Source organism: Thermosyntropha sp., from assembly GCF_017656155.1.
Lineage (GTDB): Bacteria > Bacillota > Syntrophomonadia > Syntrophomonadales > Syntrophomonadaceae > Thermosyntropha.
Genome location: NZ_JACDOH010000001.1, coordinates 115344 through 173014, shown reverse-complemented (window position 1 = coordinate 173014; position 57671 = coordinate 115344). Strand labels below are relative to the sequence as shown.

The 57671-nt window shown below is 40.5% G+C and carries 71 protein-coding genes and 1 other annotated feature (1 of these 72 only partly in view); of the genes, 3 read left to right on the top strand and 68 right to left on the bottom strand.

Annotated features, from left to right (window positions below):
• Positions 1-88 precede the first annotated feature (88 nt).
• The 12 genes from H0Z36_RS00900 to H0Z36_RS00845 form a co-directional block, all read right to left on the bottom strand.
• A complete protein-coding gene (locus H0Z36_RS00900) occupies positions 89-1051 on the bottom strand; it encodes an NDP-sugar synthase (protein WP_296862993.1) in 963 nt (320 codons plus the stop codon).
• Positions 1052-1231: 180 nt separating this feature from the next.
• Positions 1232-1537 (bottom strand): hypothetical protein, encoded by a 306-nt coding sequence (locus H0Z36_RS00895; RefSeq protein ID WP_296862991.1) that lies wholly within the window; start codon positions 1535-1537, stop codon positions 1232-1234.
• 263 nt (positions 1538-1800) lie between these two features.
• Entirely contained in the window at positions 1801-3384 is a 1584-nt protein-coding gene (gene cimA / locus H0Z36_RS00890; protein WP_296862989.1) for a citramalate synthase, read from the bottom strand.
• Positions 3385-3405: 21 nt separating this feature from the next.
• Positions 3406-4485, bottom strand: a complete 1080-nt coding sequence (gene leuB, locus H0Z36_RS00885; protein WP_296863353.1) for a 3-isopropylmalate dehydrogenase — start codon at positions 4483-4485, stop codon at positions 3406-3408.
• Positions 4486-4513: 28 nt separating this feature from the next.
• Complete coding sequence (gene leuD / locus H0Z36_RS00880; protein ID WP_296862987.1) at positions 4514-5017, bottom strand: 3-isopropylmalate dehydratase small subunit; 504 nt, start codon at positions 5015-5017, stop codon at positions 4514-4516.
• A 35-nt stretch (positions 5018-5052) separates the two neighbouring features.
• Positions 5053-6312 (bottom strand): 3-isopropylmalate dehydratase large subunit, encoded by a 1260-nt coding sequence (gene leuC, locus H0Z36_RS00875; protein ID WP_296862985.1) that lies wholly within the window; start codon positions 6310-6312, stop codon positions 5053-5055.
• An 80-nt stretch (positions 6313-6392) separates the two neighbouring features.
• Positions 6393-7925 carry a 2-isopropylmalate synthase gene (locus H0Z36_RS00870; RefSeq protein WP_296862983.1) on the bottom strand — a complete coding sequence of 511 codons (1533 nt, stop codon included), beginning with the start codon at positions 7923-7925 and terminating at the stop codon, positions 6393-6395.
• A 72-nt stretch (positions 7926-7997) separates the two neighbouring features.
• On the bottom strand, positions 7998-9011 hold the full coding sequence (gene ilvC, locus H0Z36_RS00865; protein ID WP_296862981.1) for a ketol-acid reductoisomerase: 1014 nt from the start codon (positions 9009-9011) through the stop codon (positions 7998-8000).
• Positions 9012-9046: 35 nt separating this feature from the next.
• Complete coding sequence (gene ilvN, locus H0Z36_RS00860; protein WP_296862979.1) at positions 9047-9535, bottom strand: acetolactate synthase small subunit; 489 nt, start codon at positions 9533-9535, stop codon at positions 9047-9049.
• Between the two features lie 5 nt (positions 9536-9540).
• Positions 9541-11223 (bottom strand): biosynthetic-type acetolactate synthase large subunit, encoded by a 1683-nt coding sequence (ilvB, locus tag H0Z36_RS00855; protein WP_296862977.1) that lies wholly within the window; start codon positions 11221-11223, stop codon positions 9541-9543.
• A gap of 155 nt (positions 11224-11378) precedes the next feature.
• Entirely contained in the window at positions 11379-13040 is a 1662-nt protein-coding gene (gene ilvD / locus H0Z36_RS00850) for a dihydroxy-acid dehydratase (RefSeq protein WP_296862974.1), read from the bottom strand.
• 113 nt (positions 13041-13153) lie between these two features.
• Positions 13154-13401 (bottom strand) — a binding site (T-box leader).
• 60 nt (positions 13402-13461) lie between these two features.
• Positions 13462-15465 carry a hypothetical protein gene (locus tag H0Z36_RS00845; protein ID WP_296862972.1) on the bottom strand — a complete coding sequence of 668 codons (2004 nt, stop codon included), beginning with the start codon at positions 15463-15465 and terminating at the stop codon, positions 13462-13464.
• 240 nt (positions 15466-15705) lie between these two features.
• Between H0Z36_RS00845 and H0Z36_RS00840 the strand changes: the two genes are divergently transcribed.
• Entirely contained in the window at positions 15706-16803 is a 1098-nt protein-coding gene (locus H0Z36_RS00840; RefSeq protein WP_296862971.1) for an HD-GYP domain-containing protein, read from the top strand.
• A gap of 26 nt (positions 16804-16829) precedes the next feature.
• A complete protein-coding gene (locus tag H0Z36_RS00835; protein WP_296862969.1) occupies positions 16830-17393 on the top strand; it encodes a pyruvate kinase alpha/beta domain-containing protein in 564 nt (187 codons plus the stop codon).
• A 177-nt stretch (positions 17394-17570) separates the two neighbouring features.
• Here H0Z36_RS00835 and H0Z36_RS00830 read toward each other — a convergent pair whose 3' ends face one another.
• The 3 genes from H0Z36_RS00830 to H0Z36_RS00820 all read right to left on the bottom strand — a co-directional run bounded on the left by H0Z36_RS00830 (position 17571) and on the right by H0Z36_RS00820 (position 21096).
• The gene (locus tag H0Z36_RS00830) at positions 17571-18251 is read right to left on the bottom strand and encodes a DUF421 domain-containing protein (RefSeq protein WP_296862967.1); all 681 of its coding nucleotides are present in this window, start codon (positions 18249-18251) and stop codon (positions 17571-17573) included.
• Positions 18252-18454: 203 nt separating this feature from the next.
• A complete protein-coding gene (locus H0Z36_RS00825; protein ID WP_296862965.1) occupies positions 18455-20431 on the bottom strand; it encodes a methyl-accepting chemotaxis protein in 1977 nt (658 codons plus the stop codon).
• Between the two features lie 209 nt (positions 20432-20640).
• Positions 20641-21096 (bottom strand): spore coat protein, encoded by a 456-nt coding sequence (locus tag H0Z36_RS00820; protein WP_296862963.1) that lies wholly within the window; start codon positions 21094-21096, stop codon positions 20641-20643.
• 163 nt (positions 21097-21259) lie between these two features.
• Here H0Z36_RS00820 and H0Z36_RS00815 point away from each other — a divergent pair, with 163 nt between their 5' ends.
• A complete protein-coding gene (locus H0Z36_RS00815; RefSeq protein WP_296862961.1) occupies positions 21260-21622 on the top strand; it encodes a hypothetical protein in 363 nt (120 codons plus the stop codon).
• A gap of 39 nt (positions 21623-21661) precedes the next feature.
• Here the strand turns inward: H0Z36_RS00815 and H0Z36_RS00810 are convergent, their stop codons facing one another.
• From H0Z36_RS00810 to fusA, 53 genes are all read right to left on the bottom strand, one after another.
• Positions 21662-22870, bottom strand: coding sequence for an argininosuccinate synthase (locus tag H0Z36_RS00810; RefSeq protein WP_296862958.1), 1209 nt, complete (start codon positions 22868-22870; stop codon positions 21662-21664).
• 19 nt (positions 22871-22889) lie between these two features.
• Positions 22890-23831, bottom strand: a complete 942-nt coding sequence (gene argF, locus H0Z36_RS00805) for an ornithine carbamoyltransferase (protein WP_296862956.1) — start codon at positions 23829-23831, stop codon at positions 22890-22892.
• Between the two features lie 12 nt (positions 23832-23843).
• Positions 23844-25034: an aspartate aminotransferase family protein gene (locus H0Z36_RS00800; protein WP_296862955.1), complete on the bottom strand. Its 1191-nt coding sequence runs from the start codon at positions 25032-25034 to the stop codon at positions 23844-23846.
• A 26-nt stretch (positions 25035-25060) separates the two neighbouring features.
• Positions 25061-25945 carry an acetylglutamate kinase gene (argB, locus tag H0Z36_RS00795; RefSeq protein ID WP_296863352.1) on the bottom strand — a complete coding sequence of 295 codons (885 nt, stop codon included), beginning with the start codon at positions 25943-25945 and terminating at the stop codon, positions 25061-25063.
• The gene (gene argJ / locus H0Z36_RS00790) at positions 25945-27150 is read right to left on the bottom strand and encodes a bifunctional glutamate N-acetyltransferase/amino-acid acetyltransferase ArgJ (protein ID WP_296862953.1); all 1206 of its coding nucleotides are present in this window, start codon (positions 27148-27150) and stop codon (positions 25945-25947) included. Before argJ ends, argB begins: the two co-directional genes overlap by 1 nt.
• Positions 27151-27173: 23 nt before the next feature.
• On the bottom strand, positions 27174-28220 hold the full coding sequence (gene argC / locus H0Z36_RS00785; protein ID WP_296862951.1) for an N-acetyl-gamma-glutamyl-phosphate reductase: 1047 nt from the start codon (positions 28218-28220) through the stop codon (positions 27174-27176).
• Between the two features lie 205 nt (positions 28221-28425).
• Positions 28426-29085: an MBL fold metallo-hydrolase gene (locus H0Z36_RS00780; protein ID WP_296862949.1), complete on the bottom strand. Its 660-nt coding sequence runs from the start codon at positions 29083-29085 to the stop codon at positions 28426-28428.
• A gap of 135 nt (positions 29086-29220) precedes the next feature.
• Positions 29221-29370 carry a hypothetical protein gene (locus H0Z36_RS00775; protein WP_296862947.1) on the bottom strand — a complete coding sequence of 50 codons (150 nt, stop codon included), beginning with the start codon at positions 29368-29370 and terminating at the stop codon, positions 29221-29223.
• Positions 29371-29985: 615 nt separating this feature from the next.
• Complete coding sequence (locus H0Z36_RS00770; protein WP_296862945.1) at positions 29986-31182, bottom strand: methyl-accepting chemotaxis protein; 1197 nt, start codon at positions 31180-31182, stop codon at positions 29986-29988.
• Between the two features lie 218 nt (positions 31183-31400).
• A complete protein-coding gene (locus tag H0Z36_RS00765) occupies positions 31401-32183 on the bottom strand; it encodes an enoyl-CoA hydratase-related protein (protein WP_296862943.1) in 783 nt (260 codons plus the stop codon).
• 193 nt (positions 32184-32376) lie between these two features.
• A complete protein-coding gene (gene amrS, locus H0Z36_RS00760) occupies positions 32377-33378 on the bottom strand; it encodes an AmmeMemoRadiSam system radical SAM enzyme (protein WP_296862940.1) in 1002 nt (333 codons plus the stop codon).
• Positions 33379-33394: 16 nt separating this feature from the next.
• Positions 33395-34789 (bottom strand): AmmeMemoRadiSam system protein A, encoded by a 1395-nt coding sequence (gene amrA / locus H0Z36_RS00755; protein WP_296862938.1) that lies wholly within the window; start codon positions 34787-34789, stop codon positions 33395-33397.
• A 12-nt stretch (positions 34790-34801) separates the two neighbouring features.
• Positions 34802-35521 carry an N-acetylmuramoyl-L-alanine amidase CwlD gene (gene cwlD / locus H0Z36_RS00750; protein ID WP_296862936.1) on the bottom strand — a complete coding sequence of 240 codons (720 nt, stop codon included), beginning with the start codon at positions 35519-35521 and terminating at the stop codon, positions 34802-34804.
• Positions 35522-35686: 165 nt separating this feature from the next.
• Positions 35687-36079 (bottom strand): 30S ribosomal protein S9, encoded by a 393-nt coding sequence (gene rpsI, locus H0Z36_RS00745; RefSeq protein WP_296862935.1) that lies wholly within the window; start codon positions 36077-36079, stop codon positions 35687-35689.
• An 11-nt stretch (positions 36080-36090) separates the two neighbouring features.
• Positions 36091-36525: a 50S ribosomal protein L13 gene (rplM, locus tag H0Z36_RS00740; RefSeq protein WP_296862933.1), complete on the bottom strand. Its 435-nt coding sequence runs from the start codon at positions 36523-36525 to the stop codon at positions 36091-36093.
• Between the two features lie 143 nt (positions 36526-36668).
• Positions 36669-37406 carry a tRNA pseudouridine(38-40) synthase TruA gene (truA, locus tag H0Z36_RS00735; RefSeq protein ID WP_296863351.1) on the bottom strand — a complete coding sequence of 246 codons (738 nt, stop codon included), beginning with the start codon at positions 37404-37406 and terminating at the stop codon, positions 36669-36671.
• A gap of 11 nt (positions 37407-37417) precedes the next feature.
• Positions 37418-38176 (bottom strand): energy-coupling factor transporter transmembrane component T, encoded by a 759-nt coding sequence (locus H0Z36_RS00730; RefSeq protein WP_296862930.1) that lies wholly within the window; start codon positions 38174-38176, stop codon positions 37418-37420.
• Entirely contained in the window at positions 38169-39047 is an 879-nt protein-coding gene (locus H0Z36_RS00725) for an ATP-binding cassette domain-containing protein (protein ID WP_296862928.1), read from the bottom strand. Before H0Z36_RS00725 ends, H0Z36_RS00730 begins: the two co-directional genes overlap by 8 nt.
• Entirely contained in the window at positions 39032-39853 is an 822-nt protein-coding gene (locus tag H0Z36_RS00720) for an energy-coupling factor transporter ATPase (protein ID WP_296862926.1), read from the bottom strand. The genes H0Z36_RS00725 and H0Z36_RS00720 overlap by 16 nt, the downstream gene beginning before the upstream one ends.
• 6 nt (positions 39854-39859) lie before the next feature.
• A complete protein-coding gene (gene rplQ / locus H0Z36_RS00715; RefSeq protein ID WP_296862924.1) occupies positions 39860-40201 on the bottom strand; it encodes a 50S ribosomal protein L17 in 342 nt (113 codons plus the stop codon).
• Positions 40202-40217: 16 nt separating this feature from the next.
• On the bottom strand, positions 40218-41168 hold the full coding sequence (locus H0Z36_RS00710; protein ID WP_296862921.1) for a DNA-directed RNA polymerase subunit alpha: 951 nt from the start codon (positions 41166-41168) through the stop codon (positions 40218-40220).
• A gap of 25 nt (positions 41169-41193) precedes the next feature.
• The gene (rpsD, locus tag H0Z36_RS00705) at positions 41194-41823 is read right to left on the bottom strand and encodes a 30S ribosomal protein S4 (RefSeq protein WP_296862920.1); all 630 of its coding nucleotides are present in this window, start codon (positions 41821-41823) and stop codon (positions 41194-41196) included.
• 17 nt (positions 41824-41840) lie between these two features.
• Positions 41841-42233 (bottom strand): 30S ribosomal protein S11, encoded by a 393-nt coding sequence (rpsK, locus tag H0Z36_RS00700; protein ID WP_296862918.1) that lies wholly within the window; start codon positions 42231-42233, stop codon positions 41841-41843.
• A 19-nt stretch (positions 42234-42252) separates the two neighbouring features.
• A complete protein-coding gene (gene rpsM / locus H0Z36_RS00695) occupies positions 42253-42621 on the bottom strand; it encodes a 30S ribosomal protein S13 (protein ID WP_296862916.1) in 369 nt (122 codons plus the stop codon).
• Positions 42622-42641: 20 nt separating this feature from the next.
• A complete protein-coding gene (gene rpmJ, locus H0Z36_RS00690; RefSeq protein WP_073090637.1) occupies positions 42642-42755 on the bottom strand; it encodes a 50S ribosomal protein L36 in 114 nt (37 codons plus the stop codon).
• A 33-nt stretch (positions 42756-42788) separates the two neighbouring features.
• Complete coding sequence (gene infA, locus H0Z36_RS00685; RefSeq protein WP_366508833.1) at positions 42789-43010, bottom strand: translation initiation factor IF-1; 222 nt, start codon at positions 43008-43010, stop codon at positions 42789-42791.
• A complete protein-coding gene (locus H0Z36_RS00680) occupies positions 43010-43300 on the bottom strand; it encodes a KOW domain-containing RNA-binding protein (RefSeq protein ID WP_296862910.1) in 291 nt (96 codons plus the stop codon). The genes infA and H0Z36_RS00680 overlap by 1 nt, the downstream gene beginning before the upstream one ends.
• A gap of 13 nt (positions 43301-43313) precedes the next feature.
• A complete protein-coding gene (gene map, locus H0Z36_RS00675) occupies positions 43314-44081 on the bottom strand; it encodes a type I methionyl aminopeptidase (protein WP_296862908.1) in 768 nt (255 codons plus the stop codon).
• Positions 44078-44728: an adenylate kinase gene (locus tag H0Z36_RS00670; RefSeq protein WP_296862906.1), complete on the bottom strand. Its 651-nt coding sequence runs from the start codon at positions 44726-44728 to the stop codon at positions 44078-44080. Before H0Z36_RS00670 ends, map begins: the two co-directional genes overlap by 4 nt.
• Before the next feature lie 13 nt (positions 44729-44741).
• Positions 44742-46007 carry a preprotein translocase subunit SecY gene (gene secY / locus H0Z36_RS00665; RefSeq protein ID WP_296862904.1) on the bottom strand — a complete coding sequence of 422 codons (1266 nt, stop codon included), beginning with the start codon at positions 46005-46007 and terminating at the stop codon, positions 44742-44744.
• Positions 46007-46447, bottom strand: coding sequence for a 50S ribosomal protein L15 (rplO, locus tag H0Z36_RS00660; protein ID WP_296862902.1), 441 nt, complete (start codon positions 46445-46447; stop codon positions 46007-46009). The genes secY and rplO overlap by 1 nt, the downstream gene beginning before the upstream one ends.
• Positions 46448-46466: 19 nt before the next feature.
• Positions 46467-46652, bottom strand: a complete 186-nt coding sequence (rpmD, locus tag H0Z36_RS00655) for a 50S ribosomal protein L30 (protein ID WP_296862900.1) — start codon at positions 46650-46652, stop codon at positions 46467-46469.
• A gap of 11 nt (positions 46653-46663) precedes the next feature.
• Complete coding sequence (gene rpsE / locus H0Z36_RS00650) at positions 46664-47167, bottom strand: 30S ribosomal protein S5 (RefSeq protein ID WP_296862898.1); 504 nt, start codon at positions 47165-47167, stop codon at positions 46664-46666.
• Positions 47168-47197: 30 nt separating this feature from the next.
• Positions 47198-47563 carry a 50S ribosomal protein L18 gene (gene rplR / locus H0Z36_RS00645; RefSeq protein ID WP_296862896.1) on the bottom strand — a complete coding sequence of 122 codons (366 nt, stop codon included), beginning with the start codon at positions 47561-47563 and terminating at the stop codon, positions 47198-47200.
• Between the two features lie 21 nt (positions 47564-47584).
• Positions 47585-48124, bottom strand: coding sequence for a 50S ribosomal protein L6 (gene rplF / locus H0Z36_RS00640; RefSeq protein WP_296862895.1), 540 nt, complete (start codon positions 48122-48124; stop codon positions 47585-47587).
• An 18-nt stretch (positions 48125-48142) separates the two neighbouring features.
• Positions 48143-48541, bottom strand: a complete 399-nt coding sequence (rpsH, locus tag H0Z36_RS00635) for a 30S ribosomal protein S8 (protein ID WP_296862893.1) — start codon at positions 48539-48541, stop codon at positions 48143-48145.
• A 27-nt stretch (positions 48542-48568) separates the two neighbouring features.
• Positions 48569-48754 (bottom strand): type Z 30S ribosomal protein S14, encoded by a 186-nt coding sequence (locus H0Z36_RS00630; protein WP_296862891.1) that lies wholly within the window; start codon positions 48752-48754, stop codon positions 48569-48571.
• A gap of 8 nt (positions 48755-48762) precedes the next feature.
• Positions 48763-49308 (bottom strand): 50S ribosomal protein L5, encoded by a 546-nt coding sequence (gene rplE / locus H0Z36_RS00625; protein ID WP_296862889.1) that lies wholly within the window; start codon positions 49306-49308, stop codon positions 48763-48765.
• A 28-nt stretch (positions 49309-49336) separates the two neighbouring features.
• Positions 49337-49648, bottom strand: coding sequence for a 50S ribosomal protein L24 (gene rplX, locus H0Z36_RS00620; protein WP_296862888.1), 312 nt, complete (start codon positions 49646-49648; stop codon positions 49337-49339).
• Between the two features lie 17 nt (positions 49649-49665).
• A complete protein-coding gene (gene rplN / locus H0Z36_RS00615; RefSeq protein ID WP_296862886.1) occupies positions 49666-50034 on the bottom strand; it encodes a 50S ribosomal protein L14 in 369 nt (122 codons plus the stop codon).
• A 28-nt stretch (positions 50035-50062) separates the two neighbouring features.
• Positions 50063-50332, bottom strand: coding sequence for a 30S ribosomal protein S17 (gene rpsQ, locus H0Z36_RS00610; RefSeq protein ID WP_296862884.1), 270 nt, complete (start codon positions 50330-50332; stop codon positions 50063-50065).
• A gap of 22 nt (positions 50333-50354) precedes the next feature.
• On the bottom strand, positions 50355-50552 hold the full coding sequence (rpmC, locus tag H0Z36_RS00605) for a 50S ribosomal protein L29 (protein WP_296862882.1): 198 nt from the start codon (positions 50550-50552) through the stop codon (positions 50355-50357).
• Complete coding sequence (gene rplP / locus H0Z36_RS00600; protein WP_296862880.1) at positions 50542-50976, bottom strand: 50S ribosomal protein L16; 435 nt, start codon at positions 50974-50976, stop codon at positions 50542-50544. Before rplP ends, rpmC begins: the two co-directional genes overlap by 11 nt.
• Positions 50976-51650 carry a 30S ribosomal protein S3 gene (gene rpsC, locus H0Z36_RS00595; protein ID WP_296862878.1) on the bottom strand — a complete coding sequence of 225 codons (675 nt, stop codon included), beginning with the start codon at positions 51648-51650 and terminating at the stop codon, positions 50976-50978. The genes rplP and rpsC overlap by 1 nt, the downstream gene beginning before the upstream one ends.
• Positions 51650-51991: a 50S ribosomal protein L22 gene (gene rplV / locus H0Z36_RS00590; protein WP_296862876.1), complete on the bottom strand. Its 342-nt coding sequence runs from the start codon at positions 51989-51991 to the stop codon at positions 51650-51652. Before rplV ends, rpsC begins: the two co-directional genes overlap by 1 nt.
• A gap of 24 nt (positions 51992-52015) precedes the next feature.
• Positions 52016-52300 carry a 30S ribosomal protein S19 gene (gene rpsS / locus H0Z36_RS00585; protein ID WP_296862874.1) on the bottom strand — a complete coding sequence of 95 codons (285 nt, stop codon included), beginning with the start codon at positions 52298-52300 and terminating at the stop codon, positions 52016-52018.
• Between the two features lie 16 nt (positions 52301-52316).
• The gene (gene rplB, locus H0Z36_RS00580) at positions 52317-53141 is read right to left on the bottom strand and encodes a 50S ribosomal protein L2 (RefSeq protein ID WP_296862872.1); all 825 of its coding nucleotides are present in this window, start codon (positions 53139-53141) and stop codon (positions 52317-52319) included.
• Positions 53142-53179: 38 nt separating this feature from the next.
• Positions 53180-53467, bottom strand: a complete 288-nt coding sequence (rplW, locus tag H0Z36_RS00575) for a 50S ribosomal protein L23 (RefSeq protein WP_296862870.1) — start codon at positions 53465-53467, stop codon at positions 53180-53182.
• The gene (rplD, locus tag H0Z36_RS00570) at positions 53468-54094 is read right to left on the bottom strand and encodes a 50S ribosomal protein L4 (protein ID WP_296862867.1); all 627 of its coding nucleotides are present in this window, start codon (positions 54092-54094) and stop codon (positions 53468-53470) included.
• 61 nt (positions 54095-54155) lie between these two features.
• Positions 54156-54794: a 50S ribosomal protein L3 gene (gene rplC / locus H0Z36_RS00565; protein ID WP_296862866.1), complete on the bottom strand. Its 639-nt coding sequence runs from the start codon at positions 54792-54794 to the stop codon at positions 54156-54158.
• Positions 54795-54917: 123 nt separating this feature from the next.
• Complete coding sequence (gene rpsJ / locus H0Z36_RS00560; protein WP_296862864.1) at positions 54918-55229, bottom strand: 30S ribosomal protein S10; 312 nt, start codon at positions 55227-55229, stop codon at positions 54918-54920.
• A gap of 103 nt (positions 55230-55332) precedes the next feature.
• A complete protein-coding gene (gene tuf / locus H0Z36_RS00555; protein WP_296862841.1) occupies positions 55333-56535 on the bottom strand; it encodes an elongation factor Tu in 1203 nt (400 codons plus the stop codon).
• A gap of 56 nt (positions 56536-56591) precedes the next feature.
• On the bottom strand, positions 56592-57671 hold the 3' portion of the coding sequence (fusA, locus tag H0Z36_RS00550; RefSeq protein ID WP_296862863.1) for an elongation factor G. The gene runs 1008 nt beyond the window's last position; only the last 1080 of its 2088 coding nucleotides appear in the window; its start codon lies beyond the right edge, outside the window; it ends in the stop codon at positions 56592-56594.

Genomic DNA, 57671 nt, shown 5'->3' with positions numbered 1-57671 from the left:
AATAGAAGTTCATTTATACAAAAATTCAATATAAAATAAATAAAAAAAAAGTCGGACTTTGTTTCCGACTGTTTTTTCAAAAAAATTTCTATTTTCCGACCAAATCTCTACAATCTATAAGGCACCCATGCCCTAAGACACAATCTTTTAAGACCATATTTTTCTCCACAACATTTCCGTCCCATATAACCGCATTATGTACAACTGCCCCTGCTTCTATCCTGCAGCCGTCACCTATAATCGAAGTTCCGCTGATTCGAGCTTCCGGATCTAAAAAAGTCTCTCTACCTGCAAGTATTCTCCCTCTCCCAGTGTTTATAATATTTCCGTTAACCTTTATTTTGACCTTCCCTTCCAGAACATCAATGTTAGCTTTATGATAAGTCTCAATATTTCCCACATCACACCAGTAGTCATCAACCGGCACGGCATAAAAAGGTGCTTTTATATTTACAAGATGAGGAAATACCTGTTTCCCAAAGTCATAAAACTCATTTTCCGGTATGTATTTAAATATTTCCGGTTCAAAAATATATATCCCCGTATTGGCATAATGGCTTAAAGCCTCTTCTTTTTTAGGCTTTTCCTGAAAGCTTCTTATCCTGCCATCTCCATCGGTTATAACTACTCCAAATCTTTCTACTTCCTCTACTTCCTTTATGGCAATAGTAGCTAAAGCCCCTCTTTTTTGATGTTCATTTAAAAGTCGGGTCAAATCAATGTCGGTTAAAGCATCGCCGCTGACCACAACAAAGGTATCATCCAAAAACCACGCACACCTTTTAACTCCCCCTGCCGTGCCCATAAGTTCTTCTTCTTCCGAATAATGCATAGATACTCCAAAATTTTCACCATCTCCAAAATGGTTCAATATCATAGAAGCATGATAGTGCAAATTAGCAATAATATCTTTAAAACCATGTTCTTTTAAAAGGTCTACTATACTCTCCATTAAAGGGCGATTTCCCATCGGTATCATCGGCTTAGGAATATTAGCGGTAAGCGGCATAAGTCTGGAACCAACTCCAGCCGCCATAATCATAGCTTTCATTTCCTCATCCTCCCCCAAAAACTCCAGTCATTTTAATTTACTATACCATTTAAAGCAGCCTCGGGTCAGCCCCTTTAATAATGTAAAAACTTTCAAAAAATAAGCCCATAAAAAAACAGCAGGTCCATCCTGCTCTCAAATCAGGCAAAGATAAATTAATTGCTTTTATTCTTATTATATTCAGGCATATTGGAGCAGCAGATAATCTAAATGAGTTTTAATTTCCTGCAAAATCAAATTAAAAGCCGAAGTCTTCTCTTTTCCCTGAGAAGAACTTTCTTCGATTTTTCGGCTCAACTCCTTAATCTCATTTATTGTTCTCATAATGCTTTCATAGTCATCTTCCATAATATAAAATGCTAAAATACTTAGTTCTTCATACAAATCCTTTACATCCTGTTTCTTATTGGAAATGCCATCCAAATAATTTACCTGGGCTAAGAGAGCCCGATAGCAGTTGCTTATATTTTTTTTATCCTCCTTCATAATCAAAAACCCCTTTTCTTTTCATTCTGCTCCCGGCAGAATGAGGATTAATCTACATATTATGTATTAATATGTAAATTTATGATAAAATATTCCTCTAAATAAGTCTAACTTAATAATTTTATGCCTATCTATAAAATAAAATTATGTTTTTCAGATTTAATCCTTAAGCCTAAACCAATTTTTCTCTTTTCTTTCAAAAAGAATCAAACCAATTTAAACAGCACCCGTAGACAAAAAAGCGGGTGCTGTTCTTTGCTGAATTACTGTATTCTTCTTTTCATCAAAAGGTAGTTTATACTGTCTACTAAAGCCTGCCAGGAAGCCTCAATTATATTTTCGGAAACGCCTACTGTGCTCCACTTACCTGTCTTATCAGAAGATTCAATGAGTACTCTTACTTTAGCAGCAGTTCCTTCATTTCCGTTTAAAACGCGCACTTTATAATCGGTAAGGTGCATTTCGCTTATTTCCGGATAAACCTCAGTCAAAGCCTTTCGCAGGCAGTTATCCAGTGCATTAACGGGGCCATCACCTTCAGCCGCGGTATGGAAAGTCTTATCTCCTATTGTAATCTTTATCATAGCCTCTGAAGTTATCCTGTCTTCCTCGCTCTTTTCCAGTATTATCTTTAGGTTGTTAAGTTTAAAAAAATCTTCATATTCGCCAAAACCTTTGCGCAAGAGCAGTTCTAAAGAAGCATCGGCACCTTCAAACTGAAATCCTTGATTTTCAAGTTCTTTGATTTTCTTTATAACTTCCCGGGTTTTAGCGTCATAGTTGTTTATATCCATATTAAATTCTTTCGCTTTGTAAAGCAGGTTGGACAATCCTGAAAGCTCCGAAACTAAAACCCGCCGATGATTCCCCACATCTTCAGGATTAATATGTTCATAGGTAAGAGAATCCTTTAAAAGGGCGCTTACATGGACCCCTCCTTTATGGGCAAACGCGCCATAACCTACAAAAGGCTGATTATTATAATGCGGCATATTAGCAATTTCACTTATATAGTGGGCAACTTCAGTCAAATGCTTAAGTTTGCCTTCCGGGAGGCACCTAATTCCCATCTTGAGCTCTAAGTTGGGAATCACCGCACACAGGTCAGCATTGCCGCACCTTTCTCCAAAACCGTTCATAGTCCCCTGCACCTGGCGGCAGCCTGCCCTCACCGCTATGAGGGAATTAACCACCGCACAGGCTGAATCATTATGGGCATGTATTCCTAAAGGCACATTTATATGTTTTTTAACTTCTAAAACTATTTTTTCAACTTCCCATGGCATAGTACCTCCATTGGTATCGCATAAAACAACCCAGTCTGCTCCAGCCTCTTCTGCCGTTTTTAAAACAGACAAGGCATAATCCGAATTATTTATATAACCATCAAAGAAATGCTCTGCATCAAATACTACTTCCAAATTGCGTTCTTTAAGATAAGATACGGTATCCCTTACCATTTTAAGATTTTCTTCGAGTGTGGTTTCTAAAGCCCTTGTAACGTGAAAATCCCATGACTTTCCGAATATAGCAATTGTTTTAGCGCCTGATTCCAAGAGGGTTTTTATATTATTATCCTGTTTTATAGGTATTCCTGCTTTACGGGTAGAGCTGAAAGCAGTTATCCGGGCATTTTCAAACTCCAGATTTCTTACTTGCCGGAAAAATTCCAGATCTTTAGGATTGCTTCCCGGCCATCCTCCCTCAATGTAAGCAACTCCTAAACTGTCGAGTTTTTTAGCAATTTTTATTTTGTCATCCAGAGAGAAAGAAATTCCTTCTCCCTGGGAACCATCGCGCAGAGTAGTATCATAAATTGCTACATCAAACCTTTTATCCCCAATCATTTTTCCTCCTTTACACTCATTTTATTTCATCATTCTGATTTTCTCTGCTACTTTATCTCCCATTTGTTCAGTATTAAGCTCAATTTTGCCGGGTTCCATAAGGTCCGGAGTACGATACCCCTCCATCAATACCTGCCTTACTGCCGCTTCAACTGTCTTTGCTTCTTCTTCCAAATCAAAAGAATAGCGCAGCATCATAGCAGCTGAAAGAATAGTAGCTAAAGGATTAGCTTTTTTAAGCCCGGCAATATCCGGTGCACTTCCGTGAGCAGGTTCATAAAGCCCAACCTCTCCACCGATAGAAGCGCTGGGAAGCATACCGATAGAGCCGGTAAGCATAGAAGCTTCATCAGTTAATATATCTCCAAACATGTTTTCGGTAACTATAACATCAAATTGTTTGGGGTTACGGATAAGCTGCATAGCGCAGTTGTCTACATACATGTGAACTGTTTCAACATCCGGATATTCCTTGGAAAGTTCAGTAACCGTTTCCCTCCAGAGCCTTGAGCTTTCCAAAACATTGGCTTTATCAACCGAACACAGCTTCTTTCTGCGCTTGCGGGCTGCTTCATAGGCAAAGCGGACTACCCGCTCAATCTCATAGGTAGAATAGCTTAATATATCAGTAGCCTTCTGTCCATCATCAGCTGTCTTTTCCCTGGTTTTTTCTCCAAAATAAAGCCCACCGGTAAGTTCCCTTACTACTAAAATATCTACCCCTTCTATGACCTCTTCTTTAAGAGTAGAAGCATGAATCAATCCAGGGAAAAGCATACAGGGCCTTAAATTAGCAAAAAGCCCCAACTCTTTGCGCAGAGGGAGAAGTGCTCCCACCTCCGGACGCAGGTGCACCGGCAGGTCGTCCCACTTAGGTCCGCCGATGGCTCCCAACAAAACTGCATCGGAAGATTGACAAAGCTCTAAAGTCTCATCAGGGAGAGGATGTCCCACTGCATCATAAGCAGCTCCTCCTACCAGTGCTTCTTTAAAAACAAATTTATGTCCAAATCTGTCGCCAATCGCTTCCAAAGCTTTAATAGCCTCAGGTACAATCTCTACTCCAATACCATCTCCTGGTAAAACTGCAATCTTATACATTATACGCACCCTTTCCTGTATATTTTATTTAAGCCTTTTCTTTCTGCAGTTTATCTTTTACATAATCAATTAAACCGCCTTTATCCATTATTTCCTGCATAAAAGCCGGAAAAGGAGTAGCATTATACTCTTCTCCGGTACGCAGGTTCTTTATCTTACCGGTTTCCAATTCTACCTCTATTTCATCACCTTCGCTTATAGCATCAACTGCTTCCGGACATTCCAATATAGGCAAGCCTATATTTATACTGTTACGATAAAAAATGCGCGCAAAAGATTTGGCAATAACACAGGATACTCCGGCTGCCTTTATTGCTATAGGAGCATGTTCACGCGAACTCCCACAGCCAAAATTCTTATCAGCTACGATTATATCCCCCGGCTGTACCTTTTTAGGAAACTCCGGATCCGCATCTTCCATACAATGCTTGGCAAGCTCAACAGGATCAAATGTATTGAGATAGCGAGCGGGAATAATTGCATCAGTATCTATATCAGCGCCAAATTTATAAACCTTGCCGGTAAACTTCATTTTCTCATACCCCTCCTTATCATCTTCAAAATCGATTAAACTGCCCAGGGAGGCGTGATTCTGCCTGTTATCGCACTGGCCGCAGCTACTGCCGGGCTTGCAAGATACACTTCACTTTCCGGATGTCCCATCCGTCCTACAAAGTTGCGGTTAGTAGTAGCTAAAGCCTTTTCTCCCTTAGCCAAAATACCCATATGACCTCCCAGGCAAGGTCCGCAGGTAGGTGTGCTTACTGCTGCACCTGCCTCAATAAAGATTTCGATATATCCACGGCGTACTGCTTCCAAATAAATCTGTTGAGTTCCGGGAAGAATAATAACCCTTACTTCCGGATGCACCTTTTTCCCTTTCATAATCTTAGCCGCAATCTCTAAATCTTCAATTCTTCCATTGGTACATGAACCGATAACCACCTGGTCTATGGAGACATGAGCAGCCTCGCTTACCGGTCTTACGTTTTCCGGAAGATGAGGGAAAGCCACCAACGGTTCAAGTTTTGAAACATCATATTCCCGGACTTCAAAATATTTAGCATCTTCATCTGATTGATAAACCTCAAAAGGTCTTTTAGCCCTTTCCTTTACATAAGCTAAAGTTATTTCATCCGGTTCAATTATTCCATTCTTTCCACCTGCTTCAATAGCCATATTAGCCATGGTAAAGCGGTTGTCCATGGAAAGATTCTTTATTACCTCTCCGGTAAACTCCATCGACATATAGCGTGCACCATCGACCCCTATATCTCCTATAGTATGGAGAATAAGGTCTTTTCCGCTCACCCATTCCGGGAGCTTTCCATAATAAACAAATTTGATAGTTTCCGGAACTTTGAACCATGCCTCTCCGGTCGCCATAGCAGCTGCCATATCAGTAGACCCTACCCCGGTGGCAAATGCTCCCAAAGCTCCATAAGTGCAGGTATGAGAGTCAGCCCCTATAATAAGGTCACCTGGTAAAACCAATCCCTGCTCAGGTAAAAGGCAGTGCTCTATCCCCATCTGTCCAATCTCAAAATAATTTTTTATCTCATATTTCCGGGCAAATTCCCGCACTGTTTTGCACTGTTCAGCAGATTTTATATCTTTATTAGGGGTAAAATGGTCAGGAACCAGCATAATCCTTTCTTTGTCGAAAACCTTATCTACCCCTAACTTGTTGAACTCCGCAATTGCTACCGGGGAGGTAACATCATTCCCCAAGACTACATCAACCTTGCAGTTTATAAGTTCTCCCGGCTCTACATAATCTTTACCTGCATGTTTGGCTAATATCTTCTGGGTTATCGTCATTCCCATTTTCCTTAACTCCTCCTTTTTCCGTTCTCTTCAAAAAGGTAACCAAAAATTCAGTTTGGGAACCATCCCCAATTTTTAAATCAAGAACTTCGATTAAGCTGTTTTTCATAATAATACTTGTTAATAGCATTTATATAAGCTTTAACACTTGCCTCAATTACATCTGTGCTTAAGCCTCGACCGGTATAAAGCTTGCCGTCAATCTCAATCTTGGCGATAACTTCTCCTAAAGCATCCTTACCTCCACTGATGGAGTTTAATTTATAATCATGCATCTTGCCGTAAATATCAGTTATCTTATCTATGGCATGACATGCTGCATCGACTGGTCCATCACCTGTAGAGGCAGCTTCCAGTATATTACCCTCGATATTAAGCTTTACCGTAGCAGTTGGAACTATGCTGGTTCCACTGGAAATATGCAGGTATTCTAAGCTGAATCTCTCCGGAACTGCCCTTACCTGTTCATTTACTAAAGCTTCCAAATCATCATCACTTATTTCTTTCTTCTTGTCAGCAATGTCTTTAAATTTAACAAAAGCCTTTTCCAGCTCTTCTTCTGTCAGCTTATAACCCAGCTCCTTTAAACGCTCCCTGAATGCATGGCGTCCGGAATGTTTGCCTAAAACCAGTTTACTGCTTTTTACTCCTACCAGTTCCGGACTCATGATTTCATAAGTAGACCTTTCTTTCAAAACCCCATCCTGATGAATACCTGATTCATGGCTGAACGCATTTTGCCCTACAATTGCCTTGTTGGGCTGCACCGGCATTCCGGTTAAAGTGCTGACTAAGCGGCTAGTTCGGTAAATTTCCTGATAATTTATATTAATATCTTTCTTATAAAAGCTGCGGCGGGTATACAGGTTCATTACAATTTCCTCTAAAGCAGCATTGCCTGCCCTTTCTCCTATGCCATTAATTGTACATTCTACCTGTCTTGCACCGTTCATAATCCCTGCCATAGTATTAGCCACCGCTAAACCCAGATCGTCGTGGCAGTGAACGCTTATGATTGCTTTATCTATATTGGGAACTCTTTCACAAATTGTCCTGATAAAAAGGCCAAACTCATCTGGCACCGCATAACCTACAGTATCAGGAAGATTTACCACCGTTGCTCCTGCCTCAATAACCTTTTCAATCAGCAGAGCCAAATAATCAATATCGCTTCTTGAAGCATCTTCAGCGGAAAATTCCACATCACTGCAATACTTTTTAGCATACTTTACTGCCTCTACTGCCTGCTCCAAAACCTCTTCCCTGCTCTTTTGCAGTTTATATTTAAGATGTATGTCAGAAGTAGCGATAAAAGTGTGAATACGGGGTGTTTCTGCTCCTTTTACTGCTTCCCAGGTGCGATCTATATCTTTAAAATTAGCACGGCACAATCCTGCCACCACTGCTCCTTTTATATTATCAGCAATCTTTTTAACTGCCGCAAAATCTCCAGGAGAGGCAATAGGGAATCCAGCTTCTATTATGTCAACTCCCAGACGGGTAAGCTGATGGGCTATTTCCAACTTTTCATCGACATTGAGGCTTACACCAGGTGACTGTTCCCCATCCCTCAAAGTAGTATCAAAAATATAAATGCGGTCACTATTCGCCACAATACCCCTCCTTTGCAAACGAAATTCATTATTTTAAAAAGCGGGGTGAAAAATATCACCCCTCTTTTGAATTTACTTGCTTTTCTTAAGCCAGGGCATCATATCTCTAAGCTCTCTGCCCACCTTTTCAATGAGATGTTCGCTGTTCTGCCTCTTTAATGCATTAAATTGAGGTCTTCCTACCTGATTTTCAAGGAGCCATTCCTTTGCAAATTTTCCTTCCTGTATATCTTTAAGCGCCTCATACATAGCTATTCTTGACTCTTCTCCGATAACCTTAGGGCCAGTTATATAGTCTCCCCATTCGGCAGTGTCGCTTATAGAGTAGCGCATATAGCTCATGCCGCCTTCATACATAAGGTCAACTATGAGTTTGAGCTCATGCAGACATTCAAAATATGCTATTTCTGGCTGATAACCAGCTTCAACCAGGGTTTCAAAACCGGCCTTGACCAGTTCAGTTACCCCTCCGCAGAGCACACATTGTTCTCCAAAAAGGTCAGTCTCGGTTTCTTCTTTAAAAGTAGTTTCGATAACCCCTGCCCTGGTGCACCCTATACCACAGGCATAAGCTAATGCAATTTCTTTAGCCTTTCCGGTATAATCCTGTTCTACTGCAACCAAACCAGGAACCCCTGCTCCTTCAGTATACATTCTTCGAACCAGATGTCCCGGGCTCTTGGGAGCAACCATAAAAACATCTACAAAATCAGGCGGCACTATCTGCCCATAGTGAATATTAAAGCCGTGAGAAAAACCTAATGCATCTCCTTCTTTAAGATATGGTTTAATTTCCTTTTCATAAACAGCAGCCTGAATCTGGTCAGGAACTAGAATCTGAATAATATCACCCTTTTCTGCTGCTTCAGCAACGGTCATCGGGGTAAGTCCAGCTTCAATAACCGCATTCCATTCAGCTTCGGTTGCTGCGTCAAAGGGTTTTCTCAAACCAACTACCACATTAAGTCCGCTATCTTTAAGATTTTGAGCCTGGGCATGTCCCTGAGAACCATATCCTATTACTGCAATAGTTTTACCTTTAAGTAAATCTAAATTAGCATCAGCATCATAATACATTTTAGCCATTTTTAAAATTCCTCCTTATTATCAATTTTTATCTTTTAACCTCTAGATCCGCCCCTCACCATGGCGATCTTGCCTGTCCTCACTAGTTCTATTATGCCAAAAGGCCTCAAAGAATCCTCAATAGCATCAATCTTGCCCGAATCTCCTGTCGCTTCAATAATTAAAGAATCGCGGCCTATATCTACAATCCTGGCCCTAAAAATCTCTACAATCTGCACAATCTCTGTCCTCACTGTCGCATCAGCCTTAACTTTTATAAGGACTAGTTCCCTTTCCACCCTTTTTTCTTCTGAAATGTCAACAATCTTTATTACATCAACCAGTTTATAAAGCTGTTTAGTAACCTGTTCAATAATGCGGTCATCGCCATTTACTACTATCGTCATGCGTGAAATGCTGGGATTTTCCGTTTCACCTACTGCCAGGCTTTCTATGTTATAGCCTCTTCGTCTGAACAATGTAGCTACTCTGGTTAAAACCCCCGGTTTATTTTCTACCGTAACTGATAATATGTGCTTTTTCATATTAATCAGTCACCCCCTAACATCTCTATAAGTGACTTCCCGGGCGGAACCATAGGATAAACATCCGCTTCGCGTTCTACCCAAAAATCTATAACAACCGGACGATCTTTTATTTCTAAGGCTTCTCTTATAGCCTTTTCCACTTCAGATGAATCCTTAATCCTCATTCCGACAGCTCCATAAGCTTCTGCCAGCCGGACAAAATCAGGCTGGTGGCTAACATCAGTATAAGCATAGCGGCCTTTATAAAATAATCCTTGCCACTGTCTTACCATGCCTAAATATTGATTATTCAGTATACATATGATGACCGGCAATTTATACTGCACTGCGGTTGCCAGTTCCTGAATATTCATCTGAATACTGCCATCTCCGGCTATATCAAAAACCGGAAGATCAGGCCTTGCAACCTTGGCACCGATGGCAGCGGGGAAACCAAATCCCATCGTTCCTAATCCACCTGAGCTGATAAATGTTCGCGGATATTTGAATTTATAATACTGGGCAGCCCACATCTGGTTTTGGCCTACTTCGGTTGTAATTATGGCTTTCCCCTGGGTTATTTCTGATATAACTTCGATTATATGCTGCGGCATAATCCTTTCTTCGGAAGGGGCTCCGTAAACCAGCGGATATTCATCTTTCCAGCGGTCAATCGTCTTATGCCACTCAGTGTATTCTTCTACGGAATCCAAGCGCTGGTTTATTGCAGCCAAAACCTCTTTTACCTGCCCTACAATAGGAACATCTACATCCACATTCTTTCCTATCTCAGCTGCATCTATATCTATATGAATTATCCGGGCATGAGGAGCAAAATCATCCAGCTTACCAGTAACACGATCGTCAAACCTTACCCCTACTGCTATAATAAGGTCGCTTTCCGAAATAGCATAATTGGCATAGCGGGTGCCATGCATTCCTAGCATACCTAAGGACAGATAATGATTGGAAGGAAAAGCTCCCATCCCCATTAAAGTAGTAGTTACAGGTATTTTCCTTTTTTCTGCCAGTTCTCTAAGTTCTAAGGATGCATCTGAGGAAATCACTCCTCCACCTGCGTAAATTACAGGTCGTTCTGCTTTTCTGATTAAATCAACTGCTGCTATAACCTGCCCGGAGTTAAATCCTTTCATAACCCGGTATCCTCTTATACAGATTTCTTCTTTATCAGACTCATAATCGATTACATTTTCCATAACATCACGGGGCAAATCTACAACTACCGGTCCTGGACGATTAGTCCGTGCGATATAGAAAGCTTCCCTTACCACCCTTGCCACATCTTCAGTTCTTTCTATCAGATAATTGTGTTTGGTAATGGGAAGGGTAATCCCTGTTATATCCGCTTCCTGAAAGGCATCTTTGCCTATCATATGGGTTGCTACCTGTCCAGTAAAACAAACTAGAGGAATCGAATCCATATAAGCAGTGGCTATGCCGGTAACCAGATTAGTTGCTCCCGGCCCTGAAGTAGCTATACATACCCCCACTTTGCCTGTAGCCCTCGCATATCCGTCTGCTGCATGGGCTGCTCCCTGTTCATGGCGTACCAGAATATGCCTTATATTTGAATCATAAAGCGCGTCATATATCGGAAGAACTGCTCCACCTGGATATCCGAATATGGTATCTACCCCTTCTTCTTCCAAACAACGCAGTAAAATCTGGGCTCCTTTTAATTTCACAGGCTCACCTCCACTTTCTTCTCCCCGCTTTTAAATTATGCCTCTTAATATTTAAAAACAGGTTAATCAAAGCTTAATTTTTATTAAATAGTTTTGATATTGAAAATTTTTTATTTAAAAAGCGGGCCTGAACGCCCGCCTAAAATCAGCCCGGCTTATTTTTTAAAAACTGCACCACTGCTGGCTGATTCTACCATCTGGGCGTATCGTTTCATATATCCAGTTTTTATCTTAGGTTCAGGATCTTTATAATTAGCCCTGCGGGCTTCTAAAGTCTTTTCATCTACTAAAAGCTCCAGTTTGCAGGCAGGAATATCTATTCGTATAATGTCGCCTTCTTCCACTAAAGCAATAGTCCCTCCTGCAGCAGCCTCAGGAGATACGTGGCCAATAGAAGCACCTCTAGTAGCTCCGGAAAAGCGCCCATCGGTTATAAGAGCAACATCTTTGTCTAATCCCATTCCAGCTACTGCAGAAGTAGGTGTAAGCATTTCCCTCATACCTGGACCACCTTTAGGTCCTTCATAGCGAATAACGATTATATCTCCTTTGTTTATCTTTCCGCCCAGTATAGCCTCTACTGCCTCTTCTTCCGAATTAAATACCCTGGCCGGCCCTTCATGTTTCATCATTTCAGGGGCTACTGCTCCTTTTTTAACCACTGCTCCATCAGGAGCCAAGTTGCCAAAAAGTATGGCAAGTCCCCCACTTTCACTGTGCGGGTTGTCAACCGGCCTTATAACTGAATAATCCAAAACTGTTGTCTTCTTAATATTTTCCCCTATTGTCCTACCAGTTACCGTAAGGCAGTCAGTCTTTATCAACCCTTTCTTGTTCAGTTCATTATAAAGAGCCGAAATGCCCCCTGCCCGGTATAAGTCTTCCATATGATGTTCTCCTGCCGGGCTTATTTTACATAAATGCGGAGTAGTTTTGCTTATTTCATTAAAAAGATTCAAATCTATATCTATTCCTGCTTCATGAGCAATTGCCATGAGATGCAGGACTGAATTGGTTGAACACCCTATAGCCATATCCAGGCGAATGGCATTATAAAAAGCATCAGGTGTCATAATATCCAGAGGTTTTATATCTCTCTCTAAAAGCTCCATAATCTGCATCCCTGTCTTTTTAGCCAATCTTATTCTCTCAGAATATACTGCAGGAATAGTGCCATTACCGGGCAAAGCCATACCTAAAGCTTCGGTAAGGCAGTTCATGGAATTGGCAGTAAACATACCCGAACATGATCCACAGGTAGGACAGGCACTTTCTTCCAACTCATAAAGTTCCTCCTCAGTCATTCTGCCGGCAGCCGCTGCACCTACCCCTTCAAAAACCTGAGACAAACTCACCTTCTTATCCTTGAAATTACCGGCCAGCATAGGACCTCCGCTTACGAATATAGAAGGGATATTTAAACGGGCAGCAGCCATAAGCATACCGGGAACTATTTTGTCACAGTTGGGTATAAAAACCAAAGCATCAAAAGCATGGGCAACAGCCATAATTTCAATCGTATCGGCAATAAGCTCACGGCTTGCCAGTGAATACTTCATGCCAATATGGTTCATAGCTATGCCATCACATACCCCAATAGTGCTGAATTCTAAAGGAGTGCCTCCTTTAAGCCTTACCCCTGCTTTTACAGCTTCTGCAATTTTATCCAAATTTATATGTCCTGGAACTATATCATTTTTAGAATTGACTATTCCTATAAGCGGACGATTAATCTCTTCGTCAGTCAACCCCAAAGCCTTAAACAAAGACCGATGCGGGGCTTTTTCTATCCCCTTTTTAGCTCTTTCACTGCGCATAAGATCCTCCTCCTTTCTTCACATGGAGAAAATATTTTTCCATCCAAAACAAATATGATATCTATCTTGCAGAAAACCTAAAAAAACAGGTATAAAAAAACCCTCTCAACCCGTTCAGGGACGAGAGGGATTTCCCGCGGTACCACCCTGCTTGTCGCAGAAAAATGCGACCCCTTTAAGTACATTTCCAGGTTTGATAACGGACCTGGAGATCCGGCATCACCTACTTGACTCCTGAGAAAAGTCTTTCAGATCGCAGCTCCGGGATGATCCCTTATGAAATATTAATACCAGGTTCTCAGCTACCCCCGGCTCTCTGTGATTAAGTGATTTCATAAGTCTTTCCCTTCACAGCCTGTTATACGATTTACTTATTTATCTACATAGTATATTTAAACCATCTTCTTCTGTCAACGGTTTTTTATTCAATTTTCCATCTGGTTTCTAACTTATCAATATAATCTTTAAAGCTAACCATACGCCCCCTTTTTTTAAAGCGTCTTTTTCCTTCATTATTCCTCATTCGCTTAAACATATCCCACAAAAGGACTTGTCCTTCAATACTTTGTGTAGCTTCCTTAGGGCTCATTCCCTTTAAAACATTAAGCCTTGATTTTACCCATTTATTCAAATATGCTTCTTTCAGCACATTTTCCAACTCCGGATAAGTTTTTAGCACCTCGCTGTTTAAGTGGGCAAAAATTCCTTCCGAACGCACTTCAATCCCTACAAACTCCAAATAATTACAAAGACCTCGGGCTAAATTCGCCCTTAAAAAGCTCAAATCATTCTCACCAAATACAGACACTATTAAAAACTCTTCATCCAAAAGATATTCTGCTAAAAAAGACTTTTCCTCGGCTTCCCCTTCAAACTGATAAAAAACATCACAGGCATCTCCCATATTATATGAACAATCAGCCAGGTTAGTTAAAAATTCCCTGACTTTAAGGCGGTTTTTAACCAAATAGCGGGCAGATAGAAACCGCATCCCATCAGGTAAACTCTGTTCATGCCCGTAAACAAGAACATCTTCAAAACTGGCATATTCACCCTGTATGTAATTATAAGCAGTAACCAAATCTACTTCATACTCTCTCTTAGAAACCAAAGTATCTCTGGCTTTTACTTGGATTTCATCGGCAAATTCAGTCAGAAACTCGTAATCCAATCCAATAACTACAAACTCATCACCATTTATCAATATATCTGCGGCAGCAGGCTCTAAAAATGATATTCCATAATCCCAATCATCTTCAAACTCAGAACTTGACAGCTTAAGGTGAATACCGTGAGGTATCTCTCCTGCTACTTTAATAAGCCTAACTTCCTCTAAAAAATCAAAAAGCTTATTAATATCTTCTATTTCATAAACAAGGCAAAAGAAGTTTACTTCAGCCGGATCTAAATCAAAATAAAACTTATCTTTTATTTGTCCGGAAGCCTTAACAGCATTCAGTTTCCACTTCAAATCTTCATCTTCCTTGAGGGTAAATTCAAAATCATACCTGAAAAAACCAGCTTTAGTCATTACTTTCATATAAGCACTTACCTGGACAGCCTCCCGCAAAAAAATAACTTCATTCGCCCGTGCTTCCAGAAGCATATTCCCCGGCTCCAAAGCCGGATTTAATACTTCATACAGAACCGAAGATTTCAACTCATTTCTGTCTATAATAGATTCAATATAAATATAATCCCTTTGTTTTAAAGCATAAAAAAGGCTGTTTACAAGCTGCCGCGGCATAAGCCAATCTGAAACTTTGCGAGTAATAGAATAATCTGTATTTTCATTTGTAATAACCGGAAACTCAAGATATTTTTTATACAAAAATTTTCCAGGGGCTGGACGCGTCATATTTTTCTTATTTATCTCATAAGCCTCTTTTAAGAGAATACAAACCTCTTCAAAGTTCAACTCTACCATATCCAACATTTCTCGGCGTTCCGAAACATATCTTTTTACCGGAATATCATTAACCGGGAAAAAACTGTGAATACCTTCCATATCATAAGCCAGATAAAAACATTCCAGAGTAAGGTCTTTAGCCTTGTTATACCAGGCCACCTCTAAGCTTATCCTTCCGGTCTGACGGCTTAAACTGGCATATGCTTTATAAAAATCCCCTTCAAAAAAAGAAATCCCATCTACATCTATTCCTGCCATACGATATTTAGTCAGAGCCCTACTGCATATTGCCTCTAGCTCCTCTCCATACTCTTCCCTGAGCAGTTTAAAAAATATCGCCAAATCTTCATCAAAAAGCGAAGCCAAACCTTCTAAAATATAATCCCTTATTTCATAGGGAATTTCCTCTACCACCTCTAAAATTATTAACCTTCCCTCATTATCGTGAATTAAACTTTTTATATCCAAAGCCAAGCTTTTTAAAAGCGCTTTCGGGATACACAACCTTTTCTTCATATTCATCTCCTGCAGATATACTTTAGTGCTAACAAGTAATTTAACACTTTATGTGTTAAATAGCAAACAAAAGTCTATCCTATCAATTATCTTCCATATTACATTAAAAATGATTATATGCAATTTTTAAACATAAAATCGCAAAAAAATAATTTACTCGGCAGGAAGTAACGGGTAAGATGAAGAAAATACCTTTCGGGAAACAAAATATCTAAAAAATAATCTTCTAGAGGGTGCAGGATGATAAAAGTAAGAATCGAAAACTTAACGCCTGATATGATAGTTGCCCGCAATATTTACAGCAGCGATGGCCGTATACTTTTGCATGCCGGCATTAAACTAAATGAAAATTACATAAACCGCCTGAAAAATCTAGGCATAATCTCTGTATACATAAAAGACGAATTTGACGATGAATTAAACCTGGAAATAAGAGAACCTGTATCAGAAGAAACCCGGGCAGAAACAATAAAAGAAGTAAAAAATGCTTTTGAAGCCTTAGAACAAAACCGCAGCATGAATACCCGCATGGTCAAAAGCATGGTAAATAAAATACTCGATGAAATTCTCGATAACCACGACATCCTCATAAATCTGTGCGATATACGAACTTTTGACGACTATACCTTTGGGCATTCAGTCAATGTCTGCATACTCTCCATCATGGCCGGCATTACCATGGGCTATCATGATTTAAAACTTAAAGAACTGGGAATAGGGGCACTTTTGCATGATATAGGAAAAGTATACCTTGACCCGGCGGTTTTAAATAAACCTGACGATTTAACCCGGGAAGAATATGCAGAAGTTAAGCGCCATACCGAATATGGTTTTGAAATACTTCGAAAATATCCGGATATTCCCCTGCTTGCTGCTCACATAGCATTTCAGCATCATGAACGCTGGGACGGTCAGGGGTATCCCAGGGGGCTTGCCGGAGAAGATATTCATGAATATGCGCGCATAGTAGCTGTAGCAGATGTCTATGACGCACTCTTATCTGACAGGCCTTATCGGCCTTCCTATACCATAAATCAGGCTATAACTATTTTAAATCGTATGTCAGGAATTTACCTTGATCCCAAATGCATCACCGCCCTTGTTGCCAACATAGCTGTATATCCGATCGGAACCATTGTAGAATTAAACACCGGCGATATTGGGATAGTAGTAGATGTAAACAAGTCTGCTCCTACCAGACCAATCCTGAAAATGATATACAATAAAACTACGAACAGATTATATCGCCCTTATGAAGTAGATCTTTCCAAATTAACTACCGTAATAATAACCCGTTCGCTCACCAGGGAAGAATTAGGGGAAATACTGAAAAACTGAAAAAATAAATAAAAGGAGGAAAAATAATGTTTTTCACTAAAGCTGGAGAACACAACACAGAAGAAACTGTAAAACTGGCTTTAAAAAAAGCAAAAGAGCTAGGTATTAAAGATATAGTAGCAGCTTCATGCGAAGGGGAAACCATAAAAAAAATCCTGGCTTTTAAAGATTCCGATCTCAATCTGGTTTGCGTAACCCATCATACCGGCTTTAAAGAACCTGGAATAAACGAAATGAAGAGTGAAGTCCGCAAAGAATTGACTGAAAAAGGAGTAAAAATTCTCACTACAACCCATCTTTTTGCCGGAGTTGACCGGGCTATCCGCAATCATTTTGGAGGAGTATATCCTGCGGAAATAATGGCACAAACCTTAAGAATTTTCGGTCAGGGGGTAAAAGTAGCCGTAGAAATAGCAGTTATGGCACTCGATGCCGGGCTCATCCCGTACGGTAAAGAAATAATCTCCATAGGTGGAACTGCCAGCGGAGCAGATGCTGCCATTGTCATAAAACCTGCCCATTCCAACTATTTTTTTAACACTGAAGTAAAAGAAATCATCTGTATGCCGCGAGATAAAAAGCCTGAATAAAAAACCTTTTTTTCAGCCAAACTAAAATGGGTGATAAATTTGGCTGAAAAAATAATAAGCTTCATTTTGCTTCTCATCTTGGGAGGAACCTTTATTTATCTCCTGGCATTCAAGGTTATTCCGACCATTTTAAACAAAAAATAGGAACCACAGCGATTATTGTGGTTCCTATTTTTATTACTGCAAGACTACATAAAGCCCGGAACTCTGCTGCCACTCAGCCAGCAAAACCTCCTTAATATCCCTTACCCCCCGTTTCTCCAGCTCTTTTTTAAGCCATTTCTCATTAAAACCTGTCAACTCTAGATTATCCTTAATAATTTCTCCATCCAGAATTACTGTAACCGGAAGTTCCGCAGTTTTTACCGGTAATCCTAAATCAGCTAAAGTAGGCGTATCATATTCAGGTTTTTTCATTATACTGCACGAACCATCCCTCTCTAAAATGGCATAAGCTACTTCCTTTATTGAAAAAACTCCCTTCTGCCGCAGCAGATTTTGCAGCTGGTTTATATCCATTTTATTTTTCCTGAGCGTTTCTTTGTCAATTTTCCCATTTCTTATAACAATTGAAGGCGTGTCGTCTATATAATAGCGAACTGCGTTTAATTTTAAAGTAAGATAGCTGGCAGCCAAATGAAGTAAAGCCCAGAAAAAAAGTGCATAAATGATATAAAAAATGTTTACTTTGGGCTCATAAACAGCCGCTCCTACCAGTTCGCCCAGAACAATAGCCGTTATAAAATCTAAAGGATGCATCTCCCCTATCTGAGACTTGCCTAAAATCTTAATAATCCCCAGCAAAACTAAAAAAGAAGCAGATAATTCCAAAGTTATATGCACAAAATCTTTCAGCAAACAAACTACCCCTCATGTATGATTCTAAAAAATATTATTAAACCTGAGCCCCTTTCCTATTCATTTCAGCCTGAAACATCCTAAAAACATTTCGAACCGAAATACTTTTTAATCTGGGGACGGTTCTCAAATTCAAAACTATTTTATTTTCGAAATAAAATAATCCCCAGGATGCTTGCTTCATAACATCCCGGGGATTAAAATTACAGTTTAAACTGAATTATTATATCCTGAAGTTTCTTCCCTAAACTTTCCAAATTTTCACTTATTTCTTTTATTTTCTGAACTGCTGTCAACTGTCCCTGAGTAATTGCAGTTACTTCTTCAGCAGAAGCTGCCGACTCTTCAGTAACAGCCGAAATATTTTCAATAGACCGGGTTATTTCCTCAACTGAAGCTATAACCTCTTCAAAAGCAGCTTTTATATCATGAATCGACTGGTCAATTTTATCTGCACCTTTTTCTATATCGTTAAAAGCAGCAGCACTTTCATCCAGCGATTGTCCCTGTTCATTTACCAGGCTAGCAACTTCTTTTACCTGATCTACGGTTTTTGATACTTCATTCTGCACTTCTTTTATAATGGCTGCAATATTAAGGGTAGCTGCCGAAGTTTCTTCTGCCAATTTGCGCACTTCATCAGCTACAACCGCAAAACCCCTTCCAGCTTCTCCCGCTCTGGCTGCCTCAATAGCTGCATTTAAAGCTAAAAGATTAGTTTGCTCGGAAATTCCGGTTATAACCGTAACTATTTCCCCTATTTCTCCTGTTTTTCGGCTTAATTCTTCTATTACCCCTGCTACTTCATGGGAAGTAGCAACCGTTTTATTCATCTTATCCTGCTGAACTTTCATAATTCCGGTTACTTTATCTACAATCCCTTTAAAATTAGCTGACTGGCTTGCAATCTCTTCGGTAGTCTTTCCTACCGACTGCATGGAAATATTAACCTGACGCGCCAGTTCACTCATTTTAGCTGCATCTTCCGCCTGGGAAGAAGCAGCTTTTGCTACCTGTTCTGAACTGGCGGCTACCTGTTCAGAAGCAGTCTGGGTTTCTGAAGCTATATTAACCAGATGGGAAGAAATCTGGTTCAACATACCAGAAGTCTGGCTCATATCTCCAATTATCTCACGCAGATTCCGGTTAAGATCAGCAAACGCCTTCTGTAAAATCCCGTATTCAGAATTGCTGGTCTGTTTTATATCCTGGGTTAAATCTTTCCGGGTTATTCTGGAGACCACTTCAACCATTCCTAAAATCGGTCGGGAAAAAGCTCCAGACATATACCACATAAAAATTCCCAAAGCCAAGAGAACAACAAGAATTGCTATTACATTCTGTTTTAACATAACCACAAGCGGGGCAGAAACTTCTGCTACGGTAATATTTGTCGCCAATGACCAGCCGGCAACGCTGACCGGAGCATAAGCCAGATATTTCTTTTCTCCTTTAAATTCATACTCGGCAACACCGGTCTTTAAAGCCACCATTTCTTTCCCAATAGCAGCCATCTGGTCACCCAGCTCAAACTGATTAAGCTTTAATATGTAATCTTTATTAGGATGTGCCACACAATTGCCCTGGCTGTCCATCATATAGGCATAGCCGGTTTTCCCTATTTTTATGCTGGTTACCAGTTCAACGAGTTTATCCATCTTAAGCGAAGCCCCTAAGGCACCTGCAAGCTGTCCATTATCATAAATCGGCACCACCATAGGAGCCACCAGATTCTTCGTCGCTTTGGAAATAAGCGGGCTTGCAATATTAGCTTCACCCTTTAAAGCCTTTTTTACATATTCACGGTCAGATAAATCAGCATAAACACCGGCATCAGTAATTGCTCTGCCGTCAGGCCAGATAAAGTATAAATTATCATAGGCATCTGATTTAGCCTTTCTTAAAATATTCACTATCTCAGCATCATTCATATTTATAAAGTTAACACCTTCAACCACCGCCAAAAGCTTAACCTCATTCAGCTTTCCTTCTAACTCGGCATTAATTTGTCTGCTGTAGCCTAAAGCCACATCCTTACAGTGCGCAGTTATCTCTTCCCTCAAAAGCTTGCGCCCGTTCACAGTAGTCACTGCCCCCTGTATTATTCCGGCTATAATACAAGCTAGAAGTACTGAAACAAGAATTTTAAACCTTATGCTTTGAGTAAACTTTAATTCCATCCTTTCCCCTCCTGTTTTATAAATGTAAATTACTAAATCATTAATTTTAGACTTCTATCATATTCGCCTTACTCGATTTTTTTCCTGCTTATTTTCCAAAAAAAAAGGACTTTTTTCGTGTTTTTTTTCAAATTAACATTTATCAAAAAACAGCCGGCTTTTCCTTTAATAAGAAAAACCGGCTGTCCCAATTCTGGATTAAGTTAAGTTTACTGCGGTTTATACATGCCTTTGGCATTCATATAATTAAAAATACCTTCTCCATGTTGCTGTTCTTCCTTTTGAATATGGTTCAAAATTTGGCGAAGGTTACTGTCCGTAAATTCAAATATCGCCGTGTTGTAAGTGTCAGAAACATATTTTTCCGTCATAAGCATGTCGCTGCACAATGCAGCATCTTGAGGATTGCCTGCCCCCGGCTGTATTCCTCCGGCAATCGGCATGCCCTGCGACCCCTGCCCACCCATAGCAGGAAGCTGTCCGCTTAAAATCTGATTAATAGTGTCATAATGCTGCTGTTCTTGCCTGGCATAAGCGGTAAAAATCTGCTTTAACTGAGGATCAGTCGCCTTGCTGGCATACTCATTATACTTTTGGACACATACCTGTTCATGTTTTTTCTGGTCTTCTAAAAGCATTCTTTCTTTCTGGGTTAAATTTACCACTTTCCATCCACCTCCTTTATTTATTTTGTTACAAAAACTAATTAATATACGCTGAAATTCAAACTAAGACCAAAATCAAAATCTGCGTCATATTTATTGCTGCCTAACCGGTTTTATGTTATTCTGTTCTAAAATAGGGAGAAAACTGGGAGAGGGTGTTTTCATGTATCAGGTGGAATGTATTTTTAAAGGATATGCCAAAAAGAGCGAACTCTTAACTAAAATTCCAATAAACTTCATAAAAAACCCGGATATTTTTGTCCAGGAATTCAAAGTGGTAACCGAAGAAAATCCTAAAACCGATGAAAATACTAATTTCCAGTATTATGGTGAACTCGGCATCCTCCTGGTGGTAGAACAAAACAACACATTGATAAAACTTTTAGAAGAAATTAGCAAAACCATAAATGAATTGGTAGCAAAAAACAAAGTAAAAATTATAAGTACCGATATAGGTTTCGAATTCTACGAAAACGGAGAGCCTAAAGCAGGCAAACATCTGTTTACTTTTGAAGAAGAACAATGACATTAAAAAAAGGATAGCCGTTTAAAGCTATCCTCTTTTTTATTTATCCTCTTTAAGTTTTCTTTCCAGTAAAGCCTGAACGGTAAGTGGCAAACCAAAAAGATTGATAAACCCAGCTGCATCTTTATGGCTGTAAATTTCACTAGCTCCAAAAGTTGCTAATTCTTCATTATAGAGGGAATAAGGCGACCATGAGGCTACTGCCTGGCAGTTTCCTTTATAAAGCTTTACTTTTACCGTCCCAGTCACAGTTTTTTGGGTTTCGTTTACAAAAGCATCTAACGCATATCTCAGCTTGCAGAACCAATTGCCGTCATAAACCAATTCAGCATAGGTTATAGCCATTTCCTGTTTAAATTTAAGGGTGCGTCTATCTAAAGTAAGCCTTTCCAGTTCATCATGGGCAGTATACAAAATAGTTCCTCCCGGAGTTTCATAAACCCCTCTTGATTTCATGCCTACCAACCTGTTTTCCACTATGCTTACAATCCCTACGCCATTTTCCCCGCCTATGCGGTTTAATTCAGTTAAAAGCTCAACCGGCCCATATTCTTTTCCATTTATAGAAACAGGCACCCCTTCTTTGAAGCCTATTTCCAGATAAGTCGGCTTGTCCGGGGCTTTTTCCGGCGGAACAGTCAAAACATAAAGGTCATCTTTAGGCTCGTTGGCCGGGTCTTCTAAATCCCCGCCTTCATGTGATATATGCCATAAATTGCGATCCCGGCTGTAAATCTTATCTTTGGTAACCGGCACTTCAATACCGTGCTTCACGGCATAATCGATGGCATCTTCTCTGGATTTTATGTCCCATTCCCGCCAGGGAGCAATTATTTTAAGGTCCGGGTTTAAGGCTTTGACTCCCAACTCAAACCTGACTTGGTCATTTCCTTTACCGGTTGCCCCGTGGCAAATGGCAACCGCCCCTTCTTTTTCCGCAATTTCCACCATTTTTTTGGCAATAAGCGGACGGGCAAAAGAAGTCCCCAAAAGATATTTTTTTTCATAAACTGCTCCTGCTTTAAGCACCGGAAAAATATAATCCCGTACAAATTCTTCCTTTAAATCTTCCACATATATCTTGGATGCCCCCGACTTTATGGCTTTTTCCCTTACCGGTTCCAATTCTTCACCTTGTCCTAAATCGGCACAGAAAGCTATTACTTCATATCCGTAATTCTCTTTAAGCCAGGGGATAATTATAGAAGTATCCAATCCTCCTGAATAAGCTAAAACTACCTTTTCCATCTTTTCTGCCTCCTATTTTTTACATTATGACTGCCATTATTGCTTTATGGGCATGCAGGCGGTTTTCCGCTTCTTCAAAAACTACCGACTGAGGTCCGTCCATAACTTCATCAGTTATTTCCTTTCCTCTTTTAGCCGGCAAACAGTGGAGAACAATGGCATCTTTCGCAGCCAGGCTTAAAAGCTCGCTGTTTACCTGATAAGGCCAGAATTCCTTTTCTTTTTCTTCCGCTTCATTCTCCTGCCCCATGCTTGCCCATACATCAGTATACACTATATCCGCATCTTTGACAGCCTCTTTAGGGTCATTAACAACCCACAGCTTAGCCCCGGTTTCTTTCGCATCTTCTCTGGCTTTAGCCAAAATTTCTGCATCTGGTTCAAATCCTTGTGGGCTTGCGATTACCACATCCATTCCTACTTTAGCTCCCCCAAACAAAAGGGAATGAGCTACATTGTTGCCATCTCCGATAAAAGCACATTTAAGCCCTTTTAAAGCCCCCTTATGTTCCTGAATAGTCATAAGGTCTCCTATCACCTGAGTAGGATGAAGCAGGTCAGTAAGGCCGTTTATAACCGGAATCTCAGCATGATAAGCCAGTTCTAAAACCTCATCATGTGAAAAAGTACGTATCATTATCCCATCTACCATACGGGAAAGGACTTTAGCCGTATCTTTTATAGTTTCCCCCCGTCCCAGTTGAATATCACGCGGGCTTAAAAACAGGGCATGTCCTCCCAATTGATACATTCCCACCTCAAAAGCTACCCGGGTTCTGGTAGAAGATTTCTGAAATATCATACCCAAGGTTTTACCTTTAAGATAGTGATGCTCTATTCCCTCTTTCTTCATCTTTTTTAAAGCATGTCCTACTTCCAGGATATAAGCTATTTCTTCAGCGGTAAAATCGTGAACGCTTATAAAATCCCGTCCCCTTAAAGTATCATTAATCTTAAACATATTCCCACTCCTTTATTCCTGCCATTTTTTTAAGGCCTCTTTAAATATTCCTGCCGCCTGTCTTATTTCAATTTCATTCACCGTTAGCGGAGGCACAAAACGAACCACCTTGCCCCCGGCACCTACCAGAAGCAAACCTTTCTCAAGGCATATTTCAATAAGCCCTTTAACTTCGCGGTCAAACTCTACTCCGATAAGCAGCCCCCGTCCCCTTATTTCTCTTATTCGGGGATCAGCAAGTTTTTCAATCTCTTCCATTAAAAGTCTTCCCTTATTTTCCACTTCCTCTAAAAAAGCCGGTTCTCCTACTATTTCAACCACTTTGTCTGCTACCGCACATGCCAAAGGATTGCCGCCAAAAGTCGAAGCATGATCCCCCGGGGCAAATCCAAACGCTGCCTTATTACTGGCTATAACTGCCCCAATCGGGAAACCTCCTCCCAAGCCTTTGGCCAAAGTGACAATGTCCGGTTTTATCCCATAATTTTCAAAGGCAAAAAACTTACCGGTCCTTCCTACCCCTGTCTGCACTTCGTCAAAAACTAACAAAATCCCTTCCTGGTCACACAGTTTTCTAAGACTCTGCAAAAAATTAAAATCAGCCGGTCTTATGCCTCCTTCTCCCTGAACCGGCTCTATCATAACCGCTGCAGTCCTGTCATTTACAAGGTTTTGTACCGACATTATGTCATTATATTCAGCATATACTATTCCTTCTAAAAGAGGGGCAAAGCCTTCGTGGTATTTATACTGACCAGTAGCAGTCAAAGCCCCCATAGTCCGCCCGTGGAAAGAATTTTTAAAAACAATAATCTCATTTTTTTCGGGCTCATTCTGCCGGTAAAAATATTTGCGAGTAAGCTTTATCGCCGCTTCATTAGCTTCAGCTCCACTGTTGCAGAAAAAAACCTTATCTAATCCTGAAAGGCAGGTAAGCTTTTCTGCCAATCTAACCTGGGGCTCTATCCAATAGAGATTGGAAACATGCCACAGATTAGCAGCCTGTTCCTTTAATGCCTGTATTAAAGCATCAGGAGAATGTCCTAAAACACAGGTAGCAATTCCAGCCACAAAATCAAGGTACTGTTTGCCGTCGGCATCCCATACATAAGAATCTTTGCCTTTGACTAAAGCTATGGGAAATCGTGCATAAGTTGACATAATATTTGCCTGTCCTTTATCTAAAATCTCTTTATTAGTCATAAGCCTTTCCCCTTCCTTAAAACACCTTATTCATCGATAACCATAGTTCCTATCCCCTGTTTGGTGAATATTTCCAATAAAATAGAATGAGGCACTCTTCCATCGATTATGTGGGTTCTTCCTACTCCACCGGTTACAGCTTCTACACAGCACTTTATTTTTGGAAGCATCCCGCCGGCAATAATTCCATCCCTGATGTAATTATCAACTTCGCTTACCTTAAGAACCGAAATAAGAGAAGAAGGATTATCGGGTTCCCTTAACAGGCCGGGAACATCGGTTAAAAGCACTAGTTTATCCGCCTTCATCGCTACCGCAATGGCAGCAGCAGCCAAATCAGCATTAATATTATAACTCTGCTGTTTATTATCCATGCCAATCGGTGCAATTACAGGTATATAGCCATTTTCAATAACCGTCTCGATTATCTGCGGGTTTACACTTCTGACTTCTCCCACAAAACCTAACCTGCCGGTAGAGTCAATAGGCCCGGCTTTTAAAAGCCCTCCATCTTTGCCGGAAATCCCGACTGCTTTTCCCCCATTAGCTTCAATTCCAGCTACGATTTCTTTATTCACCTTGCCTACCAGAACCATCTCTACTATTTCCATAGTTTCCGCATCAGTAACCCTTAAGCCATCAACAAACTCGCTTTTCAGCTCCAAGCGTTTAAGCATCCCGCTTATCTCCGGTCCCCCACCGTGTACTACAATCGGGTGCATACCTACATATTTCATAAGAACAATGTCCTGCATAACCTTATGTTTTAGCTCACAGTCGATCATGGCAGCCCCGCCGTATTTTATAACTACTTTTTTGCCGTAAAACTCCTTTATATAAGGCAGGGCTTCCACCAGTATCTCTGCTTTTTCCATCGCACTTATGACCAATGTTAATCCCCCCGTTTTCATCAAGTCCGGTATTCCGCATTTATGCGGACATAATCGTAGGAAAGGTCGCATCCCCAGGCGGCAGCTGTTTTATCCCCTGATTTAAGATCTACAATAATTACCACCGGGTCTTTTTGTAATTCCTCCAATGCCTTGTCTTCGTCAAAAATCAATCCCATACCGTTTTCCGCCATTTTCTCGGACCCCAGATATATATCAACCTTACCGGGATCAAAATCCGCCCCGGAATAGCCTGCTGCTGCCAAAATCCTGCCCCAGTTGGCATCATGCCCGAAAATCGCAGCTTTGGTAAGGTTTGAAGAAACAACAGAGCGGGCAATAAGCCGGGCATTTTTTTCATCAGGGGCGTTAATCACCTTCACTTCAATAAGGCGGGTAGCCCCTTCCCCATCTCTGGCAATCATCTTGGCCAAGGTTATGTTTATATAATTCAAAGCCTTCTTAAATTCCTTAAACTCAGGTGAATTTTCATCATCGATAAGCTCGTTTCCTGCTAATCCGTTCGCCATAATAATCGCCATATCATTAGTTGATGTGTCCCGATCTACGCTTATCATGTTGTAGGAAACATCCGCCGAAGAGGACAAAAGCTTTTGCAGACAACGGCTGCTTATATTGGCATCAGTAGCTATAAAAGCGAGCATAGTCGCCATATTTGGATGAATCATGCCAGAACCTTTGGCTATAGCCCCAATCCTTACCGGCTTTCCGCCAAGCTCGATTTCCACCGCTATCTCCTTGGTAACCAAATCGGTTGTAAGAATAGCCAGGGCAGCATCAGCCCCTCCTTCAGCAGATAGGTTTTGCACCGCCCGACTGATACCGTCCAAAACCTTATCCATCGGCATAAACACCCCGATAACTCCGGTAGAAGCAACTATAACATCTTTAACATCAATATTGAGAAGATTGGCAGCTGTTTCCGCCATCTTAATCGTATCCTGCCATCCCCTTTCACCTGTGCAGGCATTGGCATTCCCGCTGTTTACCACAACAGCCTGGGCAAAACCGTCTTTTAACTGTTCCCGGTTAAAGTCGACACAGGCTGCCCGCACCTTGTTGGTAGTAAAAACCCCGGCCGCACTGCATTTTACCTCTGAATATATAACAGCAATATCCCTTTTACCTTTCTTCTTTATCCCTGCACATACCGCTCCCGCCTTAAAACCTTTCGGAGCAGTTATTGAACCATCTATAATTTTCATCTGCATCATCCTCCAGCTTCATCTTATGGAAATAATGGTGCTAAATTTTTTAACCCTTTTCCTTCTTCCAATCTCAAAACCAGGTTTAAATTTTGCAGGGCCTGCCCTGAAGCCCCTTTAACCAAATTATCTATTGCTGAAACCAAAATAGCCTTTCCTCTATTTTCATCGCTATAAATCCCTATATCTATAAAATTACTGCCATAAACCCACCTGGTCTGGGGCATAAGTCCATTCGGCAGAAGTCGAACAAAAAACTCATTTTCATACTGTTCTTCTAAAACTTCTCTTATCTCTTTACCCTTAACCCCCGGCTTAAGCCTTACATAAATCGTGCTTAAAATTCCGCGGCTCATGGGAACAAGGTGGGGAGTAAAAACAAGGTCAACTTCTTTACCGGCAGCCAAGCTTAGCTCCTGAGCTATCTCCGGCATATGCCGGTGTCTTCCTACACTATAAGCTTTTACCCCTTCATTTACTTCACAAAACATGCTGGCAAGCTTCAAACTTCTCCCTGCCCCTGATACCCCAGTTTTCGAATCTATGATTATATTCTCACTTTCAACCACTCCAGCTTTAAGCAGGGGAGAGAGGGGGATTATAGCACTGGTCGGAAAACATCCGGGATTTGCTATAATATCTGCATTTTTTATCTTCTCCCGATTAAGTTCAGGTATACCGTAAACTGCCTTATTTAAAAGATACGGATTTTCATGCTCTTTATCATAATAGGCAGCATAAACACGGGCATCTTTCAGCCTAAAATCTGCTCCTAAATCAATACACTTTATCCCGGCAGCTGCCAGTTCGGAAACTATTGGCACTGAAAGTCCATGAGGAAGAGCCAAAAAAACTGCATCACATTTTTTCTTTATAGTCCCCAAATCGGTAGGTTCACAAACCAAAGAGCTAAAGTGCGCAAGGCTTGGATATACCTCATCTATTCTCTTTCCTATGTTATCAACCGAAAATATGCAAACCGGTTCTATTTCATCATGACCTGCCATCAACCTTAAAAGGTCAGCAGCCGTATAACCATCCCCGATTATGCCTATCTTATATTTTGCCATTTTTTAAAAACCTCCTTTGCTGACCTTATTTACGAATCTTAAATTTAATAACCATATCCTGTAAGATTCCATAATGTTTTTATAATTATACATCTATATGAATATTTTTTCAATGGTGTTCTGTCATTCTTAACCTGCTTCAAAAACAAAAAAGGCAGCCGTTTAAAGCTGCCTTAAAAAATCCCCTTCCAAGCTTATATTATTTTTATTTTTCTATCAGATTGCTGACTGGGAAGCAGGCTCCATGAGCAGGATAAATAGTTTCTGCTCCCGCTTTTTTTATCTTATCCCAACTTTTATAAACCTCTTCCGGCATTTCAGCAAAAATGGGATAATTCGTCTTCTGAAAGGCAAAATTCATGGCCAAATCCCCTACCATTGCTCTGCCGTCATCTAAAACCACCGAAAGAGACCCTTTTGTATGACCCGGGGTCGGGATAACCCTTCCATTAACCCCGTAAGGACGCAGGTCAAACTCCCCTTCACACCTGAGCTCTGCTGTAACCGGTTTAAAGCGGAACAAAAATTTTAAACCTTTTCCCATTGTGCTCATAACACTTCCCGCCGTATTAGTCCCTGGTGGTATAACCACCTCACCTCTGGCTAGAATATCCGCCTCATATGGATGAATAAGCACCGGACAACCGCACATATTCTTAATATCCGCCAAACTTCCAATATGGTCAAAATGAGCGTGGGTAATAATGATAAGATTAATTTTTTTAGGGTCAATTCCTAAGTTTTTAACCTGCCTTAAAAAACTCTTTTCCTTTCTGAGCTCTCCTGCATCAACCATAATATAACCGTTCTTGCCCTTAATAATGTAAGTGTTGGTTATTCCCAATGTTACTATATTAATATCCACCTCATTCCCTCCCCTTTAAGCCTTTTTTCCATTATAAACCTCGCCAGGAAAAACAGAAAGAAAAAGCGGGAAAACATATCAAAAGCCCTGCAGGTCAGCCGATAAGGCTCCCGCAGGGCTTCGGATTTGCTGAGGTCAGCTTATGCTGTCCGGATATTGTATAGCTGCTGTTATTATATTGTCTTGAACGTTTACTGTCATCTCGGTTTCTTCTTTCAGTTCATTTATGGCAGCTTGCACTTTAGTAATAAAAACTATTTGCAGCTCTACATCTTGAGCCGGCAAGCTCCGTTATCCGCTTTTGTCCTTCTTCCAGCTCCCTGGCGGTATCTAAAAGATACTGGGTAGCCTGGGCTACTAAACGGTTATCTCATCTATAGTGCCTTTTATCTCCTGAGCAAATAGATTTGAACTTTCCGCCAGTTTCAGGAATGCTATCTGCTGCCGTGTTTATTTCTAATAAATATTATTCAAAAACATATAACGCTGTAATTCAATTAAGTATTATTAATCTCTCTTATATTATACTTGGTATCATTTTAGGTATTATCCACATAACAAGGCAATACAGCATTCCCGGAAGTTGGAAACTTGATAAGCTGCAAATTATGGTATTTACGATTCCTTTGTTAGCATTTTATCTAATATTGATTTTTAATGTGCAAGACATTTTTATCCGCTATCACATGGTAATCAACAGTTTTTTTAAAGATGCAATCGGTATTCTAATTGGCTATTCATTTATAAGCAGCTTTTATAAAGGTTAATCTAAAAAAATTTTTAAATTGCTTTAAATTACAAAATTCTATAACCATGTTTATAAAACTAAATATTCCCGGTTTTTTGTCACCGGGAATATTTTATTATAAGCCTGCTTTTTAATCTCTGGCACTACTCATCTTACAAACTCACATTTCTCATCTTTTCCAGCTCTTCCTGCAGCTTTTGAGCTATCACTGCCAGCTCCTGGCCTACCCTTGCTACCTCCTGCATAGATTGGCTCTGTTCTTCACTTATTCTAGAAGTATAGGTAGCTGCTTTATTTATATCTTCCATAAGTTCAAAGCGCTGTTCTGATTCGCCGGCAATTTCTTCTATCAGATGTGCCAGTTCCATTATGCGGTTTTGTCCTTCCTCCAACTCTCTTGCTGTGCTTCCCAAATATTCAGTAGCATCCATAACCAGTTTAATAATTTCATCAATGGTTCCTTTAATCTCCTGAGCTGATATATTTGAGCTTTCCGCCAGTTTCCTTATTTCATCGGCTACCACTGCGAAACCTTTGCCCGCCTCTCCAGCCCGAGCAGCTTCAATGGAAGCATTTAATGCCAAAAGATTAGTCTGGGAAGCTATATTCTGAATAGAAGTTACAACATTTATTATGAATTCCGACTTCTGCTTCAAAATACCAGTTTTATCTACCGAAGCGCGCATTGAACGATTAATTTGCTCTATGTTTTCTTTTATACTGACTGCAAATTCCTGGCAATAAATGGTTTTCTCATTAATTTTTCGGGTATTTTCTACTCCAATTTCAGTTAAACGCAAAACTTCAGCTGAATTTTCGCTTACTTTTTCAGAAAGATCGCTTACTTCCTGCGAAGAAGCAGCCAACTCCTCAGATACTGCACTGAGCTGTTCTGCCTGTTCACCAACTGAACTGGTAAGGTTGTGATATTTAGTTATATCTTTGCTTATCTCAATAGCCCCTATTGGATTACCTTCTTCATCATATACTCCTCCATTAGAAACTAAACATACCTTAGGGTTGCCATAACGGTCATACATGGTATCTTGAGCTTCTTTCACAAATCCGGATTTATTTAAAACGCACTTCTGGGTAGGACAATCCTTGCACACTGGAGCTTTTATAATGTCATAACACTTTTTCCCTAAAACTTCGCTCTCCTTGTAACCTGTAAGTTCTTCCATATTTTTAGACCATAATATTATGTTGTAGTCCATATCCCTTATGTAATAAGCATCAGGCATGGCATTCTTAACTGCCTTTAAAATACTGATTTCTCTTTTTAAGCGGGCTATTTCTTCATCCTTTTGGCGCAGTTCTTCAGCTGTTATATTGCGGCGGTTAAGCATATTACCCCTCCTTATCTTCCGGCATATATTACCTGAACAAATATTATGATTATTGTGTTTATTTTGAAAAAACTTTCTTCTTTCTATTTCTCCTTCTTCCAATATAATCCTGCATATTTTTATGTTTATTTTCGGCTATCTAATTCATAAAGCAGACTTATAAACAAAAAACGGGCTTTACGCCCTCATCAAAAATCTAATCGACAATTAATTTTATTTCAACATCCCTTAAACTCCACTTTTTCTTTGTTTATAAACGCTTTCATTCCACTTTTCTGGTCTTCCGTTGCAAAACATAAACCAAAAAGATCGGCTTCTATGCTCATACCGGTGTCTATATCGGTCTGTCCCCCTTTGTTTATGGCCGATTTTGCAAATTTCACAGCCAACGGGGCATTGGAAGTTATCTTTTCTGCCATTTTCTTTGCTTCTTTCAATAGTTCATTTGCAGGATAAACATAGTTAACCAAACCAATCCGGTATGCTTCTTCAGCGCTTATCATGCTGCCGGTCAGGATAAGCTCCATAGCCCGCCCTTTGCCTATAAGCCGGCTTAAACGCTGGGTTCCTCCAAAGCCGGGAATAATACCTAAAGTCACCTCCGGTTGTCCGAATTTAGCCTTGTCAGATGCCAGCCTGATATCGGCAGCCATGGCCAATTCACATCCGCCACCTAAAGCAAAACCATTTATCGCTGCAATAACCGGTTTTTCAAGCTCCTCAATTTTTCTAAAAACCTCCTGACCTGTTTTCCCAAAACTCCTGCCTTGGACTGCATTTAAAGACTGCATTTCCCTGATGTCAGCTCCAGCCACAAAGGCCTTATCTCCAACTCCGGTAACAATAATTGCCCTTACTCCTTCATCCCTGCCGAGTTCATCAATCGCTTTTCCTATTTCCATTAAAACCTCAGTATTAAGTGCATTTAATACCTCCGGCCTACTAACCCACAATATACCAGTATAGTTTTCACGTTCGATTTTCACATACCTATAACTCATTACACCTTCCCCCCTATTTTTTCCTACTAACTATATACTATACTAAAAGTCTTAATTTTAGAATATTTCTGTAACTTTTTCCCTTATGTATTCATATCTTATTTTATGGAAAAGATAAATTTAGAATAGCTTGTCGGGATTATTCCCGATAAGCTTTCATATAGATAGGGAAGGCTTTTCTGCCTTCCCTTTCTTACATCTTTATATAATAAGCTTCAGCTCCGCACGAGCGGCACTTTCCATTTTCAAAATTTACAAATTGAGTTTTATAACCATCCCTCTTTATCAAAATATTACCGCAATTCAAACACGGGGTATTGTTTTGTTCTCCCGGAAGATTACCTAAATAAACAAAGTTAAGATACTCTTTTGCAATATCCCGGGCTTTTTTTAACGTTCCTTCCGGAGTAGGACTGGAAGTAAATTTATAAGCCGGATAATAGCGGGAAAAGTGCAGAGGAATATCCGGATTTAATTCGGCAAGCCAGCGGGAAAGATTTCTTAATTCTTCTTCACTGTCATTTTCTCCCGGAATTATAAGGGTAGTAATCTCCACATGCCCAGTTAAAGCTGCCTCCTCCACCGTCTGCATAACCGTTTTTAAATCTCCCCGGCAGTTTCTCCGGTAAAACTCATCGGTAAAGGCTTTTACATCAATGTTTAAGGCATCTATACAGGGCAAAAGCCTTTTTAAAGGCTTCTTTTTTATATAACCGTTGGTAACTAAAACTGTTTTCAGATTTTCATTTTTTAAAATTTCAGCTGTTTCCAAAACATATTCATACCATATCAAAGGCTCATTATAAGTAAAAGCTAATCCTATCGAATCTTTTCTTTGCGCATCCATTGTCACGGCAACCAGCCCAGACAGATCCACCTCATATAAGTCAGGGATTTCATGAGCTAAATGGTAGTTCTGGCAAAATCCGCAGGAAAAATTGCAGCCTGCTGTCCCCGCCGATAAAATATTTTTCCCGGGATAGAAATGATAAAAAGGCTTTTTTTCAATTGGGTCTAAGGCCAGAGCAGCCAGTCTACCGTAATTTAAACTTACGAGTTTTCCTTCCAGGTTTCTTCTCATCCGGCAAATACCAGTTCTCCCGGGCATTATCCTGCATTCATGCGGACATAAAAGACATTTCACTTTATCTTCCTCTAGCCTTTCATAAAACAAAGCTTCCTTAATCTTAATCATATCCTTTCACCAATCTTTAAGTATATCTTGTAACTTTAAACCTCTCTATCTGATAATCTTCATCCGGTCTTATTCCTGCCTTTTGTAAAGCAATTGAAAGCTGTTCTTCTACAGTGTCTACTCCTTCCAGATCCGGCAAAAGAAGACCACGCCGGCTGCCTTTGCTTACTATTACTCCATAGTTCTTCGGATCTAAATCATCCTTAGTACAAGGCTCAGGTTTTTCTAAAACATCTACCGAATAAACTAAATCCTTAAGCTCCTCTTTTTCCACTGGCAAAAACCGGGGATCACGGGTTCCAGCACTTATTGCATTATAGGCAATCTCTAAAGCCAGGTTTTCATGGGCAGGAAGAATCGTTCCTATACACCCTCTAAGGCTTCCGTATTTTTTAAGCGAAACAAAGGCAGCCGCCTTTTGCTTCTCCAGAGTTTTCATTTCAGCTGGAAGTTCAGGTATTTTTTGTTCGGTAATATAGCTTTCCAAAACCATTCGCGCCCACCTAACCGGAAGAGATTCATTTTTTCTTATTTCTCCCATTTTCTTTTTCTCATCATTTTCCATTTTGTTAAGATAGCTTATCCCCTGGTTTCCCGGCAGCAAACCTGCAGTAAGATAACCTACACCAAATGGGCCGGCATATTCCAAATGTTTTATTTGAAAATCTCTACCATCTAAGCTTCCCAGCATCATAACCAGCGAGCGGTAGCCACACTCCCCGGCATTTTCCCTTATATCATTTGGTATTTTCAGCAAAGCTTCAACTTCTCCTTTTTCCATGTGTTCTTTTATCATCCGGTCAAACTCCGGGCCATCGGGATGATAACTGTAAGGTCCCTCTTCCTTCAAACGGTGCGACATATCTCCAGAGGCTACAATCGCCACTCTTCTGCCAAGGTCGGCGGCAGCTTTCTCTACAATTTTGCCAAATTTATAAAGTTTTAAAAACGGTAAATAGCCTATGCTGATAGCTAATATTGCAACATCATCAAGCCCTGCCTTTTTAAGATAATACATGGGAACTAATATCCCATGGTCAAGCCTTGCATTAAGGCGATTTCTTGCGGCTGTTTCTTCATCTATTAGAATAAAATCTATACCTTCATCTTTTGCCTGCACTGCAACTTTCTTAAGCAAAGTAAGGTCGTTTTCTACCTTAAAATTAACATTCCTACAGCCAAATGCGGCAAAATCTCCTTTTAATTCAGGCATACTAAGAGCACTAAGACAATCACTGAAAACATTGCCATGAGGAGTAAAAAAAACAATAGTTTCGGGATCAGCCCCTTTAATATCATCTGCTATTTTTTTCATGCTATCTACGATTTTTTCTACTTTTCCAAGGTTTGTCCCCCCAATTTCCGGAATAAGCAAGGGAGGGTGGGGAGAAAGAGCTGCATAAACCAGCATATCAAGGCCTCCTTATCTTTTAGCCTTTTCATTTACTCCTGATTCTGAAGCAAAATACTTCACTATTCCTGAACATATAGCATGGGCCATTTTTTTCTGATATTCTTCATCAGTTAACAATTTACCTTCCTTATAGTTGGATATAAATCCTACTTCTACTAAAACTGCAGGCATTTCTGTATTGTTCATTACAAAGTAGTCGCCCGCTAATGCATCCCTTTTAGTATTTTTTAAAAGCCTTTTTATTTCACTTTGTATAGCTTCAGCCGCTTTTTTGCTTTCTTCACTTTGCTGATGGTAAAAAGTCTGAGCTCCTGACCAGCGCGGGTTGGGATCTGCATTGGTATGGATGCTGACAAATAAATCAGCCCCGGTTTGATTAGCCTTTTCTACCCTTTTGCTAAGGCCTTTCCGGTGCCTCTCCCGGTAACTTCCCTTAAAATTATCCTCTACCAAATCAGTATCGCTGCTGCGGGTCATTATTACAGCTGCTCCTGCTGCAGCCAGTTCAGAGGCTAATTTTTGGCTCATTTTTAGAGTTATATCCTTTTCTATAATATTTCCCCGGGTTGCTCCCGTATCTATTCCACCATGTCCGGGATCAATTACTATTACCTTACTGGCAACATTATACACCATAAGCTCTGTCTCAGTTTTGTTTTCCCATCTTATCACCATAAATGTGAGCAGCAAAAATAAACATACAACTATCTTGACCTGTTTCCTCTGCACTTATTTTCCCCCTGGGCATAATCTTATTATTAGTTTTATATATGCTTTCAGCCCCCTTTTAATAACTAGATGTTCACAAGGAAGTTTAAGTTAAATAACTTGGAGCAAAAATAAAAGGAGACATTCTCGCATTTGAGAAATGTCTCCTTTGCATTTTTTTTGTTTTTAGCGTTTGGAGTACTGCGGTGCTTTTCTTGCTTTGTGCAATCCGTATTTTTTTCTTTCCTTCATGCGTGGATCGCGGGTTAAGAAACCGGCTTTTTTAAGCTGCGGTCTTAAATCAGGATTTGCTTTAACTAAAGCCCGTGCAATACCTAAACGAACAGCACCTGCCTGCCCGCTTACTCCTCCGCCGTGTACCCGGCATATAACATCAAATCTGCCTTCCATATCGGTCAGCACTAAAGGCTGTTTAACTATAAGGCGGCTGACCTTGTTAGGAAAGAAATCTTCAAACTCACGGTTATTTATAATAATTCTGCCATCACCAGGTATTAACCTAACTCTGGCTATAGCTTTTTTTCTGCGTCCGGTTCCCCAGTATTGTACCTTTGCCATCTTCATCCTCCTTACCCTCTAAGCTCGCGAATTTCTGGTTTTTGAGCCTGATGCGGATGTTCGCTTCCTCTATACACTTTAAGTTTTTTAAACATCTTTCTTCCCAAGCGGTTATGTGGAAGCATCCCTTTTACTGCTACTTCAATGGCTTTTTCCGGCTTTTTCTGCAGGAATTCGCGATAGGTCATTTCCTTTAAACCGCCTGGATACCCGGAATGACGGCGATATAACTTCTCATCCAGTTTGTTGCCAGTTAAAACAACCTTTTCTGCATTAATAATGATTACATAATCTCCGGTATCAACATGAGGTGTATATATCGGTTTATGTTTGCCTCTCAAAATTGTTGCAACTTCTGAAGCAAGCCTACCAAGTGTCTGTCCACTAGCATCTATAACATACCATTTGCGTTCAATTTCCGCAGGTTTGGCCATGTAGGTTTTCACATCGTTCCCTCCTGTTTATCTTGCTTACAGCTTTTTATTTTTATATACCTGCCAACGGGGCCAGACAGGCATATAAAAATAAGCCTACCTAATTATATTAGCTAATCTTATTTCCTTTTGTCAAGAAAAGGGTTTAAGTTTTATTATAGGTATTCTACCTTTACCAGATAAAGCCCTTGAGGCGGTGCAGTTGCTCCAGCTTTATTCCTATCTTTAGACTCAATAATCTCTTTCACATATTCTGAACTATATGTGCCTTTACCTACTTCCACCAGTGTTCCTACTATTATTCTAACCATATTGTATAAAAAACCATCAGCTTCTATCTCCAGAATCAGGAAAGGTTTCTTTTCTTCTATATCCAATCTTGTAACTGTTCGCTCAAAATTTTTTACCGCTGAGCCGCTGCTGCAAAAAGATCTGAAATCATGCCTCCCCAAAATAAAATGGGCAGCTTTCCTCATCTCTTCAATATTTAATTTTTCTGCATTTATCCAGGCATAATTGCGGTAAAAGACTGCTCCTTCCTCTTGCCGATAAATAATATAACGGTAAGTCTTTTTTATAGCGCTGAATCGGGGATGAAAATTTTCATCAACAGTTGAACTTTGCAAAACCCTGATATCCCGCGGTAAAACACTGTTCAAGGCTGGCTTCCATTTATCAACAGGTATAGTAGATGAGGTACTAAAAACTACTACCTGTCCTAATGCGTGTACTCCGGCATCTGTGCGCCCGGCTGAAATAACACTAACCCTTTCACCAGTAAGTTTCAGGATAGCCTGTCCCAGCTCAGCCTGCACCGTATGGGCGTTGTTCTGCACCTGAAAACCGTGATAATTAGTACCATCGTATTCAATTACAAGCTTTATCCTTTTTATATTTCCTTCATTCATAACCAGATAGTTATGAGCCACACTCCTCCTATAATTCCGATATACATAAAATCATATGGGGTAAATTTTAAAACATTAAGATGACTTCTTTCTCCTTCTCCCTGATAACACCTTGATTCCATAGCAGTCGCCAGGTCGACTGCCCGCTGAAACGATATACGCAGGAGAGGTATTAATACAGATATATAGTTTTTTAGCCTTTTTATAATACTTTTTTCCTCAAAATTTATTCCCCGGCTCATCTGAGCTTTTTTTATCCGTTCCCAGTCTTCAATATAAAGGGGGATGAAGCGCAAACTTATAGTCATTATCATTATAAGCTCATGTACTGGAAATTTTATTCTTTTAAGCGGAGAAAGCATTTTTTCCATTCCGCTGGTTAAGGATAATGGAGAAGTTGTCCCCATCAAAACTTGCATTGAAAAAATAATTATAAAAAGTCGCAATCCTAAATTTAAGGCTGCATCAAATCTCTGTCCGAGTTCTTCTTCCGCCAGCAAGACCTGAAAAAAAGCAGTTATCAAAATCAAATACAGTAAAGGTTTAAGGGAATCAAAATAATATCTTATCCCTACCTGGCTTAAAGCCCCCAGTATCAAAACTGTTCCTAAAAAAATCCCTGTCTCTACGGGATAAGCTGAGGTAAAAGTACCAACAACCAAAATAACGGTTCCTATCACTTTACTCCGCGGATCTAATCTGTGCAAGATCGAATTTCCAGGAATATACTGTCCTAAACCAATATTCTTAACCACTTTTCACTTCATCCTTAAGAGTCCCTAAATACTTTGCAATTTCTCGGGCTGCCTCTTCCCTGGTTCTAACCTTAACATTGATATTAAACCCTTTTTCCTTTAAATAATATAAAACTTCATGATGCAAAGGAGGGGACACGCCTAAATTTTTTATTTCTTTTATATACAATGCAATCTCATCTATCTTGATATCAAGCTTAACTCTGCCATCTGCTAAAATTAATAATCGATTGCAGACGGGAACAAGATATTCTAAATTGTGTGAAACAATAATTGTAGTTGTTCCCCGGGTTTGATTAAGTTCTTTTATACTCTGGTATATTTTCCTTCTCCCCTCATAATCTAAAGCCGCAAAAGGCTCATCTAAAAGTAAATAACGGGGATTCAAAGCTAATATGTCGGCTATGCCCACCCTTCTTTTTTCTCCACCGCTAAGCTCATTAGGACGGCGGTCTTTAAATTTAACGTATTCCAGCCCTGTCAGCTTCATGGCTGTTTTTACTCTTTCGAAGGTTTTTTTTTCATCTATGCCCAGGTTTTTAGGTCCAAAAGCAATCTCCTTATATACATCAGTCTCAAAAATCTGTTCTTCAGGAAATTGGAAAACTAATCCAACCTCCCGTCGAACAGCTGCTATTTCGTCTGCAGGAATCATAGTTATATCATAATCATCAACTATTATCTTTCCTCTACATGGTCTTAAAAGTCCATTTAAAAGCTGCAAAAAGGTAGACTTGCCCGACCCTGATTTACCCATAATCCCTAGAATTTCACCGTTTTCTATGTTAAGAAATATATCCTCTAAAGCCTTCTTTTCAAAAGGGGTTCCTTTTTTATATATATGAGTTACGCCTTTTATTTTAATCGGCATAAAAAATCCACCATTTCCTGAACTGTAAATTCTTCAGGTTTAAAATCTATTCCATACTGTTTTAAATTTTGCATAAACTGAGTAATGGCTAAAGGCTCAATCCCTGCTTCTTTCCAGATATCAGCCTTTCCTAATAATTCTTTAGGTTTTTTATACTCTTTTACTTTTCCGTTTGCCACCACCAATATGCGGTCAGCTTCTATTATTTCTTCTAAATCATGAGTTATCCAGATAAGAGCAACCCCTAATTCAGAATTTATCTGTTTTAACAAACCGGTTATAAGCTTTCTTCCTTCCGGCTCTATCATAGAAGTAGGCTCATCTAAAACCAAATAATCCGGCTTTAAAGCTAAAATCCCAGCCAAGGCTACCCGTTGCTTTTGCCCACCTGATAAAAGATAAGGAGGATGTTTTTTAAACTCCTCCATTTCTACCAGCTTTAATGCCTCATCTACCTGGAGCCGGATCTCCTCTGGTTTTATGCCCAGGTTTTCAAGCCCAAAAGCTACATCTTCTTCTACAACGCTGGATACTATTTGATTGTCTGGATTAGGCAAGAGCAAGCCTACTTTACGCCGTATTTTAATAAGATCTTCTGCTTTCCTCGTATCAAGTCCATCTACCAGGACTTTGCCTTTACTAGGGATTAAGATTCCATTAAACATACGGGCTAAAGTCGACTTACCCGAACCATTCCTGCCTACGATTCCAATAAATTCGCCTTTATTTATCGTAAAGCTGATATTGTTCAGAATTAAAGAACTATTCTCCTTATAGTAGTAGTGGACATTTACAAATTCAATCATAGTTCTTTAGTCAACTAATTCCAGGATTGCCATAGGAGCTCCGTCCCCTTTGCGGAATCCAGTTCTGACAATCCGGGTATACCCTCCCTGTCTGTCTGAATAACGTTCAGCCAGTTCAGTAAATAATTTATGAACTACATCTTCCCGCATAATGTATGCATATGCCTGTCTTCTGGCATGTAAATCTCCGCGTTTTCCTAAGGTAATCATCTTATCGGCTATCCGCTGAATCTCTTTAGCTCTGGTTTCAGTAGTAGTTATCTTTTCTCCGTCTAAAAGAGAAGTAACAGCATTTCTAAGCATAGCTTTTCTATGATCACTTCTTAAACCTAATTTACGATAACTCACCTTGCGCCCTCCTTTCTTAATCTTCCGGCTGTTTAAAGCCCAAACCGAGCTCTTTCAGCTTCTTCTCGATCTCTTCTAATGATTTCTGGCCTAAATTTCTTATCTTGCTCATTTCTTCCCGGGTTTTCTGAACTAGATCCCCTACGGTGTTGATATTAGCCCGTTTTAACCCATTGGAAGCACGAACCGAAAGCTCCAATTCTTCAATCGACATTTCTAAAATCTTGTCTTTCTTCTCTTCTTCTTTTTCTACCAAAATTTCTACCTCTGCATAGGTATCATTAATTTCAGTAAAAAGCTTCAGATATTCAATAAGAATCTGAGCTGATAAACTTACAGCCTCTTCTGGCTTAATGCTTCCATCAGTCCACACTTCCAGAGTAAGGCTGTCATAGTCAGTTTTTTTGCCCACTCTAGCATTATCCACCGTGTAGTTAACTTTTTTTACCGGTGTGTAAATAGAGTCTATCGGAATTAGCCCTACTATTTCCTCTTTTTTTATCGGCTGTTGATCTGCACTCACATAACCCCGACCGCGTTCCACAGTCATCTCAATATTAAGCCGGGCCCCTTCATCCAGCGTTGCTATATGAAGGTCAGGATTGAGTATAGTTACCTCTGAGTCATGTTCAATATCTGCAGCCGTAACTTTTTTGGGCCCGGTCTGCTCAATCCTTATAATTTTGCGTTCACTTCCGTTATAGCCTACTACCAGCTTTTTTATATTAAGTATTATTTCGGTAGTATCCTCAACCACATTGGGAATAGTCGAAAATTCATGCAAAACCCCATCAATTTTAATTGACGTAACAGCCGCCCCAGGCAAAGATGAGAGCAAAACTCTCCTCAAAGAATTGCCCAGTGTAGTGCCATACCCCCGTTCTAAAGGCTCGATAACAAACTTCCCGTAGTTTGCTTCCTCACTCTTTTCTACACATTCAATACGGGGTTTTTCCATCTCCAGCATTTATCTATCCCCTCCTTCAGGGTCTTTATCTTGAATACAGCTCAACTATAAGCTGTTCCTTAACTGGAGTATCTATTTGATCCCTTGTAGGATAAGCCAAGACTGTTCCCTTCATATTTTCTACATCTACGCTAAGCCATTCTGGCACAGTTTTATAAGCAGCCTGTTCCTTTAACTCCTGGAATTTAGGAGAGGATTTGCTGCCTTCTTTCACCTGAATTACATCACCAACTTTAACCAGCATAGAAGGAATATTAGCCTTTCTTCCATTAACAGTAAAGTGCCCATGACTTACAAGCTGGCGTGCTTCCCTACGGGAAGATGCAAAACCTAAACGATAAACTACATTGTCCAATCTTCTCTCTAAAAGTATTAAAAGATTTTCCCCGGTTATTCCCTTCTGCCGATCAGCCTTAGCAAAATAATTGCGGAACTGTTTCTCCTGTACTCCATAAATTCTCTTGGTTTTCTGCTTTTCACGCAGCTGAATTCCATATTCACTGAGTTTCTGACGGCGTCCCTGACCATGAACTCCCGGAGCGTAAGGGCGTCTTTCCATTGCACATTTATCGGAATAACATCTATCTCCTTTTAAGTACAGCTTCTCTCCTTCGCGGCGGCACTGGCGACAAACTGATCCAGTATATCTTCCCACTTTATACCACTACCTCCTTAAACTCTTCTTCTTTTAGGCGGTCTGCATCCATTATGAGGAATAGGTGTAACATCTTTTATTACACTTACTTCCAGACCTGCAGCCTGCAGTGACCGTATAGCAGCTTCACGCCCTGCCCCAGGTCCTTTTACATAACATTCAACTTCTTTCATTCCGTGTTCCATAGCTGCCTTTGCAGCAGCTTCAGCAGCCTGCTGAGCAGCAAACGGTGTGCTTTTTCTTGAACCTTTAAATCCAACAGTTCCAGCACTTGCCCAGGCAATAGCATTGCCTTTCTTATCAGTTATTGTAACAATAGTGTTGTTAAAAGTAGATTTAATATGCGCAATACCATATTCAACATTCTTTTTTTCACGTCTTTTAACTCTGGTGGTTGTCTTTTTGGCCACTCAATTATCCCCCTTTTGGCTATTTTTTCTTGCCAGCAACTGTTCTTCTAGGTCCTTTACGAGTCCGTGCATTAGTCTTGGTTCTTTGCCCTCTTACCGGCAAACCGCGACGATGGCGAAGGCCACGATAACAACCTAAATCCATCAATCTCTTTATGTTCATGCTGACCTCACGACGAAGGTCGCCTTCTACGGTATATTCGCGGTCAATAATTTCTCTCAGCTTGGAAACTTCTTCCTCAGTTAAATCTTTGACTCTGGTATCAGGATTTATACCTGCCTTAGCCAGTATTTTTTGGGAAGAAGGTCTGCCTATCCCATATATATAAGTTAATGCGATTTCAACCCTTTTATCACGCGGTAAATCTACACCCGCAATTCTTGCCAAAACTGTCCACCTCCTGAAAATTAACCTTGTACCTGTTTATGCTTTGGGTTTTCACAAATTACCATGACTTTACCTTTACGCTTTATTACCTTGCACTTTTCACACATTGGCTTTACTGATGGTCTAACCTTCAAAGTTATTCCCTCCTTAACTCATTCCACGGGATCTTATTTAAAACGATATATTATCCTACCACGGTTCAGATCATAAGGTGATAATTCCACCATTACCCGGTCTCCTGGCAATATTCTTATAAAGTTCATGCGCATTTTTCCAGATACATGGGCGAGGACCTTATGGCCGTTTTCCAGTTCAACCCTAAACATAGCATTAGGGAGTGGTTCAATAACTGTACCCTCAACCTCAATAACATCATCTTTCGCCATTATCAGACCTCCTTCCCATCTCTTTCTCTAGCTTCCCCGATTTTCTTCAGGTTTTTTCTTATAACATGATTTTCCGGAACTTTACCTTCTTTTAGATAGGCCATAACATCTTCGGCTATTATATTAGTGAACTGCAGATGTTTGCTGTTTTTCAGTTTGGGATTTTCAATCTTTCGCAAATCACCGTCCGCTAACAGACAGAAATTATTATTAACAACCCCTACCACAACAAACATTCTGCCCTTATCCCTGCCAGCCTTGGAAAATACAACCTTGCCTATCCTATCATCCAAAAAAAACCGCCTCCTAAGACCTCTTGGTCAAAATCTCCGGACCATTATCAGTTATAGCAATTGTATGCTCAAAATGAGCGGAAAGGCTGTGATCATAAGTTATCGCTGTCCACCCATCAGGGGCCGTATAAACCCTGTAAGTCCCTACATTAAGCATGGGTTCAATAGCTAAAGTCATTCCTGGTTTAAGCACTGGTCCGCGGTCAGGTCTTCCGAAGTTGGGTACAGGAGGATCTTCGTGCATACTACGTCCGATGCCATGGCCTACAAAGTCACGCACCACAGAAAAACCCTGTTTTTCAGCATATCTCTGAATAGCATTGGATATTGCGCCTAACCGGTTTCCCGGCACCGCCTTTTCGATGCCTTTATAAAGCGCCTCTTCCGTAACTTTAATAAGCCCTAAAGCTTCCGCCTTAACTTCTCCTACCGGAACAGTAATGGCGGAATCTCCTGCATATCCATTCAGTATAATCCCAAAGTCTATACTGATAATATCTCCCTCTTCAAGAACCCTGTTTGAAGGGACACCATGAACAACCTCATCATTGACCGAGGCGCATATAACCCCAGGGAAAGGACGCCCCCCGCGGGGATTGGGATAATTTTTAAAAACAGGGACTGCCCCTCGTCTTTTACACTCAAATTCGGCAATCGCATTCAAGTTGTTGGTTGTTATTCCTGGCTTTACTTTTTCTTCCAGTATTTTGAGAATTTCCGCCACTACTCTTCCCGCCAGGCGCATTTTGACAATTTCATCAGGAGTCTTTAAAATTATCATCCAAGATTCTCCAATACCTTTTTGATGTCTTCAAAAACTAAATCTGCAGAACGGTCTCCATCTATGTTGCAAAGAACTCCGGATCTGTCGTAATAATCCAGAAGGGGATTAGTTTGTTCATGGTAAACAGCAAGCCGCTTTTTAACTGTATCCCCGCGGTCATCACTTCGTACTATCAGCTCTCCACCACATTTGTCACAAACCCCTTCTTTGGCGGGAGGATTAAATTTAACATGGTAAACCGTTTTACATTCTTTACAGGTAACCCTTCCACTCATACGTTCAATTAAAATCTCATCTGGAACAGAAATATTTACAGCTGCTTCAATTTTTTTGCCCATTTCGCTTAAAACCCGATCCAGAGCTTCAGCCTGGGCAATTGTACGTGGAAAACCATCTAAAAGAAAACCTTTTGCACAATCTGGCTGGGCAAGCCTTTCCTCAACTATGCCAATTGTTACTTCATCCGGAACCAATCTTCCTTCATCCATGTACTTTTTTGCTTCTAATCCTAGAGGCGTACCTTTAGCTACTGCCTCTCTGAACATATCCCCGGTTGAAATATGAGGTATAGGATAGGTTGCTTTAATTTTTTCTGCCTGAGTGCCCTTTCCGGCCCCCGGAGGCCCCATTAATATAATATTCACCACTGATCATCTCCTATTTCACAAATCCTTCATAACTTCTCAACAGGAGGTGGGATTCAATCTGTTTCATAGTATCAAGTGCAACCCCAACTACAATCAACAAAGCAGTTCCTCCAAACCATATACCGGTTATCCCGGTTATACCTATCACAATTGTAGGCAGTACTGCGATTAATGCAAGAAAAATTCCACCTGCTAACGTAAGGCGGGACAGTACTTTATCAATATACTCCGCAGTAGGTCTCCCCGGACGTATTCCCGGAATAAATCCGCCATACTTTTTAATATTTTCTGCTACATCTAATGGATTGAATATTATTGCTACATAGAAATAGGTAAAGAAAACAATCAAAGCAGCATAAATAACATTATATGCCACAGTGCCAAAATGGAAATAAGTATTTAAAAACTGATTTAAACTGGACTGAGGATCAGTCCAAGACGCTATGGTCGCCGGGAACATCATAAGTGACATAGCAAAAATTATCGGAATAACCCCGGCCGAATTAACTTTTAAAGGCAAAAAAGTGCTTTGCCCACCGTAAACCCTTCTTCCTACCACTCTTTTGGCATACTGTATAGGAATTCTTCTTTGTCCTTCATTTACAGCAATAATGGCAACAATTATAGCCAAGGCAATTACAATAAACAGGATTATGTTAAATACCCCGATTATGCCGCCGGAAATCTGCTGAATAACTGCACCAAATTCACCCGGCAGGCGCGAAACTATACCGGCAAATATTAAAAGTGAAATACCGTTGCCAATACCTCTCTCGGTAATCATTTCCCCAATCCACATGAGGAAAGCAGTTCCAGCGGTAAGAGAAACAGCAATCAGGAGATATGACCCAATACCCGGATTCACAACTACGCCATATCTAGCTAAAGCAATAGACATTCCAATAGCCTGAATGAATGCCAGTACTACAGTTCCATAACGCACATATTGGGCAATAATCTTGCGTCCTTCCTCTCCTTCTTTGGAGAGTTCTTCTAATCGCGGAATAATTACCTGCAAAAGCTGCATTATGATGGATGCATTAATATATGGTGTAATACTCATTGCAAATATACTGAATTTTTTAAATGCACCACCAGAAATTATATCAAAAAAACCAAACAGCTGACCACCTAATAGCTGCTCAATAGCATCTGTATTTATTCCGGGTACAGGTATATGGGCTCCCAGCCGGAACACCAGGAGCATCATTAAGGTAAATAATATTTTTGTTCGCAGGTCCCCAACCTTAACTGCCTGCCCAACAGAGCCTAACATTAAATCACCTCAACCTTGCCGCCCCTGGCGTTTATCTTTTCTTCCGCCTGTTTGCTTACTTTATGAGCCCTAACCACAAGCTTCTTTTCTAATTCTCCATCACCTAATATTTTTACTCCATCTTTTACTGATTTAATTAAACCTCTGGAGATAAGAAGCTCCGGAGTTATTTCAGTTCCATCTTCAAAGACATTAAGGTCTTTAACATTAACAATGGCATATTCTTTTTTGAATATATTAGTAAATCCGCGCTTTGGTATGCGTCTTTGTAAGGGCATCTGTCCACCCTCAAATCCAGGCCTTACTCCCCCACCGGAACGAGCCTTTTGCCCTTTATGTCCGCGAGTAGAGGTTTTCCCATGACCAGATCCTGGACCTCTTCCTACTCTTTTCGGGCGTTTATTCGCGCCAGCCGGAGATTTTAGTTCATCCAGTCTCACTGTAAAACCTCCCTTAAATTTACTCGATTTCTTCCACAGTAACCAGGTGCTTTACTTTATTTATCTGCCCTCTAATCTGGGGGCAGTCTTCTTTTATCACCGATTGATTAAGTTTTTTAAGTCCTAAACTTTTAATAGTCGCTCTCTGGGTTTGAGGGCAGCCTATAGTGCTCTTAGTCCAGGTAATTTTTAATTGCTTAGGCAATTTTATCCCTCCTAATTCAATATCTCATCTATGGTTTTACCCCGCAGTTTTGCCACATCTTCTGCTCTTTTGAGACTCTTTAATGCTTCAATAGTTGCATAAGCCATATTTATAGAATTATTTGAACCTAAAGATTTTGTGAGTATATCTTTAACCCCGGCAGCCTCGAGAACTGCTCTTACTGCACCACCAGCTATAACTCCGGTACCGGGAGCAGCAGGCTTCATCCATACTTTGGCTGCACCAAACTTTGTTAACTGTTCATGTGGTATAGTCCGATCCTCGATCAAAGGAACAGTAATCATATTCTTTTTGGCATTCTCCAAGGCTTTGCGGATAGCTTCCGGAACTTCAGCTGCCTTACCTGTGCCTACTCCTACCTTCCCTTGACCATCACCAACAACTACCAAGGCACTAAAGCTAAATCTTCGTCCACCTTTTACTACCTTAGCAACCCTGCGGATATTGATAACTTTTTCTATCATTTCCGGAGCAGCTTGTTTATTATCGCTCATCTTTTCCCTCCTAGCTTACGGATTTAAAAACTAGAAATTAAGCCCTTTTTCACGTGCAGCATCAGCCAAAGCTGCTACTTTTCCATGATACTTATAGCCACTGCGGTCGAAAACCACACTAGTTATTCCTTTAGCCAGGGCTTTTTCTGCAATACTAGCTCCAACCATTTTCGCTGCTTCAATATTAGTTTTTGAAGGAAGCCCGCGCAAATCTTTATCCAGGGTTGAAGCAGATACTAAAGTTACTCCTCTTTCATCATCTATAATCTGAGCATATATATGATTAAGGCTCTTATAAACACAGAGTCTGGGAGTTTCTGCAGTTCCAGATACCTTTTTGCGCACTCTCCTGTGTTTAATCTTTCTTAATTCGTTTCTGCTGGGTTTCTTAAACAAGGTCCTCACTCCCTTCTAAACCTATTTAGAACCAGCTTTACCAGCTTTACGTCTAATCTGTTCATTTTCATATTTAATTCCCTTACCTTTATACGGTTCAGGTTTTCTTATAGCTCTTATATGAGCCGCTGTGTTTCCTACCAGCTGTTTATCAATGCCTTTTACCACAATCTTGGTGGGTGCTGGAACTTCAAACTCAATTCCTTGAGGCGGCTCAACTTCTACCGGGTGGGAAAATCCAATATTTATTACCAGTTTCTTGCCCTGCAACTGAGCACGATATCCAACTCCAACCAGCTCTAAGCGCTTTTCATAACCGTTAGTAACCCCTTCAACCATATTAGCCAGCAAGGCGCGAACTAAACCATGATAAGCTCTATTTTGACGCAGATCATTTGCTCTCGTAACTATCAGCTGGTCTCCTTCTTGGGTTACAGTAATATCACCAGGGATTTCCTGGGTTAATACCCCTTTAGGTCCTTTGACGGTAACTGTTTTTCCTTCTATTTTAACTTCTACACCTTTGGGTAGACTGATAGGCTTTCTTCCAACTCTTGACACGCATTTTCCCTCCTTCAGCTACCATATATAGCAAATTACTTCTCCGCCAAGCCCAAGCTTGCGTGCTTCTTTATCAGTCATTACACCTTTCGAAGTGGATATAACTGCTGTTCCCAGTCCACCCAGTACCTTAGGAACTTCGTCTTTCTTTACATATACCCTGAGACCTGGCTTACTGATTCTTTTTATCCCAGTAATAACCTTTTCTTTATTAGGTCCATACTTGAGGTATATTCTGATTATTCCTTGTTTTCCATCTTCGATATATTCATAATCCTTGATGTACCCTTCATCTTTCATAATCTTGGCAATGGCAAGTTTCATTTTAGAACTGGGTACCTCAACGGTCTCATGCATGACCATGTTGCCGTTTCTGATCCGGGTCAGGAAATCGGCGATAGGATCAGTCATGACCATATTTTATACCTCCTTTACATAACAACACTACCAGCTTGCTTTCTTAACTCCTGGAATTTCGCCTTTATGAGCAAGTTCACGGAAACATATTCTGCACATGCCAAATTTCCGCATATATGCCCTAGGTCTTCCACATATTTTGCAGCGATTATATTCACGAACCTTAAATTTTTGAGGCCTCTTCTGCTTGGCTATCATAGATTTCTTGGCCATTTAATCACTTACCCCCTATCTCTAAATGGCATTCCCATAAGTCTTAAAAGTTCACGTGCTTCTTCATCCGTTTTAGCCGTAGTAATTATGCTAACTTCTAAACCTCTAATCTTATCAATTTTGTCGTATTCAATCTCGGGGAATATAGTCTGTTCTTTTATTCCCAAAGCATAATTTCCTCTACCATCAAAAGCATCAGGCGACACTCCTCTAAAATCGCGTACCCGGGGAAGAGCAAAATTAATCAATTTATCTAAAAAGTCATACATTCTCTCACCACGCAGGGTTACTTTACAACCAATGGGCATCCCTTCGCGCAGCTTAAATCCTGCAATAGACTTGCGAGCTCTAGTTACAACCGGCTTTTGCCCAGTTATTGCAGTAAGGTCATTTACAGCTCCATCCAATGCTTTAGGATTCTGAACAGCTTCTCCTACCCCAACATTAAGAACAATCTTATCTATTTTAGGAACCTGCATAACATTTTTATAACCGAACTTTTCCATAAGTTTAGGCACTATTTCCTGTCTGTAAAGTTCCTGTAACCTAGCCATGTAATTTTGAGCCTCCTTTCCTGGAGCATTAATCTATTATCTCTCCGCATTTTTTACATACTCTAACTTTTTCTTTATTATCAAGGATTTTGGCACCAACCCGAGTCGGTCTATTGCACTTGTTGCAGATTAGCATAACATTAGACACATGTATAGGTGCCTCAATTTTTAGTATTCCTCCTTGGGGAACAGCACGGGAAGGCTTCTGATGCTTCTTTACTTTATTGACGCCTTCTACTACCACACGCCCCTCTTTAGGAAATGCTCTTAAAACCTTACCTTTTTTACCGGCGTCCTTTCCCGTAATGACCATGACATTATCGCCCTTTTTTATGCGCATCTTCTACACCTCCATGATTAAAGGACTTCCGGAGCTAGGGATACAATCTTCATAAAATTCTTTTCTCTGAGTTCCCTGGCTACAGGCCCAAAGATACGGGTTCCTCTCGGATTGTTGTTATTATCTATTATCACCGCAGCGTTTTCAGAAAAAGATATATATGAACCATCTTCGCGCCGTATTTCCTTTTTGGTACGTACTACAACTGCCTTAACTACATCACCTTTTTTCACAATACCACCTGGGGCAGCTTCCTTAACAGAAGCGATTATAATATCCCCTACTGTGGCATATCTTCTGGTTGAGCCGCCAAGAACCCTTATGCATAAAAGCTTCTTAGCTCCTGTGTTATCTCCAACCTGGAGTATTGTTTCTTGTTGAATCAACTTGTAAACCTCCCTCCATAATGCAGGCCTACTCTAAAGTCTTGGCTTTTTCTACGATTTCCACAAGCCTCCATCTTTTATGCTTGCTTAATGGGCGGGTTTCCATAATTCTTACTACATCGCCAACTTTAGCCTCATTATTTTCATCATGAACCATATATTTTTTACTGGTCTTTATAGTCTTTTTATATAAAGGATGCTGTTTTACGGTTTCAACACGGACAGTAATGGTTTTATCCATCTTGTCGCTTACAACCGTCCCAAGCCTTACCTTTCTATTTCCGCGATTTTCAGACACCCTTAGACCTCCTTTTTATTATCTACTTCTTTGCCAGTTCGCGTTCTCTTAAAACTGTTTTGCATCTAGCAATATTTCTCTTTATCTCCCTTATACGCATCGGATTATCCAACTGGCCGGTAGCGAGTTGAAATCTTAAATTAAACAATTCTTCTTTATAATCAGCAACTTTTTTCTGCAGTTCCTGATCGGTTAGCTCTCTCATCTTTTTAGCTTTCACTAACCTCACCACCCATTTCTTCACGTTTTACAAATTTACATTTAATCGGCAGCTTATGAGCAGCCAGCCTCATTGCTTCTTTAGCTACTTCCTCACTTACGCCAGAAAGTTCAAACATAACTCTTCCCGGCTTTACAACCGCTACCCAGTGCTCAGGTGAACCTTTTCCTTTACCCATTCGGGTTTCAGCCGGCTTTACGGTAAGAGGTCTGTCCGGAAATATCTTTATCCACACTTTTCCGCCTCTTTTTACATGTCTGGTTATAGCAACACGCGCAGCTTCAATCTGGCGATTAGTAATCCATGCAGGTTCTAATGCCATCAGGCCATATTCTCCATAAGTTACGGTATTACCTCTGGTTGCTTTACCTTTAAGGTCAGGTCTATGCTGCCTTCTATACTTAACTCTCTTAGGGGTAAGCATTACCTATCTGCCTCCTCCACTACTTTCTGCGGGGGTCTTTTCTTTGCTTCCGGTAAAATTTCTCCCCGATTTATCCATACTTTTATACCAATCTTACCGTAAGTAGTATTAGCTTCTGCAAATCCATAATCGATATCTGCCCTTAAAGTGTGCAAGGGGACTTTGCCTTCAGAAATCCATTCAGTTCTAGCTATTTCAGCTCCAGCCAATCTTCCCGATACAGCCACTTTTATTCCTACTGCCCCCGCCCGCATAGAGCGTGCAACAGTTTGTTTCATAACTCTTCTGAATGCAACCCTCTTCTCAATTGCCTGAGCTATACTTTCAGCCATAATCTGAGCATCAAGCTCAGGTTTCTTTATTTCCTGTATATTTATGCTGACATTTTTATTGGTCATCTTAGCGAGTTCATCTTTTAATACTTCCACTTCATTACCGCCACGTCCGATTATAATGCCCGGTTTCGCAGTATGAATGGTAATTCTTACTCGATTGCCAGTTCTCTGAATTTCAATTCTTGAAATACCAGCTGCATAAAAACGGTCTTTTATATATTTGCGAATTTTATAATCTTCATGCAGCAGTTCAGTATATTCACGGTCAGCATACCAGTTAGAATCCCAGGATCTTATAACTCCAATTCTAAATCCCTTCGGATGAACCTTTTGACCCACTATTTAACCTCCTTTTCCCTGAGCACAACAGTTATGTGGCTGGTTCTGTGACGTCTTAAATCAGCTCTTCCATAAGCCCGCGGACGCATACGCTTAATGGTAGGTCCTTCGTCAACATATATCTCAGATATATATAAATCATCAGAATCCATATCATAATTATGCTCAGCATTTGCAATGGCAGATTTAAGTACTTTTTGAATCATGGGAGCAGATCTCTTATTGGTATACTTTAATATTCCCATAGCTTCATGGACATCTTTTCCCCTAATCAAATCAGCTACCTGGCGAGCCTTAAAAGGAGATATCCTAAGATAACGAGCAACTGCTCTAGCTTCCACGGTGCTGCCTCCTTTCCATCTTCTCTATCTTGCTCTGCTTGATTTTTCATTTTTTCCAGCATGCCCCCTATAAGTACGGGTAGGAGCAAACTCGCCTAATTTCATACCAACCATTTCTTCAGTAATATATACCGGTACATGTCTGCGTCCATCATGTACAGCGATAGTATGGCCAATCATTTGAGGCATTATTGTAGAACGCCTCGACCAAGTTTTTATAACCCGTTTTTGGCCAGATTCATTCATTGCCTCTATTTTTTTGAGCAGTTTTTCATCACAATAAGGTCCTTTCTTAAGTGATCTAGCCATTTAAAGACCTCCTTAATTATTTACGTTTCTTTACAATCATCTTATCAGACGGCTTCTTCTTGCGTGTCTTGCCACCGATGGCAATCTTACCCCATGGAGAAACCGGATGTTTTCTTCCGATAGGTGCACGACCTTCCCCACCGCCATGCGGATGGTCTACCGGGTTCATCGCAGAACCACGAACGGTCGGCCTTCTTCCGAGCCAGCGTGATCTACCGGCTTTACCAACAGTAACATTTTCATGATCTAAATTTCCTACCTGCCCAACCGTAGCTCGGCAATTAATGTGAATAAGCCGAACTTCTCCAGACGGTAGCCGGACATGAGCATAATTTCCCTCTTTAGCCATAAGCTGAGCCACAGCTCCTGCTGCCCTTACCAGCTGTCCGCCCTTTCCTGGTCTCAGCTCAATGTTGTGAATAAGGGTTCCAACCGGTATATCCTTTAGGGGCAGAGTATTGCCCGGCTTTATATCTGCATCAGGTCCAGATTCAATAATATCGCCAACTTTAAGTTTATCGGGAGCAATTATATATGCCTTGTGTCCATCAAGATAGTGAAGCAAAGCAATATTAGCAGAACGGTTCGGGTCATATTCTATTGCTGCAACTTTAGCAGGAACACCATCTTTAATCCGCTTAAAATCGATTATACGATACAGGCGCTTATGTCCGCCGCCCCGATGTCTAACAGTAATGCGACCTTTAGCATTGCGGCCAGCTTTGCTCTTAAGAGGTACAGTTAGACTTTTTTCCGGTTCCTTTTTAGTTATTTCTTCAAATGACATTACTGTCATATGTCTTCTGCTGGGTGTCGTCGGCTTAAAACTTTTTACCGCCATTTTTCAATTTCCCTCCTTACAGCACAGCAAAACACTTATTACATACCTTCAAATAATTGTATCTTGTGTCCAGGTTTAAGTGTTACAATAGCTTTTTTACGAGTAGGGGTTTTCCCTTCAAATCTTCCCAGGCGCTTCTTTTTCCCTTTTACAACCATGGTGTGCACTTTTTCTACTCTAACATCGAAAATACTCTCAATTGCATTCTTAATTTCAGTCTTATTAGCCTTGCGGTCTACGATAAAAGTGTATTTATTATCAGCCAACAGATCCATTGACTTCTCAGTAATAACCGGTTTAATGATAATATCACGCGGGTCTTTCATTTATGCAAACACCTCCTCTATCCTCGCAACTGCATCTTTGGTGATGAGGAGAGTCTCATATTTTAAAAGATCGTAAACATTTATAAAATCAGCTTTTAAAGGCTTTACCCCCGGTATATTACGAGCAGACTTTACTACATTGCCATCTGCAGATTCCAAAGTTACAAGCAGAGTCTTTTTCTTAGCGTTAAGGGCTTTTAAAACCTCTACCATTTTCTTAGTCTTCGGTTCATCAAAAATCAGACTGTCAACTACGATAATGTTGTTGTCCTTCACCTTAGAAGATAATGCTGAACGCATGGCCAGTCTTCTAACCTTTTTAGGTAATCTGTAGGAGTAATCACGCGGTTTAGGACCAAAAACTACTCCTCCACCTCTCCATATCGGATTTCTGATGCTGCCTACACGTGCACGGCCAGTTCCTTTTTGTCTCCATGGTTTCTTGCCACTTCCGCTTACTTCTCCTCTATTTTTGGTCGAAGCAGTCCCTACTCTTTTGTTGGCCAACTGCATTTTTACAAAATCGGCTAAAACTGCTTCATTCGGTTCTATGCCAAAAATACTGTCATTTAACTCGATTTCGCCTATTTGGGCCCCACTCATGTCATATAAAGCAACCTTAGGCATTTTCACAACCTCCTCTTTTCCACTTCCAGTCAATTAGCTAAATTTTTCGGTGCTAATGACTTTATGCTTTAACTGAGTCCTTTATCATAACCAGACCTCTTTTGGGCCCTGGAATTGCACCTTTAATAAGAATAAGATTTCTTTCCGGATAGACTTTTACTACCTTCAAGCCCTGAACAGTTACCCGGGTTCCACCAAGTCTACCAGGAAGTTTGCGGCCCTTAAATACGCGTGCCGGTCCTTTTGCTCCTAATGAACCTGGACGGCGGTGATATTTGGATCCATGACCCATTGATCCGCGGGCGAAGTTATGTCTTTTCACTCCACCTGCAAAACCTTTACCTTTGGAAGTTCCCACAACGTCTACCAAATCCCCGGGTTCAAAAATCCCAACATTAATTTCCTGTCCAATTTCATAAGCATCAACATCATTTACCCTGAATTCTTTTATATACCTTAAAGGCTTGACATTGGCTTTCTTGAAATGTCCCTTTAAAGGCTTATTTACCTTCTTTTCTTTTAGGTTGTAAAAGCCTACCTGAATAGCATTATAACCATCTGTTTCTACTTTTTTCTTTTGCAGAACAGTACAGGGACCTGCCTCCACTACGGTAACCGGTATAGCCTTCCCATTCTCATCAAATATCTGGGTCATACCGATTTTGATTCCCAAAATGCCTTTTTTTACATCTTTTGCCACCTTATTTACCTCCTATCATTCTTTGTGATTGGTTGGAAGTGGGATATCCAACTTCACATCTCTCTTTGCACCCGCCTTAAGACCTCAAAACCCACTAGTCTTTTAGCTCTTGTCCTTTACCGATTATAACTTAATTTCGATATCCACTCCGGAAGGCAGGTCTAAGTGCATCAAAGCATCAATAGTTTTAGGGTTAGGATCTAATATATCTATAAGGCGTTTGTGAGTCCTCATTTCAAACTGTTCGCGCGAATCCTTGTTTACATGAGGAGATCTCAAAATAGTATAAATAGTTCTTTCTGTTGGCAAAGGAATAGGCCCAGAAACCCGGGAGCCATTCTTTTTTGCCGTTTCAACGATTTTCTGTGAGGACTGATCAAGCAGCTTATGATCAAAAGCTTTCAACTTGATTCTTACTTTTTGCTTGCTACCCACTCCTATATTAACCTCCTTAGAATGGCTTTTTCATTTACACGCGTCCTGGTGTTTGGTAGGAATGAACCTGATCGTTCATTGAAACGATCAGGTTTACCTACAATTATTCATTTATAGCAGTAACAACACCAGCACCAACTGTTCTTCCACCTTCTCTTATCGCAAATCTTAAACCTTCTTCTATTGCTATCGGGGTTATCAATTCTATGCTCATCTGAACATTGTCCCCGGGCATTACCATCTCTACTCCTTCTGGCAAGGTGATTACACCGGTTACATCAGTTGTTCTGAAATAAAACTGCGGTCTGTATCCACTGAAGAACGGAGTGTGTCTCCCCCCTTCTTCCTTGGTCAAAACATATACCTCTGCGCTGAATTTGGTATGCGGATTTATGCTGCCTGGCTTTGCTAATACCATTCCTCTTTCTACTTCTTTTCTGTCTACTCCTCTTAACAAGGTCCCTATATTATCTCCCGCTTCAGCATAGTCCAGTATCTTCCGGAACATTTCTACTCCTGTACATACTGTCTTCTTGGTCTCTTCTCTAAGACCTACTATCTCTACTTCGTCTCCTACTTTTATCATTCCTCTTTCTACTCTTCCTGTGGTTACTGTTCCTCTTCCGGTTATGGTAAATACGTCTTCTATCGGCATCAGGAATGGTTGATCTTTCGGTCTCTCTGGCTGCGGAACATATTCATCCACTGCATCCATTAACTCCCATATGCGCCCACACCATTCACACTCTCTGCTGCCACATCCACATTCTAATGCCTTTAATCCAGATCCTTTTATTATGGGAACTTCATCTCCAGGAAATTCATATTCATTTAACAAATCTCTGATTTCCATCTCTACCAGTTCTAATAATTCTTCATCATCTACCATGTCTACTTTGTTCATAAATACTACTATATACGGAACCCCTACCTGTCTCGATAAAAGTATATGCTCTCTCGTCTGCGGCATCGGTCCATCTGCTGCACTTACTACCAGTATTGCTCCATCCATCTGGGCTGCCCCGGTGATCATGTTCTTTATGTAGTCTGCATGTCCCGGGCAGTCTACGTGTGCATAATGTCTCTTCTCAGTCTCATATTCAACATGTGCTGTGTTGATGGTTATTCCTCTTTCTCTTTCCTCCGGCGCTTTATCAATTTCATCATAAGAAGTTGCCTGTGCCCCACCTGCTTTGGAAAGCACCAGGGTTATTGCTGCTGTCAAGGTTGTCTTACCATGGTCTACGTGGCCTATGGTTCCAATATTAAGATGAGGTTTGGTTCTCTCAAATTTTGCCTTTGCCATCAGTCTCTCACCTTTCCTTTCAGTTTTTCTCTGTACCTACCTAATAAATACATAGCTTAAACAGGTAATCCATATCTCTTGGCAATGATTTCCCGGCTTTTATTTTCAGGCACCTCAGCATAATCTTTAATATGCATTGAAAAAGTAGCTCTTCCCTGACTTATAGACCTTAAACTGGTAGCATAACCAAAGGTTTCAGAGAGTGGTACAGTAGCTTTTACTATTTTGCTTTCACGATTTTCATCCAGTGCATAAATCCTGCCGCGTCTAGTATTAAGGTCAGATATTATATCCCCAACATATTCTTCTGGGCTTATTATCTCTATATCCATAATAGGCTCCAATAAACAAGGACTTGCATTTTGTAAAGCCTCTTTAATAGCTATGTTGGCTGCTACCTTAAAGGACTGTTCATTGGAATCCTCATCATGATAAGAACCGCCTAAAAGAACAACTTCCAGGTCATCAACTGGATATCCAGCCAGTATACCTGCTTGCAAAGACTCCATAATTCCAGCTTTGATAGGTTCAACAAATTCGCGCGGGATCTCTTCAGGAGAAGACTTATCGACAAATCTCCTACCCTGTCCTTCTTCTAAAGGTGTAACTTCCAGGATAACATGGGCATACTGTCCTTTTCCTCCTACCTGTTTTTCCAATTTAAACTCTCCGCGCGCGCTTTTTCTTACAGTTTCCTTATAGGTTACCTGGGGATTTCCAATATTGGCATTAACCTTAAATTCGCGCAGGAGCCTGTCAACAATAATCTCCAGATGCAGCTCTCCCATTCCCGATATAATAGTCTGCCCTGTCTCCGGATCAATCCGGGCTCTAAAAGTAGGATCTTCTTCTGCAATCCTCATCAAACTTTCGCTAATCTTATCTTGGTCTGCTTTAGTCTTTGGCTCTATTGCTACATCTATTACTGGCTCAGGAAAACTCATCGGTTCTAAAAGAGCAATTTTATTTTCCAGACACAAGGTATCTCCCGTTACCGTCTCCTTTAAACCTACCCCTGCTACAATATCGCCTGCTCTGGCCACAGCTATTTCTTCCCTGTGGTTAGCATGCATTTTCAAAATCTTGGTTATGCGTTCTTTTTTATCTTTACCAACATTTAAAACCTGCATTCCAAC

Bases quoted from the DNA above. Each gene is read 5' to 3' on its own strand.
- H0Z36_RS00900 (WP_296862993.1), bottom strand. From the start codon at position 1,051: ATGAAAGCTATGATTATGGCGGCTGGAGTTGGTTCCAGACTTATGCCG.
- H0Z36_RS00895 (WP_296862991.1), bottom strand. From the start codon at position 1,537: ATGAAGGAGGATAAAAAAAATATAAGCAACTGCTATCGGGCTCTCTTA.
- cimA (WP_296862989.1), bottom strand. From the start codon at position 3,384: ATGATTGGGGATAAAAGGTTTGATGTAGCAATTTATGATACTACTCTG.
- leuB (WP_296863353.1), bottom strand. From the start codon at position 4,485: ATGTATAAGATTGCAGTTTTACCAGGAGATGGTATTGGAGTAGAGATT.
- leuD (WP_296862987.1), bottom strand. From the start codon at position 5,017: ATGAAGTTTACCGGCAAGGTTTATAAATTTGGCGCTGATATAGATACT.
- leuC (WP_296862985.1), bottom strand. From the start codon at position 6,312: ATGGGAATGACGATAACCCAGAAGATATTAGCCAAACATGCAGGTAAA.
- ilvC (WP_296862981.1), bottom strand. From the start codon at position 9,011: ATGGCTAAAATGTATTATGATGCTGATGCTAATTTAGATTTACTTAAA.
- ilvN (WP_296862979.1), bottom strand. From the start codon at position 9,535: ATGAAAAAGCACATATTATCAGTTACGGTAGAAAATAAACCGGGGGTT.
- ilvD (WP_296862974.1), bottom strand. From the start codon at position 13,040: ATGCGCAGTGAAAGAGCTAAAAAGGGGATAGAAAAAGCCCCGCATCGG.
- H0Z36_RS00845 (WP_296862972.1), bottom strand. From the start codon at position 15,465: ATGAAGAAAAGGTTGTGTATCCCGAAAGCGCTTTTAAAAAGCTTGGCT.
- H0Z36_RS00840 (WP_296862971.1), top strand. From the start codon at position 15,706: ATGATAAAAGTAAGAATCGAAAACTTAACGCCTGATATGATAGTTGCC.
- H0Z36_RS00835 (WP_296862969.1), top strand. From the start codon at position 16,830: ATGTTTTTCACTAAAGCTGGAGAACACAACACAGAAGAAACTGTAAAA.
- H0Z36_RS00825 (WP_296862965.1), bottom strand. From the start codon at position 20,431: ATGGAATTAAAGTTTACTCAAAGCATAAGGTTTAAAATTCTTGTTTCA.
- H0Z36_RS00815 (WP_296862961.1), top strand. From the start codon at position 21,260: ATGTATCAGGTGGAATGTATTTTTAAAGGATATGCCAAAAAGAGCGAA.
- H0Z36_RS00810 (WP_296862958.1), bottom strand. From the start codon at position 22,870: ATGGAAAAGGTAGTTTTAGCTTATTCAGGAGGATTGGATACTTCTATA.
- argF (WP_296862956.1), bottom strand. From the start codon at position 23,831: ATGTTTAAGATTAATGATACTTTAAGGGGACGGGATTTTATAAGCGTT.
- H0Z36_RS00800 (WP_296862955.1), bottom strand. From the start codon at position 25,034: ATGACTAATAAAGAGATTTTAGATAAAGGACAGGCAAATATTATGTCA.
- argB (WP_296863352.1), bottom strand. From the start codon at position 25,945: ATGAAAACGGGGGGATTAACATTGGTCATAAGTGCGATGGAAAAAGCA.
- argJ (WP_296862953.1), bottom strand. From the start codon at position 27,150: ATGAAAATTATAGATGGTTCAATAACTGCTCCGAAAGGTTTTAAGGCG.
- argC (WP_296862951.1), bottom strand. From the start codon at position 28,220: ATGGCAAAATATAAGATAGGCATAATCGGGGATGGTTATACGGCTGCT.
- H0Z36_RS00770 (WP_296862945.1), bottom strand. From the start codon at position 31,182: ATGCTTAACCGCCGCAATATAACAGCTGAAGAACTGCGCCAAAAGGAT.
- H0Z36_RS00765 (WP_296862943.1), bottom strand. From the start codon at position 32,183: ATGAGTTATAGGTATGTGAAAATCGAACGTGAAAACTATACTGGTATA.
- amrS (WP_296862940.1), bottom strand. From the start codon at position 33,378: ATGATTAAGATTAAGGAAGCTTTGTTTTATGAAAGGCTAGAGGAAGAT.
- amrA (WP_296862938.1), bottom strand. From the start codon at position 34,789: ATGCTGGTTTATGCAGCTCTTTCTCCCCACCCTCCCTTGCTTATTCCG.
- rpsI (WP_296862935.1), bottom strand. From the start codon at position 36,079: ATGGCAAAGGTACAATACTGGGGAACCGGACGCAGAAAAAAAGCTATA.
- H0Z36_RS00725 (WP_296862928.1), bottom strand. From the start codon at position 39,047: ATGCCGATTAAAATAAAAGGCGTAACTCATATATATAAAAAAGGAACC.
- H0Z36_RS00720 (WP_296862926.1), bottom strand. From the start codon at position 39,853: ATGATTGAATTTGTAAATGTCCACTACTACTATAAGGAGAATAGTTCT.
- H0Z36_RS00710 (WP_296862921.1), bottom strand. From the start codon at position 41,168: ATGCTGGAGATGGAAAAACCCCGTATTGAATGTGTAGAAAAGAGTGAG.
- map (WP_296862908.1), bottom strand. From the start codon at position 44,081: ATGATAATTTTAAAGACTCCTGATGAAATTGTCAAAATGCGCCTGGCG.
- secY (WP_296862904.1), bottom strand. From the start codon at position 46,007: ATGTTAGGCTCTGTTGGGCAGGCAGTTAAGGTTGGGGACCTGCGAACA.
- rpsE (WP_296862898.1), bottom strand. From the start codon at position 47,167: ATGAGCGATAATAAACAAGCTGCTCCGGAAATGATAGAAAAAGTTATC.
- rpsH (WP_296862893.1), bottom strand. From the start codon at position 48,541: ATGGTCATGACTGATCCTATCGCCGATTTCCTGACCCGGATCAGAAAC.
- H0Z36_RS00630 (WP_296862891.1), bottom strand. From the start codon at position 48,754: ATGGCCAAGAAATCTATGATAGCCAAGCAGAAGAGGCCTCAAAAATTT.
- rplE (WP_296862889.1), bottom strand. From the start codon at position 49,308: ATGGCTAGGTTACAGGAACTTTACAGACAGGAAATAGTGCCTAAACTT.
- rplX (WP_296862888.1), bottom strand. From the start codon at position 49,648: ATGCGCATAAAAAAGGGCGATAATGTCATGGTCATTACGGGAAAGGAC.
- rplP (WP_296862880.1), bottom strand. From the start codon at position 50,976: ATGCTTACCCCTAAGAGAGTTAAGTATAGAAGGCAGCATAGACCTGAC.
- rpsS (WP_296862874.1), bottom strand. From the start codon at position 52,300: ATGGCTAGATCACTTAAGAAAGGACCTTATTGTGATGAAAAACTGCTC.
- rplB (WP_296862872.1), bottom strand. From the start codon at position 53,141: ATGGCGGTAAAAAGTTTTAAGCCGACGACACCCAGCAGAAGACATATG.
- rplW (WP_296862870.1), bottom strand. From the start codon at position 53,467: ATGAAAGACCCGCGTGATATTATCATTAAACCGGTTATTACTGAGAAG.
- rplD (WP_296862867.1), bottom strand. From the start codon at position 54,094: ATGCCTAAGGTTGCTTTATATGACATGAGTGGGGCCCAAATAGGCGAA.
- tuf (WP_296862841.1), bottom strand. From the start codon at position 56,535: ATGGCAAAGGCAAAATTTGAGAGAACCAAACCTCATCTTAATATTGGA.